Source organism: Hyalangium gracile, assembly GCF_020103725.1.
In the GTDB taxonomy this organism is placed as follows: domain Bacteria; phylum Myxococcota; class Myxococcia; order Myxococcales; family Myxococcaceae; genus Hyalangium; species Hyalangium gracile.
Window position 1 is genome coordinate 1 of record NZ_JAHXBG010000045.1, and the last position, 57,671, is coordinate 57,671.

Below are 57,671 nucleotides of genomic sequence, written 5' to 3' on the forward strand. Positions count from 1 at the left end.
GCTCTCGGCTCTTCATCATCCCGCCACCCTGCACCTCCAGAGCTCCGACTACCACCTGGGTAGGACCGGGGGTTTACCCTGAATCCGCCTGATCTTGCCCAATGTCCACGCGTGCCGGGTTTAGGCACCTTGGGCGGCATGATGCACGCCACACCAACCACCCGACAGCGGACGCGGCGGGCGCCCACTCTTCCCACCTGGAAGGGGCGCGCGTACCTGTTCACGGCAGCCCGCTGCTGTCTGCCGCGTTCCTGCCAAACCGGCCCAATTACGCCTAACTATACCTACTGCCCACCCGCCCCGGGATTGGGCACCGTGGGCGCCATGGTTCACGCTACACAGAACGCCCCGCATCGGACGCGCCGGGCGCCCGCGCTTCCCAGGTGGGCAGCACGCGCCCGCACCTATCCAGCGGTGGCCAAGCCTGCCCAGCAGTGCCCAAGGCGGACAGTCGCGTTGACGGTGCGGCTCGGGACGCGAGACAACGCAGCCCGAGCAGTGGGACGTGACGGCGGCCCCCGAAGCTGGGGACGGGCCGTGGTGAACGGCTCCCACAGCGCATCGTCTCTCCGTGCCACCGGAGTGCGCGCGGCTCGCCTCCAAGGTTTCACGGCCTCTGGCCTCTCACGGCATGGCGTCATGCGTCCTGGAGACAGGCGCGCGGCGTCCCACCGTCAGCGGTCGGGAGACTTTCAGCCGTGAAGGGGCAAGTCGAAGAACAGGACGACATCCTGCGGGCCATCTACGAGGAGCTGCGGGGGCTGCGCGAGTCCGTCAACGAGATCCACATGAAGATCAGCCACGCGGCGCCTGCTCAAGTGGCGCGGGCGCGGGCTGTCTCGGTGGAGGACGTGCAAACGATACTCGGCTGCGGGCGCTCGCGGATCTTCGAATTGTTGAGGAGCGGAGCGCTACGACGTGGGCCGAAGGTGGGAAGGGCCGCGATGATCTGCGCGAAGAGTCTGGAAGCGCTTCTGGAGCGCGTGGACCGCGAGCCAGTAACCCCCAGGCTCAAGCGGCGTCCCACGCGGCGAGACACTGGATGTGGGAGGAGTGAGAGCGAAGCAATACTCAGGCTGATACGCAGCGCTTAATCTATTCCACTTTTAACTTCCGACACGACATCGTTAAAGTCGATGGCGGACACAGGTGCACGTTTAGAGCGGCTCCAAGACTTGGCAGCTTCTTCCTCGGAGTTTCTTGCGTCTGGGGAGAGGGTTTCTCTCATAGGAGATCCTTCCGTCCGCGTCATAGCGAGACTGTACTACTTTGGTGGTATCGCCCCACGTTTACGCTCCTCCTATACAGATGATAGCCTGCAGACCCTTGGCAAAAGCCACAGAGGGGACAAAGATGTTGAAAATAACAAGCGCAACACTGCACAACATTAGATTGCAAAGGCAAGAAACATATATCAACAAACTACTGACCTTCATCCGAGGGCAGGCTCCCTTATTGTTCGCGAATCTACCAGATGCCGAAGCCCGAGTCAGAATTCGAGCTGCGGTCGAGTCCGCCAAGACCATCGGTGACATATCAGACGCTGGATTGGCGAAATACGCTGCATTGTGTATGCTCTGCGGGTTGGACTTTCTTCGCTCCCAAGAAATAATGTCTTTTTTCAATGAGCCAGGACGATCCTTTGACGTAAAGATCGAATGGCTGATCGCCAAAGTAACGGTCCAGTTAAGCGATGTTGCTTCTGTTCAGGACCTCCCTAGCCCGTGAGGAGCACAAAATGGGCGAACCTGCATTGCAACTGCTATCTACGGAAGCAGCGGTTGGTGAGGCCGCAGCGAAGCAGACAACAAGGTTGATAGTCATAGAAGGCGGGAAGAGAGCAGCACTAGCAACGGGCGAGGTTGCTGTTAGCGAAGGCGCTGTTTCAGCAGCGGCGCGAGGCGCCGGGTTGGTTCTCGGCAGCACCGCTGCAACGGTGGGAGCATTTCTTCTTGCACTGCTCTGGCCATCAAGCCTTGCGGATGGAACACTGAAGCAGCAACCGACGCAGGACGCAAACACTGCGTCCTCCGCAGTGCCACAAGCGAATGAGAAAGTCATTCAAGAATGCCCTGGGAACAAAAACTGCCCTCCGCACGATTGGGTGGTATCGAAGCAAGGAAAATCGGTTGACGAGGCAAGAAAAGAGGCTAAAGAGCGAATTACAGAATTAAGCAAAAGCCCGTCCCAATCAGACACAATGCGTGGCGTGGTATTCGAGCGGGATGCAATGGAACTGAACAACAAAAAGCGTCCCATCGAAACAGTTGGAACTGTCTTCAAATGTCGGCGCTGCGGGGTGGAGCAGGAAGTGGACATTATCTTCAAGGACGGGCAAATCGCTGAGTCAAAAAGCGCAAACCTGAAGTCGGTCAAAAAGAAGAGCAAGCAATCGCAACGATTGCTCGATCTTCAATCGTTTCTGAACTGCAACAGGAGCACAAACTTCCAACCACTCGCCAAGTTAGATGCAAATCACAGCGAAGTCGACCCTGTCGCGCAAAAGTACCAGGAGCGTGGCTATGAAATTGAGCGTCTCAACACGTACACAACGAGATAGAGCATGGCTCGCGACCTTACGTTTATCCTTTCAACCCCTCCCCTCACTTTGACCGATGCTGTGTATTTCATCGAGCGCGGCCTTGCAAAGGCTGGATATAAGCACGGGCCGACGATTTCACGCATTGACTTGAGCGACATGCCTGGACTGAGTGCACACACGGAAGTGGATGTGTCTTTCGATGCTTCGCAACAAGGTGGCATTGCAGGTTGGCTAGCTCTTGTTATGGAATTTTTCTCGGACACATCCACCATAGACATCTCCGTAGCGCAATGGGATCAGAGATACACAAACATATACATAGACGCAAACGCAAACATCCTGTGGCGCAAGCCACGTGTCGATCATTTCAACATTTTCATTTCGACTGTCGTTGATATTGCGCGTTCCGTTCGGGCCTTGGGAGGGGTGGGCGGACTGATGTTCGACTTGAACAAAATCACCCCGAACATGCTTCCGACCGCAATAATGAACAATGTGGCAAATCCTGGCTTTCCCTCGGAAATGGGGCTGATTGATGCTTCGGTTATGACTGAGAACGCAGTTCATGCTACAGCAGGCAGCACCTTCGAAATCGAAACTCACGACGGCTATTGGCTTCTCTTAGCAAAGGATTTTGTGAGACTGCTTGAGACAGACCAATTATGATCGGCCTGGCCCCAAGGACTGGGCAGCTCTCTTTGGGGTTAAACAGAGCGCAGGAGTCGATTTCGACTACCAAACTCAATGGGTCGCGCAAAACTGGGGAAATACTGTCGCAAGTTGCAACCCGCCGCTAGCCTAGAGTAGCGCGGACTTTGGCTCAAAATGCTCGGATGCTTTTGCTTGAAGGGCAGCGCACCATCCGGCTGACTTGGGGTTTCACTGCATGCGTGGATCGACATTGATGCCCATGGGCGGATGCTTATGTTTTTCATTCTCCCACAACTCTATCGCGGCAAACCCAAGTTGAGAACTCATCAATCCTAAGATGGAAGACACGCATTGGGTAAAGCCCTGTGCTTCAAGCAAAGATTCAGGTTGATACGTCCACGCTTTCTGTCCCTCGCCGCTCGCATTTATGCGACTGTACTCCCCAATAGCTTCACTCCGCCCTATTGTGCTGCTCTTACCTAGCCAGTTCGCCAAGAGACAGCATACACTAGGCGTTTAGCTCCCATGCCCAAAGCGGTCACGTACCCGGTGAGGACACCGGACGGGAAGGGGACACGATACTCAGGCAGATTCGGCCAATTTGAGCGCAGCACGGCGGACAGGCAGCACGACGGGATCCTCTGGGTGCTCCAGCTTGATCGGGATCTTGATCATCGGGGGCACCTTCACGTTCTCGTAAAACCGTTTCGTGGTCTGCGCGGAATGGTGGCCCACTACGGCAGCAACAGCCGACAGGGGCAGCCCTCCCGACTTGGGCCGCACTTCCTGTCCGCACTCCGAGGCCCACGTTACGAAGCTATGGCGCAGTTCTCCGAAGCGCACCAGAGGCAGCCGCGCCGCCTTGCACGCACGACGCACCACGCGGCGGATATGGCTGTCCACGGGAGCCGCGCCGCGCGCCTGGAGACGTTGCACCGCTCCCAACGTCTGACGGTCGATGCTCTGGCGGTGGACCTGTCCGCTCTTGTGAATGAACGTGACGGTTGCGGCGATCTCGCCCGTTTCTTCCACGAGGGACACCTTGCCCTCTCCGCTCGCCAGCCGTTCGATCTCCGTGCCATGCATCCCCGTTTTGGCGTGGATGCACAGCACGTCCCGCACGCATTGAACGTCCGTGCGGCGCCGCGTCTCCTCGCGGTTGAAGTTGGCGAATTCCCACCCACTGATCGCCCGGTACAGCCGCTCGATCGTTTCGATGCTGTAACCCTTCTCCCGCACGGACTTCTCGGGACGGGCCACAGGGATTTTCAGCGAGATCGACGCGTCCTCGCCCGCAGTCAGTGCGCCCTCTACCTCCCGCAGCCACGCGCAGAAGGACTTGAGCGCGGTAATCCGGTTCTTGCGTGCGGTCTTGTGCTTCTTCAACTCCCGCAGCAGGTCCTGAAGAGTGACGGTGCGCAGGTCGCGCCCCGCGAAGTCTTCCGCCCACGCGGCCAAGTAGAAACCGACGTTCTTAGCGTAGCGCTCGGTTGTCCCCTTGCTCTGCATGTGCTCCAGGTAGCGGGCTACGCTGGCCGCGTCCATGTAGACGGCGGACTCGTTTTTGATCTTCTGCGCCTCGCCTCGCGTGCGGTAGCCCTCGGGATCCCTCAGGAAGAGGGCAAGCTCCGCTTCCGCTTCCGCCTCGCTGCGTGCGTCCAGGTGGATCGTGTAGTTCCGCCCGTTGATCATCTTGCGCAGCACATAGACGGGTCGCCCGTCCTTGCCCGCGAACATCCGCCCCCCCTTCCACTTGCCGATCCACTCCTTGCCCATGTCGTTACCGCCTCCGGTTTGGTCCTTTTTTGGTCCCAAAAAACCGGATTTGGTCCCGAAATGCAAGCGCCGCCCCCATTCTCAGAGGACGGCGCCTTGAAAGCGGCGGGTTGCTCGGCTTGGAAGCGGCGGCAATCGAACCCGCCGCTCGATGCCCTCCGACGAGAGCGGGCCAGCTCGGTCGAGCGCCGTTTCCGTAAGACTGCCCAGCACGCCTCTCCCAGAGCGGGCTTGGCGGAGTTCCATGGGAGTCCATCGGTAGTGTGTGCCCTGCTGCCCCCGGCTACTTTCTCCTGAGCGTGGGCACTGTCTTCTCTCAATGCGAAGGCCGAGTCTCCATTGGCGTGGAGCTCCTGTTGGGCTGTGGAGTACGGCTCACCTGCTTCGGACCGGGCCCTCACCACTAGACGCGCCCGACTGTGAACGATCTGGAGGCGAGGGGAACCTCTACGCCGGCGCCCGGGACGCTTGTCTATGTGCTTGATTGCGTGCCATGCTTTAACAGAGACGGAAACCCACCCTGAAGGAAACTCGGAGGCACGTTGCTCAGAAGAAAGCCCTCGTGAGGCTCTTGCTGCTCGTCGTTGTGGGGGGAGGGGCGGGCTATCAATATTATCAGATCATGCATGCCTCTGTGCACGTTGCTCCTCGTGAAAGCGTCTCCTTGGGCCAGCCACCAAGCCAACGGGATGGGGGGAGGGAAACAATCCAGGCGATGCAGGAACCGGCGAGAGCATTGAGGTGATGCCCTTTGATGGGAGCGTCCTCGACGCTGCTGGGACAAGGGACTTCAGCAACAGGTATCTTTCAACAGTGATTATCTCGCTCCAGCCACCCTTGGAAGGAGCGGACTGTAGCGGCGTTGTTGTCGGGCCCAGGCAGGTGCTCACCGCTGCTCATTGTGTCTGCAAGCCCAAGCCTCCCTCTGCCACCCATGGCAAGCCTGCGGTGGTGGACAGCAGTCACTGTCCGGAGCAGGCGTATGCGACGACAGCCCGCGGCGACATGGAGAACCGCATCAAGGAGCAGCAACTGGGTCTGTCAAGGTGGCCGCCATCGTCCGCGTCAGCGTCCGCCGCGTCGCGCTCTCGCTGAGCGCGGCGGCGCCGGTGCGTGAGCTCTTCGCACGCGTCGCCGAACAGCTCCGCGAAGTCCCCACTCCCTCCTGACGCCTCGCAGTTCTTTGACAACCTCGATGGACCCCAACGCCGGCCGGTGCACGCCTCTGTCATGCCCGCAGCACGCTGCCGAGCGGCCATTTGCCACGCGCGGCGCGCAGATGCCGCCAATTGATGCCGCTCTGCACGACGCGCTCCTTCGTGTGACAGATCCGGGCTAGCTTCGCGCCCCATGCGCCGGTTCCTCCTGCCGCTCCTGGCCCTCGTCACCCTCCACTGCGCCCACGCTCCCGAGTCCCCTGCTCCGGCGGCCCCCCTGCCCTCCCCCGCCACCCCGAGCTGGCCCGAGCCGCAGCCTCCCGCTCTGCGGCTGAGCGAGGCGGTGCGCCCGGTGCGATACACGCTGGACCTGACGATGCTCCCCTCCGAGCCCACCTACTCCGGCACCGTCACCATTGATCTCGACGTGCGCGAGCCCGCGCGTCAGGTGTGGCTGCACGCTCAGGATCTGGAAGTCACCCAGGCGCGAGTCCTCACCGGAGGCCGCGCGGTGGAGGCCAGGCCCGTCACCGCCAGCGAGGGCCGGCTGGGTGTCCTGCTGGCCGAGCCGCTCGGCCCCGGACAGGCCCAGCTCATCCTCTCGTTCCAGGGGCACACGGAGCGCGAGCGCAGCCAGGGCATCTACTCCGTCGAGGAGGGAGGCCAGCCCTACCTCTACACCTTCTTCGAGCCCATCGACGCGCGGCGGGCCTTCCCGTGCTTCGACGAGCCGGGCTTCAAGGTGCCCTGGCGGCTGCGCTTCACGGTGAAGCAGGAGCATGTGGCCCTGGCCAACTCGCCCATCGCCTCGGAGGAGCAGCTGCCCGGCGGCCTCAAGCGCGTCACCTTCGCCGAGAGCCACCCCATGCCCAGCTATCTGGTGGCCTTCGTGGTGGGCCCGTTCGAGCTCGTGGAGGCCGGCCTCATCGGCCGCAATCCCGTGCCGCTGCGCTTCATCGTTCCCCGAGGCCGAGGTGCCGAGACGGCCTACGCGGCCAGGGTCACCCCGCGCATCATCACCCTGCTCGAGGACTTCTTCGATCAGCCCTATCCCTACGAGAAGCTCGATGTGGCGGTGGTGCCTCGCTACTGGGGGACCATGGAGCACCCGGGCATCGTCGCGCTCGGCCAGCCGCTGACGTTGATCCGCCCGGGCGAGGAGACGGTCATGCGCCGCAAGGCCTACGCGAACATCGCCATCCATGAGCTGGGCCACTACTGGTTCGGAAACGTCGTCACCTGCCGGTGGTGGGATGACATCTGGCTCAACGAGTCCCTCACCTCGTGGCTGGACACGAAGATCACCGACCAGTTCGAGCCATCCTGGAACTTCGCGCTGGACGGACAGGCGAACTCGCTCGCGTATGCGCTTCGAGTGGACTCGCTCACCGCCACGCCGCCCCTGCGCAAGCCCATCACCACGAACGATGACATCATCGGCTCGTTCGACAACGGCACCACGTATGCGAAGGGCGCCGCGCTGCTCAACATGTTGCAGGGCTGGCGCGGCCCGGAGCCCGTGCGCGACATGCTGCGCGCCCACGTGAGGGAGCACGCCTGGGGAGTCGCCACCACGGAGGACTTCGTGGCCACGGTGGACAGGACGCTGGGCACCGACACGGCTCGCGTCTTCCAGAGCTTCATCGAGCAGCCAGGCGCGCCGCGCGTCTCCGCGACGCTCGAGTGCAAGGCGGGAGCGCAGCCCCTGCTGAAGCTCTCGCAGGAGCGCTTCCTGCCCGCCGGCTCCACCGGCTCGAAGGCACAAAAGTGGAACGTCCCCGTGTGCGTGCGCGCGGGCCGGGGCAAGGACACCACGCGCGAGTGCACGGTGCTGGCGGCGGAGACGGGCGAGCTGCCCCTGTCGCTGTCCGGCTGCCCCTCGTGGGTGCTGCTCAACGCGGAAGGAACCGGCTACTACCGCTCGGGCTATACGCGAGAGCAGCTCGCCCCCCTGTTGGCGACCGCGGCTGGCACGCTCACGACCTCCGAGCGGCTGACGCTCCTGGGAGACATGAAGGCCGGAGTGGACCGGGGGGACGTGCTCCTGGGCGAGGCGCTGAAGGTGGTTCCCTCCACCGCCTCGGATCCCAGCCGTCTCGTCCTCGAGGGAGGTGTCCAGTTCCTGTCCTCCATCCGCATCGAGCTGCTCCCCGAGGCGGACCAGGAGCGTTTCCGGAAGTGGGTGCGAGCCCTCTACGGCCCCCGGGCTCGCGCGCTGGGCTGGAAGAGCGCCCCCGGAGAGAGCGATGACGTGAAGGCCTTGCGCCAGCAGCTCCTCATGCTCGCGGCCGGGATGGGGCAGGACCCCGCGCTGAGCCAGGAGGCGGGGCGACTGGCGAGGGCGTGGCTGGCGGACCGCAAGGCCGTGGAGCCGGAGCTGGCCCGGCCGGCGTTGCAGATCGCGGCTCGCAACGGAGACGCGAGCCTCTTCGAGAAGATCCTCACACAGGCGCGTCAGGCGCAGGACCGCAACGAGCGCGCGGAGTTGCTCGGCCTGCTCGGAGGCTTCCGAGAGCCCGCGCTGGCGAAGAGGGCCCTGGAGCTGGTGGCGGGGGATGAGTTCGACGTGCGCGACACCCAGCACATCCTGCGCACGGCCCTCTACAGATCGGAGACCCGCGCACTGGCCTGGGAGTTCTACCAGCGGAACTTCGACGCGCTCGCGAGCAGGCTGCGCTCGGACGAGGCAGGCCGGCTCATCGGCGTCACGGGAGTCTTCTGCGAGGAGTCGCGGCGCGCGGAGGTGGAAGCGCTGCTGAAGCCTCGCGTGGCGCGGCTCGAGGGCGGCCCGCGAGAGCTCACCCGCTCGCTCGAGGCCATCCGCGTGTGCGTGGAGTCCGAGCGCCGCAACCAGCCTGGAGTCCTGGAGTTCCTGCGCCGCCAGTAGCGCATGGACGCGAGCGGCCAGCGCGACGTGCTCTGGCCTGGAGACGTGTTCTGCTCTACCCCCTCGGTCGGTACGACATCGCCACGTCGCATCGCTCGTAGCGCGCCCCAAACAGCCGCATGATCTCGGCGTCGTGCACGAAGCCCCGCTTCTCATAGAGATGGATGGCCGCCGCGCACTTCTTGTTGGTCAGCAGATAGACCTTGCCGAAGCCCAGGCTGGAGGCGCGCTCCAGGGTCTTGGCGAGCAGGAACTCGCCGACCTTCAGGCCCCGGGCGCTCTTCAGGACACCCATCTTGGTCAGCTCGACCCAGCCGTCCTTGGACACCATCAGGGCACAGGTCCCGACCACGCCCAGCTCCGGCGTCTCGGCGAACAGCACCACCCCGCCCTTGTCGAGGATCAGCTCGCGCGGCCTCGACAGGAGGGCGATGTCGTTCTCCTCGAGGGCGAACATGTCCTCGATCCATTCGGCGTTGATCCGATAGAAGGCGTCGGCCAGGTCGTCGGAGAAGTCACGCGCCCACATCGCGGGCGGACCGGCGGCCTCGATCCGGCTCAGCAGCGAGGACTCGGCCAGCCGCGCCTCCACCTGGGCCAGGCCCTGCATGAAATCGCCCGACAGCCCCTCGACCAGCGAGGCGGCGGCGGGCTCGATGCGCGGCAACAGCTGCGTCTGGATGCGGACCATCAAGGCCTCGCCCTTCTTCGTCAGCGCCAGGCGCTTCGAGCGCTGGTCGCCCGGCGAGCGCTGCGCTTCGACGAAGTCTTCCAGTGTCCCGAGAGCGCGGGTCACCGTGGGTTGGGCCAACTGTAAGCGCTCGGCCAGCTCGCCCACCGTGATCGGGCCATGCAGGCGGATTGTCATCAGCAGCGAGATCTGGGCCGGCTGGACCGGCAGGTCCAGCGATCGGGCCACTTCGGCGGCGTCGGCCTGCATCCGCTCGGCCAGGCGCTTGAGCCGGCTGCCCAGGAAGCCCACGCCAAACCCCGCCAGAAGATCGATTTCCATGCCACGTCTCCATTTCATAGCGCGCTATATAGATAGCTATGAAACGGGCCGGAGCGCAAGAGGGCCAAGCAGTTCTTCATCAGGTTCTGGGCGCGGATCCGCCTCGCGATGACGGAACTCCCGGAGCGGGCCCGGCGACTGGTTCCGAACTGGTATGACAAGCAGACCAGTTCAGACCGGTCGCGCCCGACAGGGCCTCCTTCCGCCCTGTAAGTCCCCGGCGCGTGCGGTGTCTGATGGGGCGAGATGGATGCCACACGCCGCGAAGAGCTGTTCCGAACTTGGGCCCATGAGCACCTCGGCATCCTGCTCAAGGTGGCCCGGGCCTTCGCGCTCTCCCCCACGGATCGGGAGGATTTGCTGCAGGACCTGCTCTCCACGCTCTGGGAGGCGCTCCCCTCCTTCCGGGCGGGGAGCAAGGCGTCCACCTTCATCTACCGCGTGGCCCACAACCGCGCCCTCAACTGGCAGCGCAGCCGCACCCGGTACTGGCGGCGCATCCAGCCGCTGGAGGCGCTGCCCGATGCCGAGCTGCCAGGCCCCCCGGAGGACGACTCCCGCGAGCGGCTGACACTGCTCTACGAGGCCATCCACGCCCTGGCGCCCCTGGACCGGACGCTCGTCCTGCTCTCGCTCGACGGCCTGCCCTATAGCGAGATCGCCGAGGTGACGGGGCTGACCGAGAACCACATCGGCGTGCGGCTCACCCGGGCGCGCCAGCGGCTCAAGGACACACTCTCTCAGCGGAGGCAATGACCATGGATCCCCTCGAAGCCGTGTGGAGCACCCAGGAGCAACACGCCGCGCGGGCCGTGCAGCGCTTCGCCGTCGAGGAACTCCTGCAAGGGCTGCGGCGCCGCCAGCGGCTGCGGAGCTTCGCACTCGTCTACGTCCTCCTGGCGGGGATGAGCACGCTTGTGCTCGCGGGTTATGTGGCCGCCACACGCCTGGCGGGGGACTGGGTGAGCCTGGCCGTGCTCACGCTGCTGCTGGTGCCGCTCTTCGTCCTCGTCTCCTCGCGGGTCCGGGCGTACACCGAGGAGCGGCGGGAAGCCAGACGCCTGGAGGACTCCGTGGCCACAGCGACCCGAGCCTCGCTCGCGGCGGTCGACTCGGAGCTCCGGGCAGCCCGGTACCTGCAGCGCGCCCAGCTCTTCACCGCCGCCGTCCTGCCCCTGGCCCTCTGGCGCGAGCACGCACTGGGACTCGCGAGCCCCTCGCACCTGTTGAGCCAGGCGCTCCTCTTCGGAGTCATGCTCGCGCTCGCCGCGGGAGTGCTGCACTACCGCGCCGTGCGCATCCTCCAGCCTCGCAGGGAGCGGCTGCACTCGCTCCTGGAGTCCCTGGAGAACCCGCTCCGGGAACCTCGTTGACCCGGGCGTAGCCCAAGAGCGGACCTGCGCGCTCTGGGGCTACTTGAGCCGGTAGGTCGCCACGACCGCGTCGTGGTCGGAGTGGAGGCGGCGCTCGTACTGCGTCCGGACGTGCTTCAACTCCGGGTCCCGGGTGTGCATCAGGTAGTCGAGCGTGCTCTTGCCGTGGGTCCCGACGTTGAGCTTGTTGTCGTAGACCACGTCGTTACCGAGCACCTTGTAGTGGTTGCGGTTGAAGTCGCCGCCCACCACGACCTTGTGCCCCTGCTTCTCGAAGCGCTCGACCATCGAGTCGAGCTGCGCCATGTGCTTCTTCCACATCTCCTGCCGCCAGGGGGTGGAGGGACGGTCCAGCTTGGACTTCGTCCAGGCGCCGGAGACGAGGTGCGTGTTCATCCGGACGACCTCTTCCCCCGTCTCCTTGTTCTTCAGCTTCACCCAGGTGATGTACCGGTGCGGCGACACCTTGGCCTTGCCGTTGTGGGTGCGCTTGAAGCCCGAGTCCTGGAGGTCCCACTCGGACTTCTTCCAGGAGATCGGAACCGGGATGCGGAGGTTGCCGTCCTTCGGCATGTAGTGGCCCCACTCCTTGCCGAGCCCCTTGATCGCGTCGAAGTACCGGGAGGGGCCAATCTCCTGCCAGCCGATCAGATCGCCCTGCGCCGCGGCCTTGCGCACGTCGTGGACGACCTGGCTCTGCGGCATCTCCGGGTTGGATTTGATGTTCGCGGTCACCGTCCGGAACGTCCCGGTCTTGCCGGTGTCGCCCGCAGTGTTCGGCGCGTGGGTTCCGGTGCCACCGTTGCCTCCGTGCACCTGGCCGCCGCCCGGGTTGGAGCCTCCGCCCTCGAAGCGATCGCCGAGGTTGAGCTTGTTCCAGATCCAGCTGCCAACCTTCCCGTCCTCCTTGCGGTCATTGCGGTGCTCGAAGCGCTTCACCGCTTCGGCCGTCCGCTTGTCGTAGCGTCCGTCGGCGGGACCTTTGAGCAGCCCCTGCTCCTTCAGTTCGTTCTCGAGTTTCCGCACCGCCGGGCCGTGCGAACCGGCCTTCAGGATGACGGCCTTGGGACCAATCTTGTGATGTGCCATGCAGTGATTCTCGGTTTTTGAGGGTCCAAGGTTTCGTCCTCTTCCACCGAAATTTTTCCAGCCTCTCCGCCGCTCATCACTCGGCGCTCCATGTAAATCATGCTTAGCTGACTTAGAAAGTAATACGTGATAGCTGGCGTCCCCCGCAGTGCTTGCCCGCGCATGGACCCGAGGTGGAGTCCTGGCGCTCGGAGGTCGCCCCCATGAAGAAACCCTCGCGTTTCCCGGCCCTTGTCTTCGTGAGCGCCGTCTCGGCGTTCGCTTCCGGCTGTGGGTATGAAGGTCCCGGCCCCCAGGAGGGCGACGAGTCCCTGTCCACCGTGGGTGACGCGCTCGCCTGCAGCACGCGTGTCACCTACGGCGACCGGTGGATCCGTCCCTCCGGCCACCCGGCCCAGTACGACATCGCGGCGAATCTGGTGACGTGGGACGGCACCTGCGTCAACGAGGGCACCAACTCCTACGCCGTGCTCTCGAATGGCTGGAAGCCGTACTTCACCGGCAACAACGCCTGCGTGCTGGCGCTCGACACGGACTGCTCGGGCGCCACCACGTGCTCCACGCGCATCTCCTACAGCGCGGCGTGGCTGCCCCCCGCGGGGCACACGGCCCGGTTCGATGACGTGGGCGGACGCGTCTTCTGGGACCGGGGCTGCACCAACGAGGGCACCAACTCCTACGCGACCCTCTCCAACGGCTGGAAGCCGTACTTCACCGGTAACAACAAGTGCGGCATGTCGTTCCGGTACACGGGCTGCGGCGGGCTGTACCAGAACCCCGTCGTCCCCGTGGGCTGCGCGGACCCGGGCGTCATCCATGACGGGACGCGGTACGTGGCGGCCTGCACGTCGGGCGGCGCCGCCAACGCCTTCCCCCTTCGCACCTCCCAGGACCTGGTGAGCTGGACGTCCGCCGGCCACATCTTCCCGTCCACCGGCAAGCCCACGTGGGCCACGGGCGACTTCTGGGCGCCGGAGATCCACAAGGTGGGCACGCGCTTCATCGCGTACTACACCGCGCGGCACTCGAACGGAAAACTGTCCATCGGCGCGGCCACCTCGGCCAGCGCGCTGGGGCCCTTCACCGACCTGGGCCGGCCCCTGGTGCATGACACCGCCATGGGCATGATTGACGCCACCTACTTCAAGGACACCGCCGGCACGCCGTACCTCGTGTGGAAGGCGGACGGCAACGCGGTGGGCCAGGCGACGCCCATCTATGGCCAGCAGCTGTCGGCGGACGGCCTGTCGTTGGTGGGCACGCGCCGCACGCTCATCAGCAACAACCTCGCCTGGGAGGGCGGCGTCGTCGAGGCGCCGTGGGTCGTCGCGCGGGGCGGCTACTACTACCTCTTCTACAGCGGCAACGCGTACTACAACAGCACCTACGCGGTGGGTGTGGCCCGCGCCACCAGCCCGCTGGGCCCGTACACGAAGCTCGGCGCGCCCATCCTCAAGACGGGCGCCGGGTGGGTGGGCCCGGGGCACAACTCGGTCGTCACCGGGCCCGGGGGCGACACGTACATGGTCTACCACGCGTGGGACAGCGCCCATACCGACCGCATGATGCTGGTCGACGCCATCACCTGGCCCAACGGCTGGCCCGCGGTGCCCGAGGGGCCCTCGGCCGACTCGCGGCCCATGCCGTGAGGCCGTAGCGAGCGCCCAGGAGAACACCGGCCCGTGCTGGCCGGTGCCGCTGGAGCCATCCAGCAGCTGCTTCTGCTCACACCGGCGGCGCACCTGGCGAGGAACCAGAAGTACCTTGCCCGGGGCGACTCCGTTTTCACGGCCCGCGGAGCGGGTGGCGGCGTTCAGCTCGACTCGTCCCCCCAGTTGCCCAAAAAGTCGCCCATGGTGAGTCGCCGCTTCACCGCTGCCACTGGCAACGGCATGGTCCGCTGCTTTCATCAACTGCGTTTTCAAGTTGGTCAGTCCGCGGACGAAGACGCCAGCAGATAGCTCGTAGGCATTCAAAGACATGGCGCACCCCTGACCACCCGGGCTACGGCGACTCCCACGGCTTCCATGTGCGCATCGGCTGGCCGGCCGCACGGGGTGTGCCTGGGGGAGCCTGGACTGCGCGCACGACGGCGGGATGCAGGCCTCTGGCAACATCGTGGACCTGCCCATGGAGTGTCGGCCGGACCAGGGCCCAACTGGTATGACAAGCATACCAGTTCGCTCCGGCCCCGCCCGGACAGGGCCTCCTCTCTCGAGCTGGAGCAAGACTGGGAGCGGCGGCAAGCGACGCCCGCCGCCCCTGTCAGCCACCGGCGGCGCTACACCTTCTTGAACACCACGTAGCCCGCGGAGGGGATGTTCACCGGCGTCGCCCCTCCCCCGTTCAGCGTGGCGCCGAAGTTGCCGAAGTTCTCGCCGCCGTACGCCTGGGCGTCGCTGTTCAGCACTTCCTTCCAGTTCCCCGGCGGCAGCGGCATCTTGTAGCCGTTCAGGTCCTGCCGGTTCAGGCTGCCGACGACCAGGTACTCCTCGTCCCCCCACTTGCGGGTGAACGCCATCACCGAGTCGTCGTTGTGCGTGTACACCCGGTTCACCTCGGCGTCCGCGCGGAACGCCGGGCTCGAGTTGCGCAGCGCGAGCGCGTCCTTGAAGAACTGGAACTGCTGCCGCTGGGTGATGTCCAGCATCGCCTCCTTGCGCCGCGCCGGCTCCATGCCCGCCAGGGTGTTGAACACCTGCTTGTCCTGCGCCGACAGGCCCTTGTACGCCCCGTCCTGCTCGCGCGTGCGCGGCGGCAGCTCGAAGAGCCGCTCGTAGGTGGCCTTCCGCGTGTCGTTGAACGTCACCTGCTTCCAGTCCCAGTCCTTGCCCAGCGACTCCCAGCTCCAGTCGCTGTCCCACGTGGACGGGTTGCCCCACCGGAAGTCGTTCTGCGCGCCGAACTCATCGCCCTGGAAGAACATCGGGATGCCCGGCGACGCGAAGCCGATGCCCGCCGCGAACCGCGCCGCGTCGCGCGACCACTGCACCGGGAAGTCCGTGGGCTGGTTGCCCTCGGCCGTGTTCATCGTCCGCTGCGCGTTGCCCACCTCGTCGTGGTTGGAGATGATCGTCAGCGCCGTCTTCCACCCGTCCAGCCCGCGCGGGCTGGTGAGCAGGTTCACGAACGCGTCCATGTCCGTGCGCATGCCGCGCGCCGCCGCCTGCACCAGGCCCGGCTTGCTGTTGTCGTTGATCAGCCGGTGTTGGTACTCGGTGTACCACTGCGCGTCGAAGCCGCCGCCCGTGCCGTCCGACTGCGCCGGCTTCGTCAGCGACGGGTCGTAGTCGAACTGCTCCGCCACCGTCCACACGTTGGGGTTCAGGAAGTGCACCTGGCGGTTGATCTCCCGGAGCATCTCCCAGCCGTCCTTGCCGCCGGTGCCCTTGATGGGCTCGGTGAAGTCGAAGCGCAGGCCGTCGAACTTCAGCTCGGCGATCTGCTGCACCGCGTGGTCCACGAAGAGCTGCTTCACCTTGGGCTGGTGGTACGCCGGCACCGCGCCCCACGGCGTCTCCCGCTGCTCGTACTTGCCCGGCTCCTGCGACCAGTTGAAGTACGGGTTGCTGGGGCCGCCCATGTTCCACAGGCCGTTGTAGTCGCCGAACACGTGGTTGTAGACGACGTCCGAGATGACGTTGAGCCCCTTGCCGTGCGCCTCGTCGATGAAGCGCTTGAGCGCCTCGGGGCCGCTCACCCACTTGCCGTTCTCGTCCTCGAAGCCCAGCGAGCTCTCCGACGCCAGGCCGTTGACGCCCAGGTAGCCCCAGTTGCGGCTGCCCTCCACCTCGTTGGTGGGCAGCAGCTCCAGCGTGTTGACGCCCAGCTCCTTGAAGTAGTCCAGCTTCTTCAGCAGGTCCTCGATGGTGGAGCGGTCCGAGTTCTTCGCCTCGCCCAGGAAGCTGCCCGCGTGCAGCTGGTACACCACCCACTTGTTGCGGTCCGTCTCGCGCGGCGCCTTGTCGTGCTTCCACTGGAACGTCGTCGGATCCGTGATGATGGAGCCGCGGAAGGACACGCCGCTCTCCTTGGTGATGAGGTCGCTCCACGGATCATTGAAGCCCGAGCCCCGGCGCTCCACCGCGCTGTACTTGCCGTCCCGGTTGGCGTCGTCGCGCAGCTTGAGCTGGCCCTGCGCGTCCTGCTCGAACACCTGGAACTCGTAGCGCAGCCCCACCAGCTTCTCGGGGTTGTTCACCAGCGCCGACCAGGCGCCCCCCTGGTTCGTCAGCTTGATGCGGCCGTCCGGCTCGATGTTCTTCGACCACAGGTCGTTGAACTTGCCGCCGTGCAGCTTGTCGATCAGCGTCGAGTCCATCTCGCCGATGCGCTGCAGCAACGCCTCCTTGCTCATCGGCTTGCCGTCCGCGTCCTTGAAGACCAGGTAGGCGCTGTGGGCGTCCTCCTCGTCGTCGATGTTGAAGCGCATCAGCTCCTGCACGCCGGGGAAGTAGCGGTTCTCCTCGCGGCCCTTCACCGGGTCCAGGTACAGCCGGTCGAGGCCGCGCTGCTCGCCCATCATCTCCCGGGCGTACGGGTCCGGCCGGTCGCTCGTGGCGCCCGTGGAGTCCACCACCTCGTAGACGTAGGACTTGCCCTCGAGCTGCTTCCAGCCGCCCTTCACCTCGGCGGCCCAGTCGCCGTTCTCCGCCCGCTGCATGGGGATGCGCTGGGTGTTGCCCTCCTGGTCCGTCACCCTCACCTGCACCGCGCGCGCGTCCGGCGCCCAGAGCTTGAAGGAGATGTCCTCGCCGCGCTTCTGCGAGCCCATCTCGTGGTACGTCGTCGGAGAGTAGGAGGCCGTGGGCTTGCTGAGGTCCAGCTTGAGGTTGCCCTCGCCCATCAGGCCCCACTGATCGTTGCCGCTGGGGCCGTCCACGGTGACGCCCCACTCCCAGTTACGCGGCAGGCCGTCATCCTGCAGCTCCACCGTGGCCTCCCACTTGCCGTTGCCCAGCGAGCGCATGGGGATGGAGCCGGCCTCCCACTGGTTGCTGAACTTGCCGGAGGCGTCCCAGCTGCCCTTCAGCTTCACGTCCGTGAGCGCCTTGTCGGGCCCGGCGTCGTAGACGAAGGTGACGATGCGCTTCTGCGGCTGGGCCACCGTGGCCTGGGAGGCACCCACCGCCGCCGGGGCCTGGGGGCCCGCCACGCCCTGCCGGGAGGCGGGCGCCTGGGTCTCGAAGCCGTCCGTGCCCCGCTTGCTCACCCGGGCGGTGGACTCGAAGCCGTCCTTGCTCTGCACCGCTCCGGTGGCCGCCTTCTTCGCCGAGGCCGCTGACGGCGTCTCCTTGCGCGGCTCCACGGCATTCGAGGAGGCGTTGCCCTTCGTTGAAGCCGGCGTCTGGGCGGGGGTCCGGCCCTGGCGGTTGATCTTGGTGTCGCTCATGTTCGCCTCCACAAAATCATGTGGGATAATGTATGGTGCCCGTATCTTCGCACCTTACCCATCCAAAGTTGCGTCTCTCCGGAGACAGAGTGTCGAAAAGTCAGTGTGCGTGCGCCGCGATGTAGAGGAGGAGATCCACTGGGAGTGAGTTGATCCCCAGCCCGATGGAGGCGTGGAAGGGGCTGCCCACGGACATGCCGCCTCCGAGGTTGAGGTGGCCGATGGAGCCCAGGCAGAGCTTCACGCCCACCTCCAGCCCCGCGTTGAAGGTGCGCTTCTGGAAGGCTCCCCCGAGCAGCAGGGTGCCGTACGGCACGACCTCCGAGGTGAGGAAGTGCTGGTAGCCCACCGAGGCGTTGAGCTCGACGGCTCTGTCATCAGCGCCGGCGAAGTGGACGCCCAGGGTCATCCGGCGGGACCAGAACTCCATGGGCTGGAAGGAGTAGGCAAGGGCGTATTGGAGCTCCCCGGTGATGGTGGGGCGCCACCAGAACATGACCTCGCGCGGCGGCTTGTCGATGGCGGGGGCATCCCAGGACAGCTGGCGCACCCGCGCCTCATCTCCGGGCGCGCGGCGGGCCTGGTAGAGGTCGATCAGGGCCAGGGTGGCCGGCTGGCTCTCGGCCTCGTAGCCCTTGATCAGCGGGGGCTCGGCGCCGTCCAGCTCTCCGCGCTCCATCATGAGCTGGCCCTGGGTGATGCAGTCGTCGACGAGGCCGTTCTCGCACGCGCGGCCGAAGGCGTTCTCGGCCTGCTGCGGCTCGCCCTGCTGGAGGAGCTGCTGGCCCCAGGAGCTGCAGGCGTACCCGTTGCCCTGCTCGCAGGCGGCTCCCAGGTTGCCAGCGGGGGTAGCGCAGGCGATCCACAGGAGCGGAAGCACTCCCACGAGCATCCGCAGGGCCCTCCGTGAGGAGGCGGGGGAGCGGGGGGATGGGACACGGTGGGGGGACACGAGCGCCGTTCTCCAGGAGAGCCGGCCGGGAGGATACCGCATCCGCTGACGCTCCTTGGAGCCGGGGCGTCAGAACTCCACGCCGTCCAGTTTCTCCAAGACGGCTCTGATGGCCTCTGGGGTGGTGTCGTACGACTTCGCGAGCTCCGGCGCCGAGTATGTGACAGCCGCCGTCTCAGGCAGCCGCTCGGCGAAGCCTTCCACTTTCCGACCCAACCCTCCAGGCCAGGGGACGGCGCTCAGCTCACGCCATCTGCGCACTGGCTCGAAGAGGGTAAAGCATGGCCAGCGAGGGAAGCGGATCGTTCGGACATCGCATGCGATGAACCGGCAGCCATCCAGGTACGCATCCGTGAAGTCACACCCCTCGATCCCCCCCTCGGTAGGCCGCTCTGGCCAGGCACCGAAGTCATTGCCAATGAACCGGCCCTTGAATCGACAGCCCTTCAAGTGGGCGGAGTTCCATTGAAAGTTTGTCAACTGCCGCTTCGCTTCGATCGTGCAGTCGATGAGGTGGGTTCGAGCGATCACCAGCGCCCGAGCGGGGACTTTGATGATGAGGGTGCAGTTCCGCAGCGTCAGCTCATGGCCCAGGTAGGAGACCTCGGTCGCGCTGTCCAACACGAGCCGTTCGTTCTCGATCTCCCGATCGCTGAATTGAATCATGGCACTCCCGAACTCCGCCGGCTTTGTTGGCCACTCAGAAGGTGATGAGCCGAAAGAACTCTTCCGCCATCCGTCGACCGTGCCGTTCCATGTTCGAGTCTGTTCCCGAGAGCACCTCGTAGCGGAGCCCCGTCGCTGCGTCATCCGCATCGACCCCGGTCCGGTTCCAGCGCAAGTCCCTGAACTCCGCTCTCAGCATGTTCTCCACCCATTGCCCTCGGAACCTGCGCTCCATGAGGTGTGCCTCCAGGTGCTTGCCCTGGGCTCTGGCCTCATTGATCGCGTCAACCTGCCTATCCGTCAACTTGCCACGGCTCCACTCCCTGGCCACGCGTTGGGCCGCCACCTGGAGCTGGTCCCCGACTGGATCCTTGGCCGGTATCTCCCCGATGGAGCGTTTGGCAGGGACGTGCCAGCGTTGACCGTTGAAGAAGACCTGCCGGTTACCTCCCTGATGGCGGATGACGGTGGTGATGCCCATCCGCATCCGCGCCGTCTCTGCCGCCCCAACAGCAGCGCGGCCTCCGGGATGGCGCACCATGAAGGTGAAGCTCCCCTCCTCGGCCACCGCAACCGCCTCCACCTCCCCCGCCAGCTTCAGGCCCTGCGCCTCGGCCCACGCTGCCGCTCGCTCGAAGCCCGGCAGCTTCGGGAGCTTCGCGACGAACTGCGCCGTGCTCCCGGCCAGCACCGCCGTCACGAGCATGACCAGCACTCGCGCGGTGTTCTCTCCCATCGTGCGGCTGAAGCGCCCGCTGGCCTCCTCTATCTGTTCATACGAGGTGGCCCGATCCACCTCGTGCACCATGAGGCCCCAGCCATCCATCAAGCTCCAGACGCTGTGCACCGGCAGCCATGCCAGCAACGCCAACGTGAGGCTCGCCGCCACCGCCTTGGAGACGGGCTCGGGCAACAACCAGAGCAGCAGGTAGAAGCAGCCGGTCCATACGATCATCCCGAGGAGCGCCCGCGGAGACATCATCTCCTTGAGCGCTACTCGCGTCTCCCGGAGCACTTGTCTCAAGGACAGTGCCAGCCCGAGGGAGCGCAGATCATTCCTGGTGAGGAGGTTCCCATCGGCGAGCAACCCCAGACAATCGCCCCCGCCATACTCCTGCTGACACAAGGCGAGGTACTTGCGCTTCACCTCAGCCGCCGAGGCGACCTCGAGCGGGCTGTCGTCCTCCATGGGCGTCAACCGCACTACTCGTCCGCGCTCCACCTCCGCCAGGAGGTCGGCCTGCAGCGAGCCCTCCACCAGCCAGCGCGACGTCTCCATGGCATCATCGAAAGGCGGCATGCCTTGAATCAGCCATCGCATCGCTTGCTGGAAGGACTCTCGGCGCACTTCCATTGGCGAGGTCTGGCCCTGCTCCGAGGTGAGCACTCGCAGCTCGTAGCGGGCCGCCGTCAGCTCCGCTTCGTACCGGTCGGCGCTCCCGGCCCATCCACGCGGCGTACCGGCACAGGCGGTGAGCCAGGCCAGGAGCAGAGCTCCCAGTTGACGGGGTTTCATGAAGCACCTCGGCGATGAAGCAGCCTAGGGTAGAAGGTCCGCCGATAGGGAGCGAGAACCCTTCAGGTCATCGGCAAGGGACCTGGATGACGGGAGCATACGACAGACCGGACTCGCGCTCCGGACCCGGGCTCGCTAGCCTGTGCCCCTCTACTGGAGGGGGCTTCCATGCTCGTTGTCCCGGCCGTCCTGGACGCGGTGACGGTCCACGCTGACGGCGCGCTCTGCACCCGTGTGGCGACACTCGCGGCCGAGAATGGCCGACTGCCCACGCAGGTGCGCATCAATGGCCTGCCGCTGGGGCTCACCACCGGCTCGCTGCGCGCATCCATCCTTCAAGGCCCCGCCGGGCTCGCCGTCCGGGACATCCGCCCCAGCTTCGATGTCCAGCTCCCGCCCGAGCCCGACGTGCCAGTGGAGCAGCGCGCCCTCGAGGAGGCTCAAGAGGCGCTCGCCCGCATCTCCACCCAGCTCCAGCAGGTGAATCAGGAGCTGGAGGCCCTGCGGCGGCTCGGGCCCTCCTTCCCGAAGCCCAGGACGGGCGACGAGCCCCGCGAGGCGTCCCCCAAGGCCCTCCTGGCCCTCGGCGGCTTCCTCGACGAGGAGCTGGCGGCCCTCCACGCCCGGAGGCTGGAGCTGGATCGCCAGCACCGAGACGCGGTGGCGGAGGTGACGCTGCGCCAGCGGCGGCTGCAGGAGGGCTCGTCCTCCGTGCGCGGCCAGCGCGCGGTGCTGTACCGCGCCGCCCTCATCACCCTGTCGGAGCCCGGCGCGGCGGGCGAGGCACGGCTCGCGCTCGAGTACGCGGTGCGCGGGGCGCGCTGGGTGCCAGGGTACGAGCTTCGGATGCCGCGCTCGCTCGACGGCGGGACGCTGCGGATGCGCGCCTCCGTCGTCCAGCGCACCGGCGAGGACTGGCGCAACGTGAAGCTGTCCCTGTCCACCGCGGAGCTGAACCGCCGCGCGGACGTGCCAGAGCTCAAGGCCCTGCGCATCGGCCGGCGCCAGCCTCCTCCGGCGCGCTCGGGCTGGCGTGAGCCCCCGCCCGGGCTGGATGAGCTCTTCGCTGGCTATGACGCCGCGGGCAGCCCAGCGCCGCCCCCTCCTTCCGCCGTGGCCATCGTCTCCAAGCCCATGGGCGCCGTTCGCGACCGGACCAGTACCGGGGAGATTCCTCGGATGGAGCCGGTTCCCCAGGCGGCCTTCGCTCCCCCTGCACAGGTGGCCCTCCCCGAGCCCTTCGACGAGGACGCGGCAGCGCCCGAGATGGACGAGGCACCGCCCGAGATGGAGGAGATGACCCGCTCCGCGCCGATGAAGAAGAAGTCGGGAGGCTTCTTCGGAGCCGCCCCCGGCGCGCCGCCGCCCCCTCCTCCCGCTCCCTCGGCCGCGGCCCCCATGCGCCGCCCCATGGCCAAGGGAGGTGGAGGCATGACTCGCTCGCAGAGCTCCGGCCTCCAGAAGGAGCGGCGGTCCATGGACCTGTCGAGCGACGAGGGAGCTCCCCCGATGAGCGCGTGGGCCGAGGAGAGCGACTCCCTGGGCGCCTACGGCGGAGCACCTCCGATGGAGCCGGAGCCCCCAGCGGGACTCGAGCCCGAAGGCAGCCTGCTGGACTACGACTCGCTGCGGCTGGCTCCCGCGAGCCAGCGCGGCCTGCGAGGCAAGCTCCAGCCGGCCCCCACCGCGTTCGCCCAGGAGCTGTTCGCGCTGACGGCGGTTCACATCCAGGTGGACATCGTCTCGCTGCTCGCCGTGCGCCAGCAGAGCATGAACGACGTCTATCACCTGCCCACGCCCACCTGGGCCGTGGCGCCCCGCGTGTCCTCTCCGTTCTTCGACTACCGCTATGACGTGGAGACGCGGATGGACCTGCCCTCGGATGGCGCGTGGCACACGGTGTCGGTGTTCTCCGCGCCGGTGGGGCTCGTCGCCGAGTACCTCTGCGTGCCCTCCATGGAGCCGCAGGTGTTCCGCACGGTGAAGGTGGAGAACCGCACGCCGCACGCGCTGCTCGCCGGCCCGGTGGACGTGACGCTGGGGGACGAGTTCCTGATGACGTCTCCCCTGCCCACGCTGGCCCCGGGCGCCACGCAGCGGCTGGGGCTGGGCGTCGAGGAGTCCATCAAGGTGTCTCGCAACACGCGCTTCGACGAGGCCTCGGGCGGTGTGTTCGGCGGCTCGGCCGTGCTCACGCACCGCGTCTCGGTGGAGGTGGCCAACCGCCTGGGCCGACCGGCGACGGTGGAGATCCGCGAGCGAGTGCCCGTGGTGCCCAAGGACGAGAAGGACATCAAGGTGGAGGAGGCGGAGGTCCGCCCGCCCTGGCGCGCGCCGGAGCCGCTGCCGGGAGACACTCCCGTGGACGGCGAGCGGGCGTGGCGGGTGACGGTGCAGGCCGGAGAGAAGCAGTCGCTGGACGCAACGTGGGTCGTGCGGATTCCCTCGAGCAAGATGCTCCGGGGCGGAAACCGGAGGACGTAAGTGAGCACCACCGTCACGCTTCCCGTCATCAAGGTCACCGTCCTGGAGGACCGCGCGCTCGTGGAGCGCCGAGGCGAGGTGACGCTCCCCGCCGGCCCGCAGCGGCTGCGCGTGGAGGGCCTGTCCCCCCTCGCGGTGGACCGTTCGCTCCAGGTCTCCCTCTCCGGGGGCAACATCGTGGGCGCACGGGTGAGCCGCGTCTGGAAGGAGCAGCCCAAGGAGGGCCTGCGCGAGCACCGCACGGAGCTCGGCCGCCGCGTCGAGTCGCTCGAGCAGGCGGTGCGGGTCGCCACGGGTGACGTGCTGCGCCTGGAGCGCAGGCTGGGCGTGGCGCAGGCCGCGAGCGAGGACGTGCTGCGCTCCATCTCCGAGCGGGTGGGCGCCGGCAAGGCCGAGCCGGACACCTGGCGCGAGCACCTGGCGACGGTGAGGGCGGAGGTGGGCGCGACGGAGGAGGCGTTGCGCCAGGCCCGCAAGCGCGAGGCGGTGGCCCAGCAGCGGCTGGCGGAGGCCCGGGCGGCGCTGGCGCAGGGCGAGCAGCCGGAGACGAAGCTGCTCACCTCGGCGGAGATGGAGGTCAACCACCCCACGGGCGGCGCGGTGACGGTGGGCGTGGCGTACCTGGTGCCGTGCGCCGTGTGGCGGCCGGCCTACCGCGCCACGCTGCGGCCGGTGGAGGGCGGCGAGGCGGTGACGCTGGAGTGCGAGGCGGTGGTGTGGCAGCGCACGGAGGAGGACTGGAAGGACGTGGAGATGGCCTTCTCGACGGCGCGGCCCACGCTGGGGGCCGCCCCGCCGCGGCTGGTGGAGGACCGGCTGTACCTGCGAGACAAGACGCAGCAGGAGAAGCAGGTGGTGGAGGTTTCCATCCGGGAGGAGTCCATCCAGACGACGGGCGAGGGGGGCGCGAAGCCCACCTCGGAGATGCCCGGCCTGGACGACGGCGGCGAGGCGCTGACGCTCAAGGCGGCCCACCGCGTCACCCTGCCCTCGGACGGCTCGCCGCACCGCGTGCCGCTGTTCCAGTTCACCGCGCCGGCCACCTCGGAGCTGGTGGGCACGCCGGAGCACTCGCCGCTGGTGCACCGAGTGGCGCGCTTCGAGAACAAGGGGCCCTCGGTGCTGCTGGCGGGCCCGGTGGATCTGGTGCGCACGAGCGGCTACGTGGGCCGGGCGCAGCTCACCTTCGCCGGCGTGGGCGAGCGGGTGAAGCTGGGCTTCGGCAGCGAGGACGCGCTGCGCATCGCCCGCCAGGTGGAGACGAAGCTGGACACGAACCGCCTCACCGGCCGCAAGACGCGGACGCACTTCGTGAAGCTGTTCCTCTCCAACACCGGCAGCCGGCCCGAGCAGATCGCCATCGAGGAGCGGATGCCGGTGTCCGAGGTGGAGGCGGTGGAGATCGAGCTGCTCAAGGAGAAGGCGAAGCCCGCCCCGGCGAAGGTGAGCCAGGACGGCATCATCCGCTTCGAGCTGCCCTCGCCCGCTCGCTCGCAGCAGGAGCTGAACTTCGCCTACACGGTGTCCAGCTCCTCCAAGGTCGCCGGCCTCTGAGCTCGAGGCCGGCCGTCACGCCGTCAGCAGCTTGTCCAACGTGAGGGGCAGCGCTCGGATGCGCTTGCCCGTGGCGTGGTAGACGGCATTGGCGATGGCGGCGGCGACGCCCGTGATGCCGATCTCGCCGATGCCCTTGGCGCCGATGTCGTTCACGTACGGGTCATTCTCGGGAACGAACGTGACGTCGATGTCCGGGATGTCCGGGTTGACCGGCACGTGGTAGTCCGCGAGATCCTGGGTGATGAAGCGCCCGGTCCGCGTGTCCACCACGGACTCCTCCATCAGCGCCATGCCGATGCCCATGATGATGCCGCCCATCATCTGGTTGCGGGCGGTCTTCGCGTTCAGGATCGTCCCGGCCCCGTACGCGCCCACCCAGCGGCTCACCCGGACCGTTCCGAAATCCGGATCCACCCGCACCTCGGCGAACTGGGCGCCGAACGAGTGCATGGAGTACTGACCGCTCTGCGGCCCGGGCCCGGCGGTCTCCTGCGCCTCGAGCGACGGGAGCTTCTGGCGCTTGAGCAGCGCGGCATAGCTCTCCTTCTTCGCGCCCGAGACGAGCTCGCCGTTCTCCACCTGCACCTGCTTGGGATCGCTCCCCCGCAGCGGAGAGGCCGTATCCGCCACCGCGAGCGCGATGGCCTTGTCCCGGAGCGCGAGCGAGACGCGCTTCACCGCCGAGCCCACGCTGGAGGCCGTCCACGAGCCTCCCGAGACGGGCGTCTCGGGCATCTGGGTATCCCCCAGATCGAAGCGGACCTTGTCCGGCGGGAGCCCCAGCGCGTCCGCGGCGATCTGCGTCATCACCGTATAGGTGCCGGTGCCGATGTCCTGCGAGCCGGCGACGACGCGCACGGTTCCATCCGGCATGAGCGTGGCCTTCGCGGTGGCCTTCATCTGGCGGGCCGGGTACGTGGCCGTGGCCATGCCCCAGCCGATGAGGGTCCTCCCGTCCTTCATCGAGCCCGGGACGGGGTTGCGGCGGGCCCAGCCGAACTTCTCGGCCCCCACGCGGTAGCACTCCTTGAGCGACTTGCTGCTCCAGGGCTTCCCCGACTCGGGGTCCTTGTCCGCGTGGTTCTTGAGCCGCAGCTCCACCGGGTCCATGCCGAGCTTGTAGGCCAGCTCGTCCAGCGCGGACTCGAGCGCGAAGGTGCCGGAGGACTCGCCGGGAGCGCGGGTGAACGTCGGCGTGCCCATGGTCAGCCTCACGAGCCGGTGCGAGGTGATGATGCGCTCGCTGTCGTACAGCATGCGCGTCTGCATGCCGCACGGCTCGGTGAACTCATCGAACGTGGAGGTCGAGCTCGTCGACTCGTGACGGACGAGCAGCAGCTTCCCATCCTTGCGGGCCTGGAGTTGCACCCGCTGCTCCGTCTCGGGGCGGTAGCCCACGGGGCCGTACATCTGGTCGCGCCGGAGCACGAGCTTCACCGGCCGGGAGACGGCCTTGGCCGCCAGGGCCGCGAGCAGGGTGTGGGACCACACGGAGCCCTTGCTGCCGAAGCCACCACCGACGAACTTGCTGATGACACGCACGTTCTCCGGAGGCAGCCCGAGCAGCGCGGCCAGCCGCGCCCGCGTGCCGAAGACGCCCTGGGTGGAGTCGTACACCGTGAGGCGCTCACCCTCCCAGTGGGCGATGGTGGCGTGAGGCTCCATGGGGTTGTGGTGCTCGTACGGCGTCACGTACGTGGCGTCGATCTCGGCGTCCGGCTTCTCCTCCGAGGCCTTGCCATGATCGTGGTCGGCGGGCCTGCCGAGGATGTTCGCCGGCTTGTACGCCTGGGCCTTGGCGGCCTTCATGTTCGCCTTCGGCTTGTCCGCCCGGTACTGCACCTTCACCAGCGCGGCGGCGTGGGTGGCACGCTCGAAGGTGTCCGCGACGACCAGGGCCACGGGCTGGTGCTGGTAGTCCACGCGCCTGGTCTGCAGCGCGTGCACCACCTTGTCCACGGGGGTCTGCTTCTTGCTGGAATCGGTGGCGAGCTTCGGAGGCTTCTCCGGCGAGAGCACCGCGAGCACGCCCGGCGCCTTCTCGGCGGCCGTTGTGTCCATGCGCGTGATGGTGCCGTTGGCGATGGTGCTAGTCACGAGCACCGCGTGCGCCAGCCCCTGCAGCGGAAACTCGGCGGAGTACTTCGCCCCGCCTGTCACCTTCAGTCGCCCATCCACCCGGTCCAGCGGCTTTCCTACGGACTTGTCCATGACGAGCTCCGCTCCGTTCAGGCGATTTCAGCAACCATCGACAGGGCACGCACGAGCGTGCGCCTGGCGAGTTCGACCTTGAATGCGTTGTGCGTCCGAGGCTTGGCGCCCTTCAGCGCGGCGGCGGCGGCGGCCTTGAAGCGCACCTCGTCCGCCGGCTGGCCGATGAGGGCCTTCTCGGCCTCGCGGGAGCGCCAGGGCTTGGTGCCCACGCCGCCCAGTGCCACGCGCGCGTCCTTGATGGTCTTGCCGTCCAGCTCGACGGCCACCGCCGCCGAGGTGAGGGCGAACGCGAACGAGGCCCTGTCCCTCACCTTCAGGTAGCGGGAGCGGGCTGCGAAGCGAGAGGCCGGCAGCGTCACGTGGGTGATGAGCTCGCCGGGCTGGAGCACCGTCTCGCGCTCGGGGTGCGCGCCGGGCAGCAGGTGGAAGTCTCCGAACGCGACCTTGCGCTCGCCCTTGGGGCCGAGGACGTGCACGGTGGCATCCAGCACCGCGAGCGCCACGTTCATGTCCGAGGGGTTCGCGGCGATGCACTTGTCGCTGGTGCCCAGCACCGCGTGCATGCGGTTGAAGCCCTCGAGCGCTCCGCAGCCGGAGCCGGGCGCGCGCTTGTTGCAGGGCTGTGAGGTGTCCCGGAAGTACGCGCAGCGTGGGCGCTGGAGGATGTTGCCGCCCACGGTGGCCAGGTTGCGGACCTGCGGAGAGGCCCCGGCGAGCAGGGCCTCGGAGAGCACCGGGTAGCGCTCGCGCACGAGCGGGTGGTTGGCCAGATCGCTGTTGCGCACCAGCGCGCCGATGCGCAGCCCACCGTCCACCTCCTGAACCTCGCCGAGCGGCAGCCCGTTGATGTCCACGAGGAGGGCGGGGTTCTGCACGTGCAGCTTCATCAGGTCCACGAGGTTGGTGCCCCCGCCAATGGGCGCGGCATCCGTGGGCCGGGCGGCCAGCTTCTCGAGGGCGCCCTTCGCGTCCTGGGCAGCGGTGTAGTCGATGTGTCGCATGACCGTGCCTCCTCAGGCCTTCTTGCCGCGTCCGTCACGGACGGCGGCCACGATGTGGGGGTAGGCGCCGCAGCGGCAGATGTTGCCGCACATGCCCTCGCGGATGTCCGCGTCGGTCTGGCCCCAGGGCTCGCTGGCGAAGCCCACCGCGCTCATGATCTGCCCCGGCGTGCAGTAGCCACACTGGAAGCCGTCGTGGGCGAGGAAGGACTGCTGCATCGGGTGGAGCTGATCGCCCTGTGCGAGCCCCTCGATGGTGGTGATCTTCCTGCCCTGCTGCATCACCGCGAGCGTGAGGCACGAGTTCACGCGGCGACCGTCCACGAGCACGGTGCACGCGCCGCACTGGCCCATGTCGCAGCCCTTCTTCGTGCCGGTGAGCTGGAGCTGCTCCCGGAGCGCATCGAGCAGGGTGACGCGCGGCTCGACCTCGAGCGCGTGCTCCTTGCCGTTGACCTGGAGCTTGATGGGAACGGGGGGAACCGGGGGGCCCTCGATGCCCGGGGGCAGAGGGCTCGCCTCGGCGGTGCCGGGCAGGGAGAGGAGGCCGGTGGCGAGCAGGGCCCCGCCCACCACCGCGGTGCCGACGAACTCGCGTCGGGTCACCTTGCCATCTTCGAGGAATCCTGGCGTGCCGCCAGGCGCGCCATCGTCGTGGGGAGGCTGCTTCGGGTCGGACATGCGTGCAAACCCTCCAGGAGCCCGTGCGTAGCGCTCCGCGAGTGAACGCGACACGGCCCGGTGGCCGCGGTGTCCGTTTTACGACCTTGGGACAGTGCCTGAGTCAGACACTGCACATTGGCGGAGATAGGGCCGCATCCTGAGAACATGAGTGACAGGCCCCCACGGCGAACTGCCTCGTACGGTATGCGAAGTGTTCTCGCCCTCCACCGAGACGCTGGATCGGACCCGGAAGATGGGCTCGTACGCGCGCGAGGACGTCCAGCACCTGTGGCTCGTGGATCCGCGGCTGAGCCTGCTGGAGGTGTATTGGCTGGAGGCCGGGCGTTGGTCACGGCTGGGCGCTCGCCAGGGCACCCTCGCCGTACGTGCCGAGCCCTTTGAAGCCCTCGCCCTGGAGCTGGGCCTCCTGTGGGAGCGCTGAACTACCCTCCGCAGATGGGGAACGTGCTGGTGCGCACTCAGGATGCGCGCTGCATCAGCACTCCGGCGCGATCCAGCAGCTCGCGCACGCGAAGACCCAGGGCAATGTGTTCGGAGTTTGCGGCTGTGAAGCGTTCGGGCGTCAGGACGACGAGAGTGCCCGATGTTCCCACTGGCTTGATGCTCACGGGAGCGGGGAGCGGGGGGACGGTGCCGCGGCGCCGCGCGAAGTACGTCATCCACCCCACGCGCGACTCTTCCTTCTGAGCCTTGGGAATGAGGTCCATGGCGTACTGGGTGCTGACAATTCCCCAATCAGGCTCCCAGGCCGTGACCATGCATTCCAACATCTGAACCAACACCGGGGTGGTGAGCATCCGCTCCGCCGCCGCACCCTGCCATGGCAGGTCCAACAAGCAGACATTGTTGACCCACTCGCTGTAGCTGCCACAGGTGACTCGTAGCTTCGTCGCCTTGGAATCCGGCGACTGGTTCCAGAGCTCGAGGCTGAACCCGAGGTCTTCGATCACCTCCTTATCCTCATCCGTCCGGTTTCTGCCTCGCAGGAGCAGCGTCTCCAACTCCCCTCGGTCATCTATCCGCACCGGGTGGCCCGGGGAGCCGCGCGCCGCGCGGCCTTTGCGGAACCACTGCCCCAGCGATGGATCACAGCGGGCCAACATGTGGAGGAAGAGCTCCGCACGCTGAGCGCACGTATGGACGCTCTCCTGTCTCACCCCCCAATAAGCCCCCACGTAGTAGGACTCTCCGTGCATGCAATGTTCCCTCTTCAGGGTATTGGCGGAGTGAAGATGACCTGGATGTTCTCGATACCTGCTTGAGCGAAGTGCCTGCGGAGAATCCCGACCAGCTCGCGTTCAGCCACATGCCATTGGAGCGGGATACCCCGGGCCGCCCTCACCTGATTCTGAGCCTGGCTGATCAGCTCCTTGAAGTTTCCTGAACTCACGTACCACGGCTTGGGTTGTCCATTCTTCTCGAAGAACTCGAGGTAGCCTTCCGCCTTGGCCTCCCGGAGAATGCCCGCCTCGAACCCGTCGTACTCCACCTTTCCAACGAAGTAGACGTCATCCGCGGAGCGTCCGGTGATCTGCTCCTGATAGCGCCTGGCTCGTTCCGAGCCCGCGAACTTCTTGTGCTTCCATGCCCCAGGCTCTGTCCCGGCCTCGGGGCTGTCACCCTCCCTCGGAGCTCCCTCGGCAGCCATGAGGACATAGACGGCACCCGCGCCTGTCCCCAGCGCGGCCGTCGCGGAGCCTCCGGGCACCAACACCTGCTCGATCGTCAAGGCTCCTTCCGCCGTCAGCGACAGCACTGGCAGCTTCGACCCTAGAGCACCGAATGGTTTGGAATCCCAGCTAAGCGGCTTTGAGGAGGGGACGCTCCTCGTGCCGCTGCCAGGACTCAAGGTTCTGGATCGCGGCCGCACGGCGCAGGTCGAACGTGTTCTTGCGCACTCCTCGATAACGGGCTCGCGGTCCCTGGCGTCGAGCCACGTGCGCTAATCGATGTTCGACTCCCACCCGCTTCCTCAACCGCTGTCGGCCTGCCGGCGCCTCTTGGAGGAGTTGGAACTCGTCCTGCTTCTCACCAAGGAAGCCCAAGAGGCCGGAGCCGCCTCCGTCCTCCTTGGGCTCGGAAGATGGGCCACTTGCCGGGCGCGTGGCGGGAGATTCCCAGCCCATCCCAGGACGGGAGGACAGGAGGGCCCCACGCTCACTCTGGGCCCCCGTGGTGGAACAACCCGCCAACCACCCCACCGCCACCAATGCGAGCAGCCGGCGACAACCGCCTCGTCTGCTCGCCGCCCCGTCCCCGGCGCCATGGCTCACGCGCAGGTGAATGACCAGCGGCACTTGTCCGACAGGCACTCACGGTCCGACGCGCACGCCGCGCCGCGGGACTTCTTGTTCTGGCACTTGCCCGAGTTCGTCCCCCAGCCGCAGTACTGGTTCGTGGCGCAGTGCGAGTCGCTGTCGCACAGGCACGAACCCGTCGGGTTGATGTAGCAGTCCGCGCTGCACCGGTCCGTGGTGCACTCGCGATCCGCCTTGCACGCCTGCCCGTACGCCTTGGAGCGCGGCGTGTAGCACCACCCCGTCAGGTTCGCGCAGCCACCGCACGCCCCGGACTGGCACTGCCCATCCCGGCTGCACGAGTCCCAGTTCGCCTTCTTCGGCTTGCAGTCGTTGTCGCCAGGGCCCGGCGCCTCCTCCTGGCAGTAGCTCGCCGAGCCGCAGTCCCCATCGTCATTGCACACGCATCGCCCATCGAAGGTCGCGCACAGCACCGAGGTGCACTGGTCGCTCTGGCACTCTCCGTCGAAGCGGCAGCCCTGCCCCAGCACCTTCGAGTCCGGCGCGTACGCCGCTCCGCACACCGTGGGGTACTGCGCCTCGCGCGTCTCCTTCGACACGTAGGGGAGGATGCCGCTGGTGTCGATGTCGTTGGCCGGATCCGCCATGCCCGTGCGCACCGAGGTGGCGCGCTCCCACGTGCGGATGAAGGCTTCGGCCGAGTTCTCCAGCGCCGTGGTGTTCGCCCCCACCCGCTTCAGGTCCCGCACCAGGTCCGGCTCCAGGCCGATGTGCGCCAGGCCCTTCTCGTCGAACTCCGTCCCCAGCCGGCCCGGAGCGGTGATCGTCTGCTGGTAGGCCTGGGCGTCCGCCTCGGCCTGGAAGCCCGCCGAGCACGCCCCGTTCGGCCCGAAGCGCGGCCGCGTCTGCTGGATGAAGCCGTTGAGATCGCCTCCCAGCGCCATGGGCACCTTCAGCCCCTGGCGGCCGAACTCGTACGCCTGCGCCAGCGAGCGCGTGGAGCCCTGGCAGTTGTTGGGCACGCCGGACTTCGTGTACGTGAGCGTCTCGTCATGCGCGGTGCGCAGGCCGAAGATGCCGCCCGTCTGCCGCAGGTAGCGCACCACCCACGCCGGCGTCGTCTTCTCGTCGTCCGCCAGCTTCGGGTTCATCACCTCGCGGAAGTGGCCGTGGGAGATGATCAGCGGGTAGTACGTGTTGGCCTGCGCGATGGCGTACGTGTCCTGCACGCTGCGCTCGGACATGTGCGCGATGTCCACGAGCATGCCCTTGTTCATCATCGCCTGGACCAGCGCCTTGCCGTCCGCCGTCAGCCCCTTCACGTTGCGGCACGCGGAGTTCACGTCGAAGCCCAGCGTGAACGCGCCCGTCGTGATGCCGCAGTCGAAGTCGATGTGGCAGTTCTCCAGGAACTCGGCGGCCTGGAAGATGGCGTTGTGCGGCGCCGCGCCCGAGAAGCGGTTGTCCAGCTGGTGCACCGGCTGCAACGAGCGCACGCCCAGGTTGTAGAAGCGGTCCAGCTCCGCCCGCCAGTCCTTCGTCCCGAACAGCTTGCTCGTCTCGATGGAGAGCACCATCGCCATCCGGCCCGAGGAGATGATCTGCCGGGCGTGCGCCGGCGTGAGCGCGATCTCCACCCAGTCCGTGCGCGCATCGAAGGCCCGCGCCATCTGCACCTGCGCCTCGATGTCCGCCATCTCGTCACAGGGCCGCTTGAGGTTCTGGTACGGCAGCGCCTTGCAGAGGAACTCGTTGCTCACCAGCGAGACCACCACCAGGCTCAGCCCACCGGTGTGCGCCTGGCGCAGCCAGCCCTCCCACGACTGCTGGTGGCCGATGGTGTCCCAGCGAGGCCACTCGGAGGGCACCTCGCGCCGCCCCATGTGCAGGCCCGTGTCGCCCTGCGTGCCCTCGATCTTCCCGATGAACTCCGAGCCCACCGCGCCACCGATGCCGAACAGCGCCGCCAGCAGCGGGTTGGTGCTCAGGTCCACCCCGCCCGAGTTCGGGCACAGGTTCAGCATGCTGCTCAGGTCCATGCGCACCCGGGCATGGCTGCTCTCCGGCATGCCGCCGTCACAGCGGTTCAGCGTGCCCGTGTAGCTGCCGTGGAACCACCCGCCACCAAAGGCCTCCTCGGCGAACATGTGGTGGTGCAGATCCGCGAAGCCCGGAACGCCCACCCCCTGCGCGCTCGTCCCCAGCTCCTGGGGAGCCGACTCTTCTTCCACGGGAGCACAGCTCGGGAGGAGGACGAGCGTCAGCCCGAGGCTCAGGAGGCTCGGATACGCGTGGCGGAGAAGTCGCTGCATGCGGGGACTCCTGCTCTGACGGGGGAGGCGACCCTCATAGCGCCTCTCTCCCCCCCGGACGCAAGGTCCCTGGGGATTCCCCTAATCGGGTGTCGACACGAAGGGTCCACGCAGGCCTGAGCGGAAGATCGCCAGGCAGATCAGCGTGGGGATGGCGGAGAAGAGGACCAGCCCCACCTTGCCTCCCGTGGAGAGCGGCTCCCCGGACGTGTCCGGAAGGAAGAGGGCCGCGGCCACCGCCAGCCACCAGATGCCGCACAGCGACAAGCCCAGGCCGCCCATCGCCAGCTTGAGCCAGGACCAGAGGGTGCGCTCGGGCCGAGCGCGCCGGAGGGCGTACGCCGGCGGCTCCGTGACGCGCACGGTCATCGCGGCCTCCACTCCGCCCGCCATCATGCCCCCGGGCGTGACGACCACCCGCTCCGCCATCACCACCGAGCCAGCCACCAGCGGCCCCGCCGCCATGGCTGGACTGGCCACCTGCTGCTCGGCCTGCAGCGTCTTGTACAGCCGCCGCCCCCAGTGAACCTCGATGAAGAGGACCAGGAGCGCCAGGAAGGCATAGCCCGAGCCCGTGAACAGGAAGACGTCATAGGCGCCGTGCAGGAAGATGGCCGCGCCGAGCCCCGCCCAGAGCAGCCCGGTGCGCTGCTCCGGCTCCGCGAACCGCGCGCGCCCCAGGAACGCTCCCATCACCACGCCGGTGAAGGCGTGCCCCGGCACGGCGGTGACGGCGCGCAGCACGGCGACGCCCACGCCGTGCTCCCCCACATAGAGGATGTTCTCCAGGGTGGCGAAGCCCAGCGAGGCCGTGGCGCCGTAGACGACGCCGTCCAGCGGCTCGTCGAAGTGGTGCTTGCGCCACACGTACGCGCGCAGCACGAGGAACTTGAAGAGCTCCTCGGGGATGGCGGCGCCCAGCACGCCCTTCACGAAGGCGCTGCCCCACATGTCCCCGGCCATCCCCTGCCCCATGCCCTCGAGCAGCATCGCCACGGGCACCACGGGGATGCAGATGAGCGCGCCGAGCAGGAACGTCTTCAGCAGCATGCCCCGGGGCTCGGGGTTCTTGTCCCTCGCGTAGACGTACCAGAGCAGCAGCAGCGACGGGACGACCGCGGAACCCCCCAGCACGAGCACGGACATGCGCCCACGCTACCAGAGCCCGGACAGCCGACACGAGCGCCCCTCCGAGCCAGCAGCTCAGGCGCCGCTGGACACGGCCTTCTCGGCCGGCGGCTGCAGCGGCAGGTAGACGGTGAAGCAGGAGCCCTCGCCGGGCTTGCTCCGCACCGCGACGCGGCCTCCATGCGCGGTGACGATGCCGTGCACCACCGCCAGCCCCAGCCCGGTGCCCATCCCCAGCGGCTTGGTGGTGAAGAACGGCTGGAAGAGCCGGGAGAGCACCTCCGGCGACATGCCCGAGCCCGTGTCCCGCACCTCCATCCGCACCTGGTCTCCCTCCTGCCGCGTGGTGAGCTGGACCCGCCCGCCCGGCCCGGTGGCCTGCCCGGCGTTCACCAGCAGGTTCACCAGCACCTGGGCGATCTGCCTCGGCCGCCCCACCACCTTGCTCAGCTCTCCCAGGTCCGCCTCCACCTTGCAATGGCCGAGCTGCCCGTGGGCGATGCGCAGCGCCGCGCGCGCCTCCTCGTTCAGATCGTACTCGGTGGGGATCTCCGCATCGCCTCGGGAGAAGCGCCGCAGATCCGACACGATGGCGTTCACCCGGCGGATGCCGTCCAGCGTCTCCGGCAGCACCTCCGTCACGTACTCCTGGAGCGGGCCCGGCAGGCCCGGCTGCCGCTGCAGCTCCTTGTAGAGCGAGCTGACGTTGCTGGTGACGAAGCTCATCGGGTTGTTGATCTCGTGCGCGACGCCCGCGGCCATCATGCCCAGGCTGGAGAGCTTCTCCTGCTCCAGGGCGCGCTCGTGCGCCTTCTGCAGCTGCTCCTGCTGCACCAGCACCCGCCGCAGCATGATCTGGTGCAGGGCCGTCCGCCGGTCCGCCACCTGGAACGCGATGGCCGCCAGCACCGTGAAGGCCACGGGCAGCAGGGGATCGCATCCCCCCAGCAGCGCCACCGCGTCGACGAAGACCAGGTAGGCCAGGGCCCGCAGGCGCTCCCACCGCCCCTCTCCCTCGAACCAGAGCATGTTGAAGGGCACGTAGATCCAGAGCAGGACGGACCACTTCACCAGGGGGCCCAGGATCAAGAAGGACAGCGCGCTCACGCCCAGCCGCACCGTCTCGGCCCACGGGTACCCCACCCTGCGCCACACCCACTGGACGACCAGCGTGTTGCTGATGCCCACCACCAACAACACCGCCGCGAGCACGCCCACCACCCGCCACTGCCCCCAGAACTGGAAGATGAGCAGCAGGAACATGCCGAACCCGCCAATCCTCCGCAGGGAGTCGAGTTCACGGCGGAGGTAGTCGGGGCTGACTTCTGGAGGCGTGCTCATCGGTTGGGTCCAGCGACGAGCAGGAGCAGCACCGCGGGAGGCAACGAGGAGCGGTTGCTTCTGCCTGCCTGGAGCATAGCCCGCCGCGCGGACGCCAAATATCGGGGCCCGTCGATATCCACGGACATGGCCGGGCCCACCTGCCCTTCCAGACGGAGCGTCAAGCGGAGTTCTCATCCAACGACGCCCGGCTCCACACCTCCCCGGCGGGAGGGCCGGCGGCGTCCGCTATAGCGGATGAGTTGACTCCGTCCGTTATAGCGGATATTTGTTGACCATAATGACGTATCCCGAATCGAAACGCGCTCGCTGAGCCCACGCCTGCCTCCTGTTGCTCCGCGCGGTGCCGGGCAGCAGGCAGCAGCCTGGTCCTCTCCCGTGTCTTCGTCACCGCGCGGCCCGCCCTCCCTGCGAGGTGGCGGGCCTTTTGTTTCTCTTGGAGTTCCCGATGTCGCTGGCGCCCCCCTCTGCCGCAGTGCTCTCCCAGGAAGAGCTGGCCATCACCGCTCACGAGCTGAAGTCCGCGCCTCCCGAGCGCGTGCTGGCCTGGGCCGAGCGTCGGTTCGGCGCCAACGCGGTCATCGCCTCGAGCTTCGGCGCGGAGGACGTGGTCCTCATCGATCTGGCGCGCCAGCACGCCCCCAGCCTGCGCCTGTTCACGCTCGACACGGGCCGGCTGCCCCCGGAGACGTACGAGCTGATGGAGACGATCCGTAAGCGCTACGGGCTGGAGGTGGAGACCTACTTCCCCCAGCGCGAGCGGGTGGAGGCGCTCGAGTTCTCGCAGGGCTACTTCTCCTTCCGCAAGAGCATCGAGGCGCGCAAGGAGTGCTGCGCCATCCGCAAGGTGGAGCCGCTGCGGCGCGCGCTGGCGGGCCGGCAGGCGTGGGTGACGGGGCTGCGCCGGGAGCAGTCCGTCACCCGGACGGGCGTGGAGGTGCTGGAGCTCGACAAGGACCACGGCGGGCTGGTGAAGCTGAACCCGCTGGCGGCGTGGAGCGCGAAGCAGGTGTGGGCGTACATCCGGGAGAACGGCGTGCCGTACAACGCCCTGCATGATCGCGGCTACCCGTCCATCGGCTGCGCCCCGTGCACCCGCGCGGTGAAGCCCTACGAGGACGAGCGCGCCGGCCGCTGGTGGTGGGAGTCGGCCGAGAACCGCGAGTGCGGGCTCCACGTGAGCCGCTGAGCCGCCAGGAAACCCGCCATGGCCTCGCCTGACACCGCCACCGACTTTCCCGTGTGCCTGCGCCTGCGCGGCAAGCGGGTGCTGCTCATCGGCGCTGGGAACATCGCCGAGGGCCGCGCCCTCCAGCTCCTGGAGACCGGGGCGCGGCTGCGGATGATCGCGCCCCAGGCCACCGAGACGCTGCGGCGCCTCGCCACCGAGGGACGGCTGGAGCTGCTGGAGCGCCCCTATGCCCGGGGAGACCTGGACGGCCAGGCGCTCGTCTTCGTCGCCACGGATGATCGGCGGGTGAGCGAGGCCGTGGCGGAGGAGGCCCGGGCGCTGGGCATCTGGCTGAACGCGGCGGACGAGCCGGACCTGTGCGACTTCACGCTGCCGTCGGTGGGCCGACGCGGCGCCATCACCGTGGCCGTCTCCACCAGCGGCCAGGCCCCCGCGCTGGCGAGAGCGCTGCGGCAGCGGCTGGTGGAGCAGATCTCCCTCCACCACGTGCAGCTGGCCCGGCTCAGCGGGTGGCTCCGAGAGCGCCTGCCTCGGGGCCCGGCTCGCGGCCGGCTGCTGCGGCTGCTGGTGGAGGACGACATTGGCGGACAGCTGGCGAGAGGCCAGCGCCGGGCGGCCTGGGCCCGGCTCCGCGCGGAGCTGGAAGCGTTGGGAGAGCAGAGACCATGAGCAGCCGTACGAAGGGATGTGTGTACCTGGTGGGAGCGGGGCCGGGAGATCCGAGCCTGCTGACGCTGCGAGCCGCGAGGCTGCTCGCGAGCGCGGACACCGTGGTGCACGACCGCCTCATCCACCCGGGAGTGCTGGAGCACGCGCGTCCGCATGCTCGCCTCATCTACGTGGGCAAGGAGGGTGGCGGGGACTCGGTGCGCCAGGAGGACATCCACACGCTGCTCATCAGCCAGGCCCGGCTGGGCCGCGCGGTGGTGCGGCTCAAGGGCGGAGACCCGTTCGTCTTCGGCCGCGGAGGCGAGGAGGCGCTCGCGCTCGAGGAGGCCGGCGTTGCCTATGAGGTGGTGCCGGGTGTCTCCAGCATCGCGGCGGTGCCCGCGGCGGCGGCCATCCCCATCACCCACCGGGGCCTGTCGGGCTCGGTGACGTTCGCCACCGGGCACCTCGTGGAGGACACGCCGGACTGGGAGCACCTGGCCCGGGCGGAGACCCTGGTCCTCTTCATGGCGGGCCGGCGGTTGGAGGAGGCCACTCGCGCGCTGCTCTCCGCCGGGCAGTCGCCCGCCACGCTCGCCGCCGCCGTGGAGGCGGGCACCTGGGAGCACCAGCGCGTGGTGGAGGGGACGCTGGCGGACATCGCCTCGCGCGTGCGAGAGGCCGAGCTCGGCTCTCCCACGCTCCTCGTCGTGGGCGCGGTGGTCTCGCTGCGCTCGCGGCTGCACTCCCTGGCCGCCCAGGCCGGGGCGGCGGAGCTCGCTCCGCCGCGCGTCGCGGAGGCCGGTCATGAGTGAGTCCTCGTTCTCGCGTCTGTCCCACCTCTCGGTGCTGGAGGCGGAGAGCATCCACATCCTCCGCGAGACGGTGGCGGAGTTCGCCAACCCGGTGATGCTCTACAGCATCGGGAAGGACTCGCAGGTGCTGCTGCACCTGGCGCGCAAGGCCTTCCACCCGGCGCCCCTGCCCTTCCCGCTGCTCCACGTGGACACCACGTGGAAGTTCCGGGACATGTACGCCTTCCGGGATCGCTTTACCGCGCAGCACGGCTTCCGGCTGCTGGTGCACCAGAACCGCAAGGCGCTGGCCGAGGGCATGAACCCGTTCGATCACGGCAGCCAGAAGTACACGCACGCCGTGAAGACGCAGGCGCTGCTCGAGGCGCTGGCGATGCACGGCTTCGACGCGGCGTTCGGCGGGGCGCGGCGGGACGAGGAGAAGTCCCGCGCCAAGGAGCGGGTGTTCTCGTTCCGGGATCGCCACGGGCAGTGGGAGCCGCGCCGGCAGCGGCCCGAGCTGTGGAACCTCTACAACGGCCGCATCGACACAGGCGAGAGCATGCGCGTCTTCCCGCTCTCCAACTGGACCGAGCTGGACGTGTGGCACTACATCCTCGAGGAGCGCATCCCCGTGGTGCCCCTGTACTTCGCCGCCGAGCGCCCCGTGGTGGAGCGCAGCGGCAACCTCATCATGGTGGACGATGAGCGGATGCGCCTGAAGCCGGGCGAGCACCCGGTGATGAAGCGGGTGCGGTTCCGGACGCTGGGCTGCTACCCGCTGAGCGGCGCCATCGAGTCGTCCGCCACCACGGTCGAGGCCGTCATCGACGAGATGGTCAACGCCCGCCAGTCCGAGCGGCAGGGCCGGCTCATCGATCACGACGAAGAGGGCTCCATGGAGCTCAAGAAGCGCGAGGGCTACTTCTAATGGATACCGCACTCCAACCCACGCGAGACATCCAGGAGTTCCTGGCCGAGCACGCCCGCAAGGAGCTGCTGCGGCTGGTGGTGGTGGGCTCGGTGGACGATGGGAAGTCCACGCTGATCGGCCGTCTGCTCTACGAGTGCGACGGGCTGTTCGAGGATCAGATCTCCGCGGTCCGCCGCGCCACCGCGAAGCGCGCTGCGGCCAACGAGGGCGCCACCCACACGTCGGAGCTGCTGGCCCGAGGGCTCCAGGCCGCGGCCAGCGCGGAGCTGCCACGCGAGGAGGAGATCGACTTCTCGCTCTTCACCGACGGCCTGCGCGCCGAGCGCGAGCAGGGCATCACCATCGACGTGGCGTACCGGTACTTCTCCACGCCGCGCCGCAAGGTCATCGTCGCGGACACGCCGGGACACATCCAGTACACGCGCAACATGGCCACGGGCGCCTCCACGGCGGACGCGGCGGTCATCCTGGTGGACGCGCGGCTGGGCGTGCTGCCGCAGACGCGGCGGCATGCGTACATCGCCTCGCTGCTGGGCATCCCGTACCTGGCCGTCGCGGTGAACAAGATGGACCTGGTGGACTTCGACCGGGTCATCTTCGAGCGAATCGGCGCGGAGCTGGCCGAGTTCGCCCGGACGCTGGGGTTCACGCAGGTGCGCCTGTTCCCCGTCAGCGCGAGCAAGGGGGACAACATCACCCGCGCGAGCGCCCGTACGCCCTGGCATGAGGGCGGCACGCTGCTGGGCTGGCTGGAGTCCCTGCCCCACCAGCGCCGGCAGGACGAGGCCCCGTTCCGCTTCCCCGTCCAGTACGTGCTGCGCCCGCACCTGGACTACCGCGGGTTCGCCGGGCAGATCGCCTCGGGCACCGTGCGCGTGGGGGATGAGGTGATGGTGCTACCCTCGCAGCGGAGGACCCGGGTGGCGGCCATCGACACCTTCGAGGGCTCGCTCCAGGAGGGCAGCGCGCCCTTCTCCGTGACGCTGCGCCTGGCCGACGAGGTCGACGTCAGCCGCGGGGACGTGATTGCCCACATCGCCCAGCCGCCCAGGGCGCTCCAGCGCCTCGACGCGATGCTGGTGTGGTTCGGCGAGCAGCCCCTGGATGGCGCTCGCCGCTACCTGGTGAAGCACACCTCGCGCACCGTCCCGGCGACGCTGGAGAAGATCCTCTGGCGCAAGGACCTCGAGAACCTCACCGAGGTTCCCGCCGAGACGCTGTCGCTCAATGACATCGGCAAGGTGCGGCTCGTCTGCAAGCGCCCCCTGCTGTGCGACCCCTACCAGGACAACCGGACCACCGGGGCGTTCATCGTCATCGACGCGCTCACCCACGACACCGTGGCGGCGGGGATGATCCTCGGCGCCGCGGAGTCGGAGAGTGGCGCCCCGACGGGCTCGCTCGTCACCGCCCGGGAGCGCCGCGAGCGGCTGGGCCAGCGCGGTGGAGTCGTCCTCCTGCCGGAGGCGCCGGAGGCCGAGGAGCGGGCGTTCCAGCTGGAGCGTCGCCTGTTCGACCAGGGCCGGCACGTCACGGTCGTCCGAGGTGACACGGAGGTGGCGCTGACGCTGGCGGAGACGGGACTCATCGCCCTGCTCCACACCGTGGCGCCGCAGGCCCGGCGCGCGCTGAGAGATCAGCTCCGGGATGCCGGGCTTGGCGGCGTGGAGCTGGAGCCCTCGGCCGAGCTCGACGGCTGGGTGCGTCAGGTCCAGGCCGCGCAGGAGAAGGACTCATGAGCTCGCTTCCCGCCAAGGGGCCGGCGCGACCCTCCGGGCAGGCGCCCTCCGTCACGCCGTTCGTGACCGCGCTGCTGGGTGAGGAGCGGAGCGCGCTCCTCCAGCGGGTGGTGGAGGGGCTCGCGCCCGAGACGCTGAACTGGCTGAGCGGCTATCTCGCGGGGCTGGCCGCGCAGCGTGGCCCTCAGGAGCTCACGGCGGCCCCCGTGCCCCAGGCCGCCCCCGAGCAGTGGCTGACCATCGTCTATGGAACCCAGACGGGGAACAGCAAGCTGCTGGCCGAGCGCCTCAAGCACCAGGCGGAAGCCGCGGGCCTCTCGGTGCGCTTCTACCGGGCGGGGGAGTACCCGGTCCGGGAGCTGCAGAAGGAGCGCCTGCTCTACGTCGTCATCAGCACCCAGGGAGACGGAGATCCGCCGGACGACGCGCGCGGCTTCGTCGAGTTCATCCTCGGCAAGCGGGCCCCGAAGCTCGAGCAGCTCCGCTTCTCGGTGCTGGGGCTTGGGGACACGAGCTACCCCAAGTACTGCGAGATCAGCCGCAAGCTCGATGCGCGTCTCGCGGAGCTCGGGGCCACCCGCCTGCTGGATCGCGCCGACTGCGACGTGGACTTCGAGCCCGTGGCGAAGGGCTGGCTCGACCAGGCCGTGGGCCGCGCGAGCGAGACACTCGAGGCCCGGACCACCGCCGTGGTCACCCCGCTGCGCGGCCCCGCGCCCGCTCCGGCGCCCCGGTTCGGGCGTGACGCTCCGTACTCGGCGGAGCTCCTCGCCAACCAGCGCATCACCGGCCGTGGTGCCCTCAAGGACGTGCGGCACCTGGAGGTGTCGCTGGGCGACTCAGGGCTGAGCTACGAGCCCGGAGACTCGCTGGGCGTGTGGCCTCGCAACCCGCCCGAGCTGGTCGGCGAGTTCCTGTCGGTGCTCTCGCTCGACGGCGGCGCGGAGGTCTCCCGTGATGGGCGCACCCAGCCCCTGCAGCAGTGGCTGGAGCAGGAGCTGGAGCTCACCCGGCTGAGCCGCCCGTTCCTGGAGCGACATGCCGCGCTCGCTGGCAGCACGGAGCTCCAGCGCATGCTGACTCCGGAGGGCGCCGAGACGTTCCGCGCGCTCCTCAAGAGCCACCAGGTCATCGATCTGCTCCGCTCCTGGACGGCGCCGTGGACGGCGGAGGAGCTGGTCCGCACGCTGCGGCGGCTGACGCCCCGGATGTACTCGATCGCGTCCAGCCAGAAGCGGGTCGGCGCGGAGGCGCACCTCACCGTGGCGGTGGTGGACTACGAGGCCTTCGGGACGCGGCACCGCGGAGCGGCGTCGACCTTCCTGGCCACCCGGGCGGACGGACAGGACCGGGTGCCCGTCTTCATCGAGTCCAACGATCGGTTCCGCCTGCCCGCGGATCCGGACCGGGACATCATCATGATCGGCCCGGGGACCGGCGTGGCGCCCTTCCGCGCCTTCGTGCAGGAGCGCGCCGAGGTGGGCGGACGCGGCCGCAACTGGCTCTTCTTCGGCGAGCAGCACTTCCGCTCGCAGTTCCTCTACCAGACGGAGTGGCAGGAGGCCTTGAAGAAGGGCGAACTGCACCGCATCTCGCTGGCCTTCTCCCGCGACCAGGCGGAGAAGATCTACGTGCAGCAGCGCCTGCGCGAGGCGGGCAAGGACGTCTACGCGTGGCTGGAGGGCGGCGCCCACCTCTACGTGTGCGGCGAGGCCCAGCGGATGGCGCCAGACGTCCACGCGGCGCTCCTGGACATCATCTCCACCCAAGGGGGCCGGAGCCGCGAGGACGCGGCGGCCTGGCTCGACACCCTGCGAGACGAGCAGCGGTACCAGCGCGACATCTACTGAGCGAGCAGAGACATGAGCACGAACAAGCCCCCGGCGCTCTCCGAGACCGAGCACATCAAGGCGAAGAGCAACTTCCTGCGCGGGACGCTCGCCGAGAGCCTGGCCGACCCGGTGAGCGGCGGACTGGCCGCGCCCGACACCCAGCTCATCAAGTTCCACGGCAGCTACCAGCAGGATGATCGGGATCTGCGCGAGGAGCGCCGGCAGCAGAAGCTCGAGCCGGCCTACGACTTCATGATCCGCACCCGCCTGCCTGGAGGCGTCTGCACGCCGGCCCAGTGGCTCGCGCTGGACGCGCTCTCGAAGCGGTATGCGAACGGCACGCTGCGCATCACCACGCGCCAGGCCTTCCAACTCCATGGCGTCATCAAGACGGACCTCAAGCCCACCATCGCGGGAATGAACGCGGCGCTGATGGACACGCTGGCCGCCTGCGGAGACGTCAACCGCAACGTGGTGTGCAACCCGAACCCGGTGGACTCGCGCGTGCACGAGGAGGTGTACCGCTGGGCGGTGCGCCTGTCCGAGCACCTGCTGCCGAAGACGCAGGCCTACTACGAGATCTGGCTGGACAAGGAGAAGGTGGCCGGCGGCGACGAGGAGCCCATCCTCGGCTCCACCTACCTGCCCCGGAAGTTCAAGGCCGCTATCGCGGTGCCGCCCATCAACGACGTGGACGTCTTCTCGCAGGACCTGGGCTTCATCGCCATCTACGAGGAGGACCGGCTGCTCGGCTTCAACGTCGTCGTCGGCGGCGGCATGGGCGCCACCCACGGCGACGCCGCCACCTTCCCGCGCCTGGCGGACGTCATCGGCTTCGTTCCGCCCGAGCAGATGCTCGTGGTCGCGGAGAACGTGGTGAAGGTCCAGCGGGACTTCGGGGACCGGACCAACCGCAAGCACGCGCGGCTGAAGTACACCATCGAGGATCGAGGCATCGCCTGGTTCGTGTCCGAGTTGGAGAAGCGGCTCGGCTTCTCCCTGCAGCCCGCGCGTCCCTTCACCTTCGAGCACAACGGCGACCTGTTCGGGTGGAAGCAGGGCCATGACGGGCGCTGGCACCTGACGCTGCGCCTGGAGAGCGGCCGGGTGGCGGACCTGCCCGGCGCGAAGCTGCTCACGGGGCTGCGGGAGATCGCCCGGGTGCACAAGGGCGACTTCCGGCTCACGCCGAACCAGAACCTCGTCATCGCGGGCATCCCGCCCGAGTCTCGCGCGGAGATCGAAGCGCTCGTGGCGGCCCATGGCCTGGATGGCTTCCTCCGCTCGAGCCCGCTGCTGCTCAACGCGCTCGCCTGCGTGGCGCTGCCCACGTGCGGCCTGGCCATGGCCGAGGCCGAGCGCTACCTGCCCACGATCGTCAGCCGGATCGAGGAGCGCCTGGCGGTGCATGGCCTGGAGAAGGAGAAGCTCCTCCTGCGCATCACGGGATGTCCCAACGGTTGTGCGCGCCCCTACCTGGCCGAGATCGCCCTCGTGGGAAAGGCTCCAGGCCGCTACAACCTGTTCCTGGGCGGAGATGTGCGTGGCCAGCGCCTCAACCGCCTTTATCGCGAGAACATCGACGAGGCCGGCGTCCTCGGGGCGCTCGAGCCGCTGTTCGCCGCCTACGCGCGGGAGCGCCAGCCCGGTGAGGGCTTCGGCGACTTCACGGTGCGCGCGGGCCACGTCTCCTCCCCTCCTCCTTCTCTTCCGAGCTGACCTATGTCCCCCATTGCTCATGAGCGCCGCTCCCTCTCCTGGCTGCTGAGCTCCTCCCTGCTGATCCTCCTGCCCGGCCTGCTGCTGGCGCTGAGCGCGTGCTCGAAGCCCAGCAACGCGGCGGGCGAGCCCCTTACCCTGCTCAACGTCTCCTACGACCCGACGCGGGAGCTCTACGAGGAGTTCAACGCCGCCTTCGCGAAGCACTGGGAGGCGACGCACGGCACGAAGGTGTCCATCAAACAGTCCCACGGCGGCTCGGGGAAGCAGGCGCGCGCCGTCATCGACGGGCTGGATGCGGACATCGTCACGCTGGCGCTCGCCTATGACGTGGACATGCTCCACGACAAGGGGAGCCTGATCCCGGAGAACTGGCAGACGCGGCTGCCGAACAACAGCTCGCCGTACACCTCCGCCATCGTCTTCGTGGTGCGCAAGGGCAACCCCAAGAACATCCGCGACTGGGAGGATCTCATCCAGCCGGGCCTCGCCGTCATCACTCCCAACCCGAAGACCTCGGGCGGAGCGCGGTGGAACTACCTGGCGGCCTGGGGCCACGCCCTGCGCAAGGCCGGCGGTGACGAGGCCAAGGCCCGCGAGTTCGTCTCCAGCCTCTACCGCAACGTCCCGGTGCTGGACTCGGGCGCGCGAGGCTCCACCACCACCTTCGCCGAGCGCGGCCTCGGGGACGTGCTCATCGCCTGGGAGAACGAGGCGCTCCTGCTCACCGACGAGGTGGGCAAGGACAAGTTCGAGATCATCGTCCCGTCCGACACCATCCTCGCCGAGCCGCCCGTCACCATCGTGGACAAGAACGTCGATCGGCGGGGGACCCGGGCGGTCGCGGAGGCCTACCTCCAGTACCTCTACTCGGACGCGGGCCAGGAACTGGCCGCGAAGCACCACTACCGCCCGCGCTCGCAGGCCATCGCCGCGAAGTACGCCAGCCACTTCCCCACCGTGAGCCTCTTCACCATCGATGAGGTGCTCGGCGGCTGGAAGAAGGCGCAGAAGGCGCACTTCGACGACGGCGGCGTGTTCGATCTCATCTACGCTCCCAAGGCGCAGTGAGCCGCAGCCCCGCCATGGCCTCCCGCGCTCGCCGCCGCATCCTCCCCGGCTTCGGACTGTCGCTGGGCATGAGCTGGCTCTACCTGGGCCTGCTCGTGCTCCTGCCGCTGTCCGGCCTGTTCCTGAAGACGTTCACCCTGACGTGGGCGCACTTCTGGGAGGCCGTGGCCTCGCCGCGAGCCCTGGCCGCGTACCGGCTCACCTTCGGAGCCGCGGCGGTGGCCGCGCTGCTCAACGCCGTGTTCGGTCTGCTCGTGGCCTGGGTGCTGGTACGCTACCGCTTCCCCGGCAAGAGCCTGGTGGATGCCCTGGTGGACCTGCCGTTCGCCCTGCCCACGGCGGTCGCGGGGCTGACGCTCACCAGCCTGTACTCGCGCAACGGCTGGTATGGGCACTACCTCGAGGCCGCTGGCATCCAGGTGGCCTTCACCTCCCTGGGTGTGGTGGTGGCGCTCACCTTCATCGGGCTGCCCTTCGTGGTGCGTACCGTGCAGCCGGTGCTCGAGGACATCGACGCGGACGTGGAGGAGGCGGCCGCCACGCTCGGGGCGACGCCCTGGCAGACCTTCACGCGCGTCATCTTCCCCGCCGTCCTGCCGGCGCTGCTGAGCGGCTTCACCCTGGCACTCGCGCGAGCCATCGGTGAGTACGGCTCCGTCGTCTTCATCTCCGGCAACATGCCCATGCGTACGGAGATCGCTCCGCTGCTCATCGTCACGCGGCTGGAGCAGTACGACTACGCGGGTGCCACGGCCATCGCGGTCGTGATGCTCACCGCCTCGTTCGCGCTGCTGCTGGCCATCAACCTGCTCCAGCGCTGGACCCAGCGCCGGTTCGAAGTCCGGCCCGGATAGCTCCCATGCATGCCCCCTCGCTCCAACTCCAACGCAGGGCCCATGTCCAGGCCAGCTCCGCGCCGCTGCGCTGGCTGCTGATCGGTGGCGCCCTGCTGTTCATGGGGCTGTTCCTGTTCGTCCCGCTGGTGGCGGTCTTCACCTTCGCCTTCCAGAAGGGCGTGGGTGAGTACCTGAGCGCCCTGGCGACGCCAGAGGCCTGGGCCGCCATCCGGCTGACGCTGCTGGCGGCGGTGATCGCCGTCCCCATCAACCTCGTCTTCGGCCTGGCCGCCGCGTGGCTCATCGCCCGGTTCAAGTTCCGCGGGAGGGACCTGCTCCTCACGCTGATCGACCTGCCCTTCAGCGTCTCGCCGGTGATCGCGGGCCTCATCTTCGTGCTGCTCTTCGGGCGGCAGGGGTGGCTGGGGCCGTGGCTGGCCGAGCATGACATCCACATCATCTTCTCCGTGCCCGGCATCGTGCTGGCCACGCTCTTCATCACGTTCCCCTTCGTGGCGCGCGAGGTGCTGCCGGTGATGCAGGCCCAGGGCAGCGACGAGGAGGAGGCGGCCCTCACGCTGGGCGCGAGCGGCTGGACCACGTTCCTGCGCGTGACGCTGCCGAAGGTGAAGTGGGGCGTGCTCTACGGCGTCATCCTCTGTAACGCGCGAGCGATGGGCGAGTTCGGCGCCGTGTCGGTGGTGTCCGGGCACATCCGCGGCGTGACCACCACGCTGCCGCTCCACGCGGAGATTCTCTACAACGAGTACGACTTCGTCGGCGCCTTCGCCGCGGCCTCGCTGCTGACGGTGCTCGCGCTCGTCACCCTGGTCTTGAAGAAGTACGTGGAATGGAAGGCGGAAGCCTCATGAGCGTCATCGTCGAGAGACTGACCAAGCGCTTCACCACCGGGGGCACTCCGGCTGTCTCGGACGTGTCCTTCCGGGCGCCAGCGGGCGCCATCACCACGCTGCTGGGCCCGTCGGGCGCCGGCAAGTCCACGCTCCTGCGGCTCATTGCCGGGCTGGAGTTCCCGGACGAAGGCAGCATCCAGATCGACGGGGTGGACTGCACGAGCCTGCCCGTGCAGAAGCGCGGCATCGGCGTGGTGTTCCAGAGCTACGCGCTCTTCAAGCACATGACGGTGCGGGAGAACATCGCCTTCGGGCTGAGCGTCCGTCGGCTCCCGCGCGCGGAGTCCGAGGCGCGCGTGGACGAGATGCTCAAGCTGGTGCAGCTCGAGGAGCTGGGGCAGCGCTACCCGGGCCAGCTCTCGGGCGGACAGCGGCAGCGCGTGGCGTTCGCGCGAGCCCTGGCCATCCGTCCGAAGCTGCTCCTGCTGGACGAGCCCTTCGGAGCGCTGGACACGCGCGTCCGCGTGGAGCTGCGCGAGTGGCTGCATGAGCTCCACGTACAGACCGGTGTGACGACGCTGCTGGTGACGCACGACCAGGAAGAGGCGCTGGAGATCTCCCAGCACGTGGTCGTCATGGAGGAAGGCCGCGTGGCCCAGGCCGGCTCGCCCGCGGACATCTACGACCGGCCCGCCACGCCGTTCGTCGCCTCCTTCGTCGGCGGCACGAGCATCCTGAAGGGCCACGTCCGCGAGGGCCGGGCCGAGCTGGGCTCGCTCATCGTCGCCGCGCCCGAGAGCGCGCAAGAGGGCCAGGCCGTGCGCGCGTTCGTCCGGCCGCACGACATCAAGCTGGCGAAGAAGCCGCACGGCAACACCGTGAATGGCGTCAACGGCACCCACGGAGCCAATGGGGTCTCCACGGGCCGTGTGGAGCGGCTCAAGCCCGTGGGCGGACACGTGAAGGTCCTGCTCAAGCTGCCCACGGGAGACACCGTGACGGTGGAGGTGCCACGCAACGAGTTCGATCAGCTCGGCGTGGTGGAGGGAGACTCCGTGCACGCGGACGTGCGCACCGCCCGCGTCTTCGTGGGAGACTTCTCCATCTGAGCGCTGTTCGCCTCAGCCCCTGGTGACTGCGCCCCTCACAGTGGGGGGGTGCGCCCTCTGCGGTGCGACACCCGCCCTCCTCGGGCGATATCTCCAAGGCGCTGGGATTCCTGAAAACCATGCACGCACTATGGAGGCGCGGAAGTTGCTCTTCCGCACGCTCCCTTGGCCTCGGTTCTCCAGGAGTGCATGCATGCGCAGACACCTGTTCATCGCCTTGATGGTCCTCGCCACCGGCTTCGTGGGTTGCACCTCGTCTCCCGAGGAAGAGGAGACACCGGACGGAGGCACCGGCGCGGACGCGGGTGGACAGGATGGGCCAGATGGGGGCCTCCACACGGGCCCCGGAGATGGAGGCACGGATGGCGGAGTGCCTCCCTGCGAGGCCTTCGGGCGCTTCGGGGCGCCGACGAACACGTTCACGCTGCCTGCGCCGAACAGCGGCGGCGAGCTCTACATCCCGGACGTGCAGGCGCGCTTCCCCTCGGTGGACTGGAGCACGCTGGATCGGCTCTACGTCCAGGCGGGGAACTACACGCTCATCAACCTGGGCAACCTGCCGACGCGCACGGCGGACCGGCCGCTGATCATCACCAACAAGGGCGGGCAGGTGCTGATCCGGCCTCGGGCGGGAAGCACGCAGGGCTACATCTGGTCGATGGGGGGCGGCAGGAACTGGGTCCTCACGGGCCGGTACGATCCTGTCTCGGGCACTGGCCACGAGGACTTCCCGGGCCACCGGTGCGGCGCCTACGCGACGTCGCGCAACCGCTATGGCTTCCTGAGCGATGACATATTCCTGAACGGCGGGCACATGGGCCTGGGGATCGGCGATGCCAGCCACTTCGAAGTGGAGTTCGTGGAGATCACCCGCTCGGGCTTCGCGGCGCTGCGCATCAACCGGGCTGGCAGTGGAGGAACGGTGCCGCCGCTCGAGGGCATCAAGCTGCACGATCTCTACATCCACGACACGGCCAGCGAGGGCATCTACGTCGGCTCGACGCAGGCCCCGCCGACGCCGCTTGGGGCCCAGCTGAAGGTCTACAACAACCGGTTCGTGCGCACCGGCACCGAGGCGCTCCAGGTGCAGAACCTGGGAGAGGGCGCGGAGATCCACCACAACGTCTTCGCCTTCGGCGCGATCGACTGGCGTGCGGCCTTCCAGACCTACCAGGACAACAACTCGCAGGCGCAGGTGCGGGGCGGGGACATCCGCTTCCACCACAACGTCTTCCTGGGCGGGGCGGGCGCGCTGCTGAACTTCTTCGCCGGCCCGGAGGCAGGGGACGCGCCGCTGAACGTGCGGTTCACCGACAACTACTTCGCGGACACGCTGAGCCTGGGGCTCTACTTTGGCGGCACGTCCGGTGCGGGCTCCAGCTACCTCTGGGAGCGCAACGCGTTCCGCGGGCTCGACTTCGGCTACTCGAGCGTCTACCCGACCGCGACGGATCCGGGTGTCGTCTTCAGGCTCGCGGGCACGATCACCTCTCCCGTCACGTTGAAGGACAACCGGTGGGAGGGCCCGCGCAAGCTCGTCCAGGGGCTCAACGGAGGGAGTGGCAGCGCGGGAGTGGTAACCGCGACCGGCAACGTGAACGGCACCGTCCCGGTGCTGCAGTTCGTCAACACAGGGCTGCCCGCGGGAACCACCACGCGACAGCTCGAGATGTGGACGGACCGCGCCACCCTGGCCCCGAACACTCCGGAGGTGACGTACCCGGCGGGCGCGCTGGTGATGCACGACGGGCAGCTCTACCGGGCGCGCTCCACCAACACCAACAAGGTGCCGCCGGAGAATCCAGCCCTCTGGGAGCTCCTGCCTCTGCCGGTCGATGACTTCCGCACGGAGCGCGGCAGCGAGTGGGCCCAGCGAGGGGTCGGCCTGCTGGACCCCGCGCCCTGATCCGCGCATCCAAGGAGTGGTCCCAGGGAGAGCGGGACGCCGGGGCGGGCGGACCCGTCAGCGACGGGGGGACCCGCCCCGCAGCGAGGGACCCGCGACCTGTGTTCCCGGGCTGTGGGTCCGTGAGCTGCTCTGCCCGAGCCCGTACGGCGCCACCCGGACCGCAGGCCGAGGGTGCGAATCAGCTCAGACGTGGAGCTCCCGGCTGAGAGGGAGCTCGCGGTAGCGCTTCCCGGTGAGCGCGAAGATGGCGTTCGCGATGGCCGGAGCCACGGGCGGCACCCCCGGCTCGCCGATGCCTCCCGGCGGCCCGTCGCTCTGGATGATGTCGACGTGGATCTTCCGCGGCGCATCGCCGATGCGCACCAGCTTGAAGTCGCGGAAGTTCGACTGCTGCGTCACGCCGCCCTTCATCGTGATGGCGCCGTGGAAGGCGATGCTCATCCCGAAGACGACCGAGCCCTCCATCTGGGAGCGGACGCGATCCGGGTTGATGACCGTGCCGGCATCCACCACGACCCAGGCCTCGTCCACCGAGATCTTCCCGCTCTTGTTGCGCACCACCGACGCCACCACCGCCACGTACGAGAGGAAGCTCCGGTGCGCCGCGAGCCCCAGGGCCCGGCCGTCCTTCTTCCGGTCGCTCCAGCGCGACAGCTCCGTGACGCGCTCGACCACGCGGCGCAGGCGCCCGGCGTCCACCGGGTGCTGCTCCACGGACATGCCGTAGTTCGGCAGCTTCTCGATGCCGAGCTCCTTCAGCGTCGCCACTCGCGGCGGCCCGATCAGCTCCAGCCGCACGTCGCGAGGATCCTCCGCCCGGGCGTGGGCGAGCTCGTCGATGAACGAGTTCACCGAGAACGCGTGGAAGATGTTGTACACGGACCGCAGCCAGCCGATGCGCGTATAGGCGGTCGCATCGCAGGCCTCCGCGCGGACGTTGGGCACCGAGAGCGCGAGATCCAGCACGCCCTGCTGCAGATCTCCCGCCCCGGGCTTACCCGGCGCGCCGAAGAGCGTTCCGATCGATGGGAACGCCGTACGATGCCGCCAGGCGACGACCTTGCCCTGGGCGTCGAGACCCGCGCTCAGCCGCTGCGCGCTCACGGAGTGGTAGAAGTCGTGCTGGACGTCGTCCTCGCGCGTCCACTGCACGCGCACCGGCACGCCCACCTCCCTGGCCAGCCACGCCGCCTCCGAGACGAAGTCCGCCTTGGACTTGCGCCCGAAGCCGCCTCCCAGGAACGTGACGTGGACCTGGACCTTGTCCTCGCCGAGCCCCAGCACACGCGCCGCCTCCGTGCGCGCCGCCTGCGGGTTCTGCGTGGGGGCCCACACCTCGCAGGCGCCGTTCTCGAAGCGGGCCACCGCGACCGGCGGCTCCATGGGCACGTGCGGCAGGTGGGGGATGTGGTAATCGGCCTCGATGACGCGCGCGGCCTTGGCCAGGGCGCTGTCGACGTCACCCACGTTGCGGACCGGAGTCCCCGGCGCCTGGATGGACGCGATCAGCGTCTGCTTGTACTGCTCGGAGTCATAGACGGCGTTCTCGCCATTCTCCCAGGTGATCTCCAGCTCGGCCCGGCCCTTCATGGCCGCCCACGTGTTCTCCGCGAGCACCGCGACGCCGCCCCAGGGCTGGAAGACGTAGGGCTTCTTCGGCACCGGGAGCTCGATGACCTTCTTCACGCCCGGGATGGCCAGCGCGCGGTTGGCGTCATACTTCGTCACGCGGCCGCCCACCACCGGCGGACGAGCGATGACCGCCGTGAGCATGCCGGGCAGCTTCACGTCGGCGCCAAACACCGCCTTGCCCGTGACGTAGGCCGGACCGTCCAGCAGCGGCAGCGCCTGTCCCACCCGGCGCAGCTCGGACTTCGGCCGCAGCTTGACGTCCGTGGGCTTGGGCACCGGCAGCTTGCCCGCCTCGAGCGCCAGCTCTCCGAAGGCGAGCTTGCGCTGGCTCCCCTTGTGCGTCACCACGTGGTCGGCCGCCACGCAGTCGTCCGGAGACACCTTCCACCGCTTCGCCGCGGCGGCCACCAGCATCGTGCGCACCGTGGCGCCCACGCGGCGCATGTCCTCGTAGATGCCACGCACGCTGTTGGAGCCGTCCGTGTTCTGGTCTCCGTAGGCCTTGTCGCCATCGGCCTGGACGATCTTCACCCGCGCCATGTCCGCGCCGATCTCATCGGCGATGAGCACGGGCAGCGAGCTGCGGATGCCCTGCCCCATCTCGGAGCGGTGACAGACGATCGTCACCAGCCCGTCGGGGGCCACGTGCACGAAGACGTTCGGGTTGAGGCCGGGGGCGGACTTCTCCACTTCCGGAGAGCTCGTCTTCGGCTTGGGCGAGGCGCTGCCGGAGGGCTCGTTCGTCGCCTTCTGCGCCTCGCTGTCAGTCGAGAAGAAGCCGAGGGCCAGACCCCCGACGGAGAGGTTCAGCCCCGCGAGGAAGGACCGCCGGGCGATCAACATGGGCCTGTCGCTCATCGCGTCCTCATCCCCCCTCGGGCAGCCCGGCGGCCTTCTTCACGGCCGCGCGGATGCGCGTGTACGTGCCGCAACGGCACAGGTTGCCCGCCAGGGACTGATCGATCTCGGCATCCGTGGGCTGGGGCTTGTTCTTCAGCAGCGCCGCCGCCGTCATGATCTGCCCCACCTGGCAGAAGCCACACTGCGGCACGCCCATGTCCACCCAGGCGCGCTGCAGCGGGTGGTTGCCGTCCGGCGACAGCCCCTCGATGGTCGTCACCGACTTACCCTCCGCGCGGCGGATGGGCGTCACGCACGCGCGCACCACGCTGCCATCCACGTGCACGGTGCACGCACCGCACAGCGCCTGGCCGCAGCCGTACTTCGTGCCCGTCAGGCCCAGCACATCGCGCAGCGCCCAGAGCAGCGGCATTTCCGGATCGACATCGAGCTCCTGCTCGACGCCATTGATGCGAACTCGAATGCTCACGGCCGTGCCTCCTCGCTCGGGCACTCCGCGCCCGTCTCCACCCATGCGGCGACAATCGCCCCGAAGCGTTCCTGCGTCCCAGGAGCCGGCTCACGCCCCGCGCCCGGCCTCCAGCCCCAGCCCACCAGCTCGTCGTGCGCGTTGTGCTCGACGATCTGCGCCAGCGTCTTGCCGCCGTTGCGGGACTTGTCCTTCATCTGCTCGCACACCGCGCGCGGCGTGCGCCCCACCCAGGCCATCTCCCGGGGGGCCAGGTGCCAGTTGGGCGCGCCGGGCACCCGCGCCAGCTCCACGTTCCGATCCTGGTGGCAGCTGGTGCACTCCATGCCGACGACGCCCTTGTCCTGCGGGCCGCGCGTCACGGGCGGATAGTGCGGCTTCCAGTCGGCGCCAGCGCCCTGATACGGCGAGTCACCGTCCGGGTGGCAGTTCGCGCACCGCGGGTGGAGCAGCACCCGGCTGGCCTCCAGGAAGAGCGCCTTCGAGCGCTCGGAGGGGTCCGCGATGACCGCGAACGCCTCCGGCGAGCGGAGCTCGTTCGGAGCGACGGGGGAGAGAACATCGGAGAGACGCCCGATCGGCTCGGACGGACGCCGACTGCAGCTCACCGCCGCCACCAGGACGACGACTGACGTCCCGAGGAGAAGCGACGGTCTCATCCGAGAGAAGGACCACCGGTTCGTTTTCGACATCCGTGGTTTGCCGTCCCGAGAAGGTGTGGCGGAGGAGATTACGAGCCGGGTTCCCCAAGTCAACGCCCAATGGCCCTCGCGCCGCCGCGGGGCTCGCGGCTGTTCAGGAAGAACCACGCCGCCGGGACTGGACCGTGACACGCACGCCGGGCTACGAGCGCTCGCGTGGAAAATCCCAGGCTGCACTGGCAATGGAAACGGTTCGAGGAGCTGACGCTCGAGGAGCTCTACCGGCTGCTCGCGCTGCGCCAGCAGGTCTTCGTGGTGGAGCAGACGTCCATCTACCAGGACGCGGACGGATATGACCGCGGCAGCCATCACCTGCTCGGCACCGTCCCCGGTGGACAGGAGCCCGTCCTCGCGGCCTATCTCCGCGTGCTGCCTCCGGGCTTGAAGTACCCGGAGGCCAGCTTGGGCCGAGTGGTCACCGCCCCCGGCATGCGCCGCTACGGATACGGCAAGCTCCTGGTGGAGAAGGCCCTGGCCTTCATCGACACGAGCTTCCCGGGAGCGCCCGTCCGTATCGGCGCCCAGCACTACCTGCGGCGGTTCTACGAGGGGTTCGGCTTCCGAACCATCAGCGACGTGTACGACGAGGACGGGATACCCCACATCGACATGCTCCGCTGAGCCCGAGGGCCATGCACAACTGCCGGGCACGGCCCTCGGCGCCGCGCGCTCAGCGATCCGCGTGGCACCAGCCCCCGCCAATCAGGCGGCAGGGCAGTGGCACGCGCGTGGGCACCAGGTGGTAGGGCGACACTCCAGCTCCAAGGACACCGGACCAGTTGTTGCCCCAGCCCACCAGACTGCCATCCGTCCGCAGCGCGTGGACATGAAGCCCACTGGCGGCGAGGGACGCCACCCCCGTCAACCCGGGCACCTGCGAGCCCCCGGGAGGAACGGCCAGCTCCGACATGAAGCCACGCTCGCCATGGAGGTTGCTGCCCACGTTCCAGACCGTTCCGTCCACGCGGAGCACCTGGACGGTGTTCCTGCTCCGAGCCACGCCCACCGCGTCCGAGAAGCCCACCACTTGCTGAGGCGGCGTCTCCTGTCCCGGGAGGCGGAGGGTCCACTGCCACACGGTGCCATCGGCAAGCAGGGCCACGAGGTCCGTGGACCTCAAGGCCACCGCCGTGACGTTCGCCAGCCCCTCCACCCGGGCCGGGGCGCGCGGCTGCCCGTCCCAGGCGCTGGAGTGGCCGCCCCAGCGCCATACGCTGCCGTCACTGCGCAGGGCCACCGAGAGGCCCCCGCTGGCATGAATGGCCACCACCCCTTCGAGCCCCTGCACCTGCACCGGCGTGGAGCGCACCTGGGTCGACACATCCCCCAGCTGCCCATAGCTGTTGGCCCCCCAGGCCCACACCGTCCCGTCCGCACGCAACGCCAGCGAGTGGGCGCTACCCGCGGCCACGGCCACCGCATTCGACAACCCCACCACACCCCCTGGGGTAGCCCGGTCCTGCGCCGTTCCATCGCCCAGCTGGCCGCGCCCGTTCTGCCCCCAGGCCCAGACCGTCCCGTCCGCGCGCAACACCAGCGAGTGCTGGTCACCGGCAGCGCTCTTCACTGCGCCTTGCAGGCCCTGCACTCGCACCGGCGCAGGCTGGTGACTTCCTCCGAGCGGATCCGCCCCCCACGTCCACACCGAGCCGTCCGCCCGGACGGCCACCAGGTGTGCCTGCCCAGCCGCCGCCGCACGCACGTCCCTCAACCCCACCACCGGTGTGGGCGACATCCGACGATCCGTGCCGGTGCCGACCTCTCCCTCGGCGTTGGTGCCCCACGCCATCAAGGAACCATCCCGCCGCAGCGCCATCGAGTGGTTCATGCCCGCGCCCACCGCCACCACGCCGCGCAGTTCCGGCACCTGCCGGGGAGCGGTTCCCCGGTCCAGCGTCCCGTCCCCGAGCAGCCCGCCACTCGTGAGGCCCCACGTCCACACCGTCCCGTCCGCGCGCAGCGCCAGCACATGGTTCGGTCCCGCCGCCAGGGAGACCATGCCCGTCAGCCCGGGCACCTGCACCGGCGCGAACACCCTGTCACTCTCCAGCGCCGTACCGACCTGGCCCAGGGAGTTCTGCCCCCAGGCCCAGACCGAGCCATCCGCGCGCAGGGCATACGAAGTCTCCCCACGCGACTCGATGGCCACCACTCCCGTCAGTCCCGGCACCTGGATGGGCTGGAGCCGCGTGTCCTGCGTCCCATCGCCCAGCTGGCCCAGCAAGCCCTCGCCCCAGGCCCAGACCGTCCCGTCCGAGCGCAACGCCATCGAGTGGAACAAGCCCGCGGTCACCGCGACGACTCCCGTCAGTCCCTGGACCTGGACCGGGAGCGTCCGATCGACCGTCGTCCCATCACCGAGCTGTCCCGCGTAGTTCGAGCCCCACGTCCACACCGTCCCATCCGCGCGCGCCGCGACCGAGTGCGCGCACCCTGCTGCCACGGACACCGCCCCCGTCAGACTCGCCACCGTCACCCTCCCCGTCCGCGGCAGAGTCGTCCCATCTCCCAGCTGGCCCCACAGGTTGCCGCCCCAGGATTGCACCGTGCCGTCCTCGCTCAAGGCCAGCGAGTGGAACAGCGCGACGCAGCCGGACATGGAGACGGAGACGGCCTTCTTCATCCCCTGCACACGCTCAGGCGTGGGACTCACGACCTTACGCTCGGCCCACACCTCGAAATCCTCGCCCGCGCTGCTCCCCCACTGCCACAGGGAGCCGTCCTCCGCTACCGCCAGCGAGTAGCCTCCATTACCTGCCAGCACACGACGGGTCGACCTGCGCCGCTGGCTGTCCTGCGAGGCGCTCTCCGTGGGCGCCTCGGGCTCGCGGGGAGACTCGGCGCCGGCATTCACACTCCAGAGCAGGACGGCGAGTACGCCCGTCGTCCATTTCATCCGCGTTGCATACCTGGGTGTCGCTGTCATGGGACCTCGTGGGTAGAGAGAGGACTGCACAGCCACGGATGACCCCGAGACGTTGGCCTTCGGGGAGCTGCCCTCATCCGTGGCATCGAGTCACAGAGCACCCGGTGTGCCACCTGCGCCTGATCGCGGAGGTCCGCGAGATTCCATGCCTGGCGCCCCGCGCATCGGAGCGAAGTGACATTTTTTGTGCCCGAGGTGACGCAAATGCGCGGGCGCCGGAGGCGAGCGGGAGCCAGGCTCGACGCTCTACCGAGGGTTGGGACATACTCCGCGGCGCGGAGCGGGCGTGCGCGTCCCTCCCTTCTCCCCTTGTCCCACATCCGAGAAAGTCATGCGCCGCTTCCTGTGGACAGCCCTCCTCGTCCTGTGTGCCTCCGCCTGTTCCGAGGATCCCAAGCCGCCCCCCACCGACATGCCTGATGCGGGCGAGCTGCCCGATGGCGGACTGCCCGA

Annotated in this window: 45 protein-coding genes and 1 pseudogene (1 of these 46 running past the window's edge); 26 read left to right on the forward strand and 20 right to left on the reverse strand. The window is 68.3% G+C overall.

The window, feature by feature from the left end; genetic code table 11:
• Positions 1 to 698 precede the first annotated feature (698 nt).
• The 3 genes from KY572_RS45515 to KY572_RS45525 all read left to right on the forward strand — a co-directional run bounded on the left by KY572_RS45515 (position 699) and on the right by KY572_RS45525 (position 3,208).
• Positions 699 to 1,094, forward strand: coding sequence for a helix-turn-helix domain-containing protein (locus KY572_RS45515; RefSeq protein WP_224250074.1), 396 nt, complete (start codon positions 699 to 701; stop codon positions 1,092 to 1,094).
• A gap of 644 nt (positions 1,095 to 1,738) precedes the next feature.
• Positions 1,739 to 2,560 carry a hypothetical protein gene (locus tag KY572_RS45520; protein WP_224250075.1) on the forward strand — a complete coding sequence of 274 codons (822 nt, stop codon included), beginning with the start codon at positions 1,739 to 1,741 and terminating at the stop codon, positions 2,558 to 2,560.
• Positions 2,561 to 2,563: 3 nt separating this feature from the next.
• A complete protein-coding gene (locus tag KY572_RS45525; RefSeq protein ID WP_224250076.1) occupies positions 2,564 to 3,208 on the forward strand; it encodes a hypothetical protein in 645 nt (214 codons plus the stop codon).
• A 567-nt stretch (positions 3,209 to 3,775) separates the two neighbouring features.
• Here KY572_RS45525 and KY572_RS45530 read toward each other — a convergent pair.
• A complete protein-coding gene (locus tag KY572_RS45530) occupies positions 3,776 to 4,969 on the reverse strand; it encodes a site-specific integrase (RefSeq protein ID WP_224250077.1) in 1,194 nt (397 codons plus the stop codon).
• 744 nt (positions 4,970 to 5,713) lie between these two features.
• Between KY572_RS45530 and KY572_RS48310 the strand changes: the two genes are divergently transcribed.
• The 3 genes from KY572_RS48310 to KY572_RS45540 all read left to right on the forward strand — a co-directional run bounded on the left by KY572_RS48310 (position 5,714) and on the right by KY572_RS45540 (position 9,013).
• Positions 5,714 to 6,064, forward strand: coding sequence for a trypsin-like serine protease (locus KY572_RS48310; RefSeq protein WP_224250116.1), 351 nt, complete (start codon positions 5,714 to 5,716; stop codon positions 6,062 to 6,064).
• Complete coding sequence (locus KY572_RS47655) at positions 6,016 to 6,138, forward strand: hypothetical protein (RefSeq protein WP_263452535.1); 123 nt, start codon at positions 6,016 to 6,018, stop codon at positions 6,136 to 6,138. Before KY572_RS48310 ends, KY572_RS47655 begins: the two co-directional genes overlap by 49 nt.
• 181 nt (positions 6,139 to 6,319) lie before the next feature.
• Positions 6,320 to 9,013: a M1 family metallopeptidase gene (locus KY572_RS45540; protein WP_224250078.1), complete on the forward strand. Its 2,694-nt coding sequence runs from the start codon at positions 6,320 to 6,322 to the stop codon at positions 9,011 to 9,013.
• 55 nt (positions 9,014 to 9,068) lie between these two features.
• On the opposite strand, the gene KY572_RS45545 is transcribed toward KY572_RS45540, so the two are convergent.
• On the reverse strand, positions 9,069 to 10,025 hold the full coding sequence (locus KY572_RS45545) for a bifunctional helix-turn-helix transcriptional regulator/GNAT family N-acetyltransferase (protein WP_224250079.1): 957 nt from the start codon (positions 10,023 to 10,025) through the stop codon (positions 9,069 to 9,071).
• 246 nt (positions 10,026 to 10,271) lie between these two features.
• Here KY572_RS45545 and KY572_RS45550 point away from each other — a divergent pair, with 246 nt between their 5' ends.
• Both KY572_RS45550 and KY572_RS45555 read left to right on the forward strand, forming a co-directional pair.
• On the forward strand, positions 10,272 to 10,781 hold the full coding sequence (locus tag KY572_RS45550; RefSeq protein ID WP_224250080.1) for an RNA polymerase sigma factor: 510 nt from the start codon (positions 10,272 to 10,274) through the stop codon (positions 10,779 to 10,781).
• Between the two features lie 2 nt (positions 10,782 to 10,783).
• The gene (locus tag KY572_RS45555; protein ID WP_224250081.1) at positions 10,784 to 11,398 is read left to right on the forward strand and encodes a hypothetical protein; all 615 of its coding nucleotides are present in this window, start codon (positions 10,784 to 10,786) and stop codon (positions 11,396 to 11,398) included.
• 39 nt (positions 11,399 to 11,437) lie between these two features.
• Here the strand turns inward: KY572_RS45555 and KY572_RS45560 are convergent, their stop codons facing one another.
• Entirely contained in the window at positions 11,438 to 12,487 is a 1,050-nt protein-coding gene (locus KY572_RS45560) for a peptidoglycan-binding protein (RefSeq protein WP_224250082.1), read from the reverse strand.
• A 203-nt stretch (positions 12,488 to 12,690) separates the two neighbouring features.
• Between KY572_RS45560 and KY572_RS45565 the strand changes: the two genes are divergently transcribed.
• Positions 12,691 to 14,136, forward strand: coding sequence for a glycoside hydrolase family 43 protein (locus KY572_RS45565; protein WP_224250083.1), 1,446 nt, complete (start codon positions 12,691 to 12,693; stop codon positions 14,134 to 14,136).
• Between the two features lie 632 nt (positions 14,137 to 14,768).
• On the opposite strand, the gene KY572_RS45570 is transcribed toward KY572_RS45565, so the two are convergent.
• From KY572_RS45570 to sitA5, 4 genes are all read right to left on the reverse strand, one after another.
• Positions 14,769 to 17,879 (reverse strand): alpha-amylase family glycosyl hydrolase, encoded by a 3,111-nt coding sequence (locus tag KY572_RS45570; RefSeq protein ID WP_224250084.1) that lies wholly within the window; start codon positions 17,877 to 17,879, stop codon positions 14,769 to 14,771.
• A 100-nt stretch (positions 17,880 to 17,979) separates the two neighbouring features.
• Positions 17,980 to 18,771 carry a hypothetical protein gene (locus KY572_RS45575; RefSeq protein WP_224250085.1) on the reverse strand — a complete coding sequence of 264 codons (792 nt, stop codon included), beginning with the start codon at positions 18,769 to 18,771 and terminating at the stop codon, positions 17,980 to 17,982.
• Positions 18,772 to 18,900: 129 nt separating this feature from the next.
• Complete coding sequence (locus KY572_RS45580) at positions 18,901 to 19,497, reverse strand: pentapeptide repeat-containing protein (RefSeq protein WP_224250086.1); 597 nt, start codon at positions 19,495 to 19,497, stop codon at positions 18,901 to 18,903.
• A 34-nt stretch (positions 19,498 to 19,531) separates the two neighbouring features.
• Positions 19,532 to 21,013 (reverse strand): SitA5 family polymorphic toxin, encoded by a 1,482-nt coding sequence (sitA5, locus tag KY572_RS45585; RefSeq protein ID WP_224250087.1) that lies wholly within the window; start codon positions 21,011 to 21,013, stop codon positions 19,532 to 19,534.
• Between the two features lie 168 nt (positions 21,014 to 21,181).
• On the opposite strand from sitA5, the gene KY572_RS45590 reads away from it, so the two are divergent.
• Both KY572_RS45590 and KY572_RS45595 read left to right on the forward strand, forming a co-directional pair.
• Complete coding sequence (locus KY572_RS45590; protein ID WP_224250088.1) at positions 21,182 to 23,497, forward strand: DUF4139 domain-containing protein; 2,316 nt, start codon at positions 21,182 to 21,184, stop codon at positions 23,495 to 23,497.
• Positions 23,498 to 25,051 carry a DUF4139 domain-containing protein gene (locus KY572_RS45595; protein ID WP_224250089.1) on the forward strand — a complete coding sequence of 518 codons (1,554 nt, stop codon included), beginning with the start codon at positions 23,498 to 23,500 and terminating at the stop codon, positions 25,049 to 25,051.
• A 15-nt stretch (positions 25,052 to 25,066) separates the two neighbouring features.
• On the opposite strand, the gene KY572_RS45600 is transcribed toward KY572_RS45595, so the two are convergent.
• Genes KY572_RS45600 through KY572_RS45610 form a run of 3 tightly spaced genes read right to left on the reverse strand, consistent with a single transcriptional unit; the run spans position 25,067 to position 28,950 of the window.
• On the reverse strand, positions 25,067 to 27,265 hold the full coding sequence (locus KY572_RS45600; RefSeq protein WP_224250090.1) for a xanthine dehydrogenase family protein molybdopterin-binding subunit: 2,199 nt from the start codon (positions 27,263 to 27,265) through the stop codon (positions 25,067 to 25,069).
• 17 nt (positions 27,266 to 27,282) lie between these two features.
• Entirely contained in the window at positions 27,283 to 28,269 is a 987-nt protein-coding gene (locus KY572_RS45605) for an FAD binding domain-containing protein (RefSeq protein ID WP_224250091.1), read from the reverse strand.
• Between the two features lie 12 nt (positions 28,270 to 28,281).
• Positions 28,282 to 28,950, reverse strand: a complete 669-nt coding sequence (locus tag KY572_RS45610; protein WP_224250092.1) for a (2Fe-2S)-binding protein — start codon at positions 28,948 to 28,950, stop codon at positions 28,282 to 28,284.
• A 151-nt stretch (positions 28,951 to 29,101) separates the two neighbouring features.
• Here KY572_RS45610 and KY572_RS45615 point away from each other — a divergent pair, with 151 nt between their 5' ends.
• Complete coding sequence (locus tag KY572_RS45615; RefSeq protein WP_224250093.1) at positions 29,102 to 29,374, forward strand: Uma2 family endonuclease; 273 nt, start codon at positions 29,102 to 29,104, stop codon at positions 29,372 to 29,374.
• A 37-nt stretch (positions 29,375 to 29,411) separates the two neighbouring features.
• Here KY572_RS45615 and KY572_RS45620 read toward each other — a convergent pair whose 3' ends face one another.
• From KY572_RS45620 to KY572_RS45645, 6 genes and pseudogenes are all read right to left on the reverse strand, one after another.
• On the reverse strand, positions 29,412 to 30,149 hold the full coding sequence (locus tag KY572_RS45620) for an Imm52 family immunity protein (RefSeq protein ID WP_407660124.1): 738 nt from the start codon (positions 30,147 to 30,149) through the stop codon (positions 29,412 to 29,414).
• A gap of 14 nt (positions 30,150 to 30,163) precedes the next feature.
• Positions 30,164 to 30,802: a Tox-REase-5 domain-containing protein gene (locus KY572_RS45625; protein ID WP_224250095.1), complete on the reverse strand. Its 639-nt coding sequence runs from the start codon at positions 30,800 to 30,802 to the stop codon at positions 30,164 to 30,166.
• A pseudogene (locus tag KY572_RS45630) lies at positions 30,753 to 30,953 on the reverse strand (IS5/IS1182 family transposase); the annotation flags it as partial. The pseudogene KY572_RS45630 and the gene KY572_RS45625, both read right to left, overlap by 50 nt.
• A gap of 269 nt (positions 30,954 to 31,222) precedes the next feature.
• Positions 31,223 to 33,523, reverse strand: coding sequence for a membrane dipeptidase (locus tag KY572_RS45635; RefSeq protein WP_224250096.1), 2,301 nt, complete (start codon positions 33,521 to 33,523; stop codon positions 31,223 to 31,225).
• Positions 33,524 to 33,604: 81 nt separating this feature from the next.
• On the reverse strand, positions 33,605 to 34,669 hold the full coding sequence (locus KY572_RS45640) for a PrsW family intramembrane metalloprotease (protein ID WP_224250097.1): 1,065 nt from the start codon (positions 34,667 to 34,669) through the stop codon (positions 33,605 to 33,607).
• 57 nt (positions 34,670 to 34,726) lie between these two features.
• Positions 34,727 to 35,992, reverse strand: coding sequence for a sensor histidine kinase (locus tag KY572_RS45645; protein WP_224250098.1), 1,266 nt, complete (start codon positions 35,990 to 35,992; stop codon positions 34,727 to 34,729).
• Between the two features lie 448 nt (positions 35,993 to 36,440).
• On the opposite strand from KY572_RS45645, the gene KY572_RS45650 reads away from it, so the two are divergent.
• The 12 genes from KY572_RS45650 (at position 36,441) to KY572_RS45705 (ending at position 50,626) form a co-directional block, all read left to right on the forward strand.
• Complete coding sequence (locus KY572_RS45650; protein WP_224250099.1) at positions 36,441 to 37,181, forward strand: phosphoadenylyl-sulfate reductase; 741 nt, start codon at positions 36,441 to 36,443, stop codon at positions 37,179 to 37,181.
• A gap of 18 nt (positions 37,182 to 37,199) precedes the next feature.
• Positions 37,200 to 37,853 (forward strand): precorrin-2 dehydrogenase/sirohydrochlorin ferrochelatase family protein, encoded by a 654-nt coding sequence (locus KY572_RS45655; protein ID WP_224250100.1) that lies wholly within the window; start codon positions 37,200 to 37,202, stop codon positions 37,851 to 37,853.
• Positions 37,850 to 38,647: a uroporphyrinogen-III C-methyltransferase gene (gene cobA / locus KY572_RS45660; RefSeq protein WP_224250101.1), complete on the forward strand. Its 798-nt coding sequence runs from the start codon at positions 37,850 to 37,852 to the stop codon at positions 38,645 to 38,647. The genes KY572_RS45655 and cobA overlap by 4 nt, the downstream gene beginning before the upstream one ends.
• Positions 38,640 to 39,557, forward strand: a complete 918-nt coding sequence (cysD, locus tag KY572_RS45665; protein ID WP_224250102.1) for a sulfate adenylyltransferase subunit CysD — start codon at positions 38,640 to 38,642, stop codon at positions 39,555 to 39,557. The genes cobA and cysD overlap by 8 nt, the downstream gene beginning before the upstream one ends.
• The gene (locus KY572_RS45670) at positions 39,557 to 41,299 is read left to right on the forward strand and encodes a GTP-binding protein (protein ID WP_224250103.1); all 1,743 of its coding nucleotides are present in this window, start codon (positions 39,557 to 39,559) and stop codon (positions 41,297 to 41,299) included. The genes cysD and KY572_RS45670 overlap by 1 nt, the downstream gene beginning before the upstream one ends.
• Complete coding sequence (locus KY572_RS45675) at positions 41,296 to 43,149, forward strand: assimilatory sulfite reductase (NADPH) flavoprotein subunit (protein ID WP_224250104.1); 1,854 nt, start codon at positions 41,296 to 41,298, stop codon at positions 43,147 to 43,149. The genes KY572_RS45670 and KY572_RS45675 overlap by 4 nt, the downstream gene beginning before the upstream one ends.
• A 12-nt stretch (positions 43,150 to 43,161) precedes the next feature.
• Positions 43,162 to 44,850 (forward strand): assimilatory sulfite reductase (NADPH) hemoprotein subunit, encoded by a 1,689-nt coding sequence (cysI, locus tag KY572_RS45680; protein ID WP_224250105.1) that lies wholly within the window; start codon positions 43,162 to 43,164, stop codon positions 44,848 to 44,850.
• A 3-nt stretch (positions 44,851 to 44,853) separates the two neighbouring features.
• A complete protein-coding gene (locus KY572_RS45685) occupies positions 44,854 to 45,921 on the forward strand; it encodes a sulfate ABC transporter substrate-binding protein (protein ID WP_407660125.1) in 1,068 nt (355 codons plus the stop codon).
• A 14-nt stretch (positions 45,922 to 45,935) separates the two neighbouring features.
• Positions 45,936 to 46,775, forward strand: a complete 840-nt coding sequence (cysT, locus tag KY572_RS45690; protein WP_224250106.1) for a sulfate ABC transporter permease subunit CysT — start codon at positions 45,936 to 45,938, stop codon at positions 46,773 to 46,775.
• 5 nt (positions 46,776 to 46,780) lie between these two features.
• Positions 46,781 to 47,629: a sulfate ABC transporter permease subunit CysW gene (cysW, locus tag KY572_RS45695; RefSeq protein WP_224250107.1), complete on the forward strand. Its 849-nt coding sequence runs from the start codon at positions 46,781 to 46,783 to the stop codon at positions 47,627 to 47,629.
• Positions 47,626 to 48,720: a sulfate/molybdate ABC transporter ATP-binding protein gene (locus KY572_RS45700; protein ID WP_224250108.1), complete on the forward strand. Its 1,095-nt coding sequence runs from the start codon at positions 47,626 to 47,628 to the stop codon at positions 48,718 to 48,720. The genes cysW and KY572_RS45700 overlap by 4 nt, the downstream gene beginning before the upstream one ends.
• Before the next feature lie 193 nt (positions 48,721 to 48,913).
• Positions 48,914 to 50,626, forward strand: a complete 1,713-nt coding sequence (locus tag KY572_RS45705) for a carbohydrate-binding protein (protein WP_224250109.1) — start codon at positions 48,914 to 48,916, stop codon at positions 50,624 to 50,626.
• 186 nt (positions 50,627 to 50,812) lie between these two features.
• On the opposite strand, the gene KY572_RS45710 is transcribed toward KY572_RS45705, so the two are convergent.
• The 3 genes from KY572_RS45710 to KY572_RS45720 are packed head-to-tail and all read right to left on the reverse strand — an operon-like array spanning position 50,813 to position 54,250.
• Positions 50,813 to 53,119 (reverse strand): xanthine dehydrogenase family protein molybdopterin-binding subunit, encoded by a 2,307-nt coding sequence (locus tag KY572_RS45710; RefSeq protein ID WP_224250110.1) that lies wholly within the window; start codon positions 53,117 to 53,119, stop codon positions 50,813 to 50,815.
• Between the two features lie 7 nt (positions 53,120 to 53,126).
• Positions 53,127 to 53,591, reverse strand: coding sequence for a (2Fe-2S)-binding protein (locus tag KY572_RS45715; protein WP_317987991.1), 465 nt, complete (start codon positions 53,589 to 53,591; stop codon positions 53,127 to 53,129).
• Positions 53,588 to 54,250 carry an Isoquinoline 1-oxidoreductase subunit gene (locus KY572_RS45720; RefSeq protein WP_224250112.1) on the reverse strand — a complete coding sequence of 221 codons (663 nt, stop codon included), beginning with the start codon at positions 54,248 to 54,250 and terminating at the stop codon, positions 53,588 to 53,590. The genes KY572_RS45715 and KY572_RS45720 overlap by 4 nt, the downstream gene beginning before the upstream one ends.
• A gap of 198 nt (positions 54,251 to 54,448) precedes the next feature.
• Here KY572_RS45720 and KY572_RS45725 point away from each other — a divergent pair, with 198 nt between their 5' ends.
• The gene (locus KY572_RS45725) at positions 54,449 to 54,913 is read left to right on the forward strand and encodes a GNAT family N-acetyltransferase (protein ID WP_224250113.1); all 465 of its coding nucleotides are present in this window, start codon (positions 54,449 to 54,451) and stop codon (positions 54,911 to 54,913) included.
• A gap of 49 nt (positions 54,914 to 54,962) precedes the next feature.
• Here the strand turns inward: KY572_RS45725 and KY572_RS45730 are convergent, their stop codons facing one another.
• Positions 54,963 to 57,188 carry an RCC1-like domain-containing protein gene (locus KY572_RS45730; protein WP_224250114.1) on the reverse strand — a complete coding sequence of 742 codons (2,226 nt, stop codon included), beginning with the start codon at positions 57,186 to 57,188 and terminating at the stop codon, positions 54,963 to 54,965.
• 361 nt (positions 57,189 to 57,549) lie between these two features.
• Here KY572_RS45730 and KY572_RS45735 point away from each other — a divergent pair, with 361 nt between their 5' ends.
• Positions 57,550 to 57,671, forward strand: partial view of a hypothetical protein gene (locus KY572_RS45735; protein WP_224250115.1) — the start only. 811 nt of this gene lie beyond the right edge of the window; 122 of the gene's 933 nt are visible here — the first part of the coding sequence; it begins with the start codon at positions 57,550 to 57,552; the stop codon falls past the right edge of the window.

Coding starts and splice junctions, on each gene's coding strand:
- KY572_RS45520 (WP_224250075.1), top strand. CDS start 1,739: ATGGGCGAACCTGCATTGCAACTGCTATCTACGGAAGCAGCGGTTGGT.
- KY572_RS45525 (WP_224250076.1), top strand. CDS start 2,564: ATGGCTCGCGACCTTACGTTTATCCTTTCAACCCCTCCCCTCACTTTG.
- KY572_RS45530 (WP_224250077.1), bottom strand. CDS start 4,969: ATGGGCAAGGAGTGGATCGGCAAGTGGAAGGGGGGGCGGATGTTCGCG.
- KY572_RS48310 (WP_224250116.1), top strand. CDS start 5,714: ATGCCCTTTGATGGGAGCGTCCTCGACGCTGCTGGGACAAGGGACTTC.
- KY572_RS45540 (WP_224250078.1), top strand. CDS start 6,320: ATGCGCCGGTTCCTCCTGCCGCTCCTGGCCCTCGTCACCCTCCACTGC.
- KY572_RS45545 (WP_224250079.1), bottom strand. CDS start 10,025: ATGGAAATCGATCTTCTGGCGGGGTTTGGCGTGGGCTTCCTGGGCAGC.
- KY572_RS45550 (WP_224250080.1), top strand. CDS start 10,272: ATGGATGCCACACGCCGCGAAGAGCTGTTCCGAACTTGGGCCCATGAG.
- KY572_RS45555 (WP_224250081.1), top strand. CDS start 10,784: ATGGATCCCCTCGAAGCCGTGTGGAGCACCCAGGAGCAACACGCCGCG.
- KY572_RS45560 (WP_224250082.1), bottom strand. CDS start 12,487: ATGGCACATCACAAGATTGGTCCCAAGGCCGTCATCCTGAAGGCCGGT.
- KY572_RS45565 (WP_224250083.1), top strand. CDS start 12,691: ATGAAGAAACCCTCGCGTTTCCCGGCCCTTGTCTTCGTGAGCGCCGTC.
- KY572_RS45570 (WP_224250084.1), bottom strand. CDS start 17,879: ATGAGCGACACCAAGATCAACCGCCAGGGCCGGACCCCCGCCCAGACG.
- KY572_RS45575 (WP_224250085.1), bottom strand. CDS start 18,771: ATGCTCGTGGGAGTGCTTCCGCTCCTGTGGATCGCCTGCGCTACCCCC.
- KY572_RS45580 (WP_224250086.1), bottom strand. CDS start 19,497: ATGATTCAATTCAGCGATCGGGAGATCGAGAACGAACGGCTCGTGTTG.
- sitA5 (WP_224250087.1), bottom strand. CDS start 21,013: ATGAAACCCCGTCAACTGGGAGCTCTGCTCCTGGCCTGGCTCACCGCC.
- KY572_RS45590 (WP_224250088.1), top strand. CDS start 21,182: ATGCTCGTTGTCCCGGCCGTCCTGGACGCGGTGACGGTCCACGCTGAC.
- KY572_RS45600 (WP_224250090.1), bottom strand. CDS start 27,265: ATGGACAAGTCCGTAGGAAAGCCGCTGGACCGGGTGGATGGGCGACTG.
- KY572_RS45605 (WP_224250091.1), bottom strand. CDS start 28,269: ATGCGACACATCGACTACACCGCTGCCCAGGACGCGAAGGGCGCCCTC.
- KY572_RS45610 (WP_224250092.1), bottom strand. CDS start 28,950: ATGTCCGACCCGAAGCAGCCTCCCCACGACGATGGCGCGCCTGGCGGC.
- KY572_RS45620 (WP_407660124.1), bottom strand. CDS start 30,149: ATGCACGGAGAGTCCTACTACGTGGGGGCTTATTGGGGGGTGAGACAG.
- KY572_RS45635 (WP_224250096.1), bottom strand. CDS start 33,523: ATGCAGCGACTTCTCCGCCACGCGTATCCGAGCCTCCTGAGCCTCGGG.
- KY572_RS45640 (WP_224250097.1), bottom strand. CDS start 34,669: ATGTCCGTGCTCGTGCTGGGGGGTTCCGCGGTCGTCCCGTCGCTGCTG.
- KY572_RS45645 (WP_224250098.1), bottom strand. CDS start 35,992: ATGAGCACGCCTCCAGAAGTCAGCCCCGACTACCTCCGCCGTGAACTC.
- KY572_RS45650 (WP_224250099.1), top strand. CDS start 36,441: ATGTCGCTGGCGCCCCCCTCTGCCGCAGTGCTCTCCCAGGAAGAGCTG.
- KY572_RS45655 (WP_224250100.1), top strand. CDS start 37,200: ATGGCCTCGCCTGACACCGCCACCGACTTTCCCGTGTGCCTGCGCCTG.
- cobA (WP_224250101.1), top strand. CDS start 37,850: ATGAGCAGCCGTACGAAGGGATGTGTGTACCTGGTGGGAGCGGGGCCG.
- cysD (WP_224250102.1), top strand. CDS start 38,640: ATGAGTGAGTCCTCGTTCTCGCGTCTGTCCCACCTCTCGGTGCTGGAG.
- KY572_RS45670 (WP_224250103.1), top strand. CDS start 39,557: ATGGATACCGCACTCCAACCCACGCGAGACATCCAGGAGTTCCTGGCC.
- KY572_RS45675 (WP_224250104.1), top strand. CDS start 41,296: ATGAGCTCGCTTCCCGCCAAGGGGCCGGCGCGACCCTCCGGGCAGGCG.
- cysI (WP_224250105.1), top strand. CDS start 43,162: ATGAGCACGAACAAGCCCCCGGCGCTCTCCGAGACCGAGCACATCAAG.
- KY572_RS45685 (WP_407660125.1), top strand. CDS start 44,854: ATGTCCCCCATTGCTCATGAGCGCCGCTCCCTCTCCTGGCTGCTGAGC.
- cysT (WP_224250106.1), top strand. CDS start 45,936: ATGGCCTCCCGCGCTCGCCGCCGCATCCTCCCCGGCTTCGGACTGTCG.
- cysW (WP_224250107.1), top strand. CDS start 46,781: ATGCATGCCCCCTCGCTCCAACTCCAACGCAGGGCCCATGTCCAGGCC.
- KY572_RS45700 (WP_224250108.1), top strand. CDS start 47,626: ATGAGCGTCATCGTCGAGAGACTGACCAAGCGCTTCACCACCGGGGGC.
- KY572_RS45705 (WP_224250109.1), top strand. CDS start 48,914: ATGCGCAGACACCTGTTCATCGCCTTGATGGTCCTCGCCACCGGCTTC.
- KY572_RS45710 (WP_224250110.1), bottom strand. CDS start 53,119: ATGAGCGACAGGCCCATGTTGATCGCCCGGCGGTCCTTCCTCGCGGGG.
- KY572_RS45720 (WP_224250112.1), bottom strand. CDS start 54,250: ATGAGACCGTCGCTTCTCCTCGGGACGTCAGTCGTCGTCCTGGTGGCG.
- KY572_RS45730 (WP_224250114.1), bottom strand. CDS start 57,188: ATGAAATGGACGACGGGCGTACTCGCCGTCCTGCTCTGGAGTGTGAAT.